This is a genomic window from Blautia sp. HCP28S3_G10 (genome assembly GCF_052065235.1).
In the GTDB taxonomy this organism is placed as follows: Bacteria; Bacillota; Clostridia; order Lachnospirales; family Lachnospiraceae; genus Blautia_A.
Window position 1 is genome coordinate 1 of record NZ_JBQHUL010000022.1, and the last position, 57,671, is coordinate 57,671.

At 40.6% G+C, this 57,671-nt stretch carries 47 protein-coding genes, 3 pseudogenes and 1 other annotated feature (1 of these 51 running past the window's edge); of the genes and pseudogenes, 11 read left to right on the top strand and 39 right to left on the bottom strand.

The annotated features are described in order from the left end of the window. Nucleotides 1-274: 274 nt before the first annotated feature. The 11 genes and pseudogenes from ACTNB8_RS10090 to ACTNB8_RS10140 form a co-directional block, all read right to left on the bottom strand. Entirely contained in the window at nucleotides 275-511 is a 237-nt protein-coding gene (locus ACTNB8_RS10090; RefSeq protein ID WP_441054326.1) for a hypothetical protein, read from the bottom strand. Between the two features lie 13 nt (nucleotides 512-524). Next, nucleotides 525-812 carry a helix-turn-helix domain-containing protein gene (locus ACTNB8_RS10095; RefSeq protein WP_441054328.1) on the bottom strand — a complete coding sequence of 96 codons (288 nt, stop codon included), beginning with the start codon at nucleotides 810-812 and terminating at the stop codon, nucleotides 525-527. Nucleotides 813-1,061: 249 nt separating this feature from the next. Continuing rightward, nucleotides 1,062-1,586, bottom strand: a complete 525-nt coding sequence (locus ACTNB8_RS10100) for a GNAT family N-acetyltransferase (RefSeq protein WP_441054330.1) — start codon at nucleotides 1,584-1,586, stop codon at nucleotides 1,062-1,064. Nucleotides 1,587-1,630: 44 nt separating this feature from the next. Further along, nucleotides 1,631-1,891, bottom strand: coding sequence for a hypothetical protein (locus tag ACTNB8_RS10105; RefSeq protein ID WP_441054332.1), 261 nt, complete (start codon nucleotides 1,889-1,891; stop codon nucleotides 1,631-1,633). Nucleotides 1,892-1,993: 102 nt separating this feature from the next. Continuing rightward, nucleotides 1,994-3,250 carry an RNA-guided endonuclease InsQ/TnpB family protein gene (locus tag ACTNB8_RS10110; protein ID WP_441054334.1) on the bottom strand — a complete coding sequence of 419 codons (1,257 nt, stop codon included), beginning with the start codon at nucleotides 3,248-3,250 and terminating at the stop codon, nucleotides 1,994-1,996. Nucleotides 3,251-3,496: 246 nt separating this feature from the next. Continuing rightward, nucleotides 3,497-3,814, bottom strand: a complete 318-nt coding sequence (locus tag ACTNB8_RS10115) for a hypothetical protein (RefSeq protein ID WP_441054336.1) — start codon at nucleotides 3,812-3,814, stop codon at nucleotides 3,497-3,499. Continuing rightward, complete coding sequence (locus tag ACTNB8_RS10120) at nucleotides 3,804-4,724, bottom strand: carbon-nitrogen hydrolase family protein (protein ID WP_441054338.1); 921 nt, start codon at nucleotides 4,722-4,724, stop codon at nucleotides 3,804-3,806. Before ACTNB8_RS10120 ends, ACTNB8_RS10115 begins: the two co-directional genes overlap by 11 nt. Before the next feature lie 52 nt (nucleotides 4,725-4,776). Continuing rightward, on the bottom strand, nucleotides 4,777-5,142 hold the full coding sequence (locus ACTNB8_RS10125) for an ACT domain-containing protein (RefSeq protein ID WP_055298413.1): 366 nt from the start codon (nucleotides 5,140-5,142) through the stop codon (nucleotides 4,777-4,779). 110 nt (nucleotides 5,143-5,252) lie between these two features. Then, nucleotides 5,253-5,627 (bottom strand): annotated as a pseudogene (locus tag ACTNB8_RS10130) (TnpV protein). Continuing rightward, entirely contained in the window at nucleotides 5,608-5,901 is a 294-nt protein-coding gene (locus ACTNB8_RS10135; protein WP_441054340.1) for a hypothetical protein, read from the bottom strand. Before ACTNB8_RS10135 ends, ACTNB8_RS10130 begins: the two are co-directional and overlap by 20 nt. Nucleotides 5,902-5,983: 82 nt before the next feature. Further along, nucleotides 5,984-6,667, bottom strand: coding sequence for a plasmid recombination protein (locus ACTNB8_RS10140; protein WP_441054342.1), 684 nt, complete (start codon nucleotides 6,665-6,667; stop codon nucleotides 5,984-5,986). A gap of 99 nt (nucleotides 6,668-6,766) precedes the next feature. On the opposite strand from ACTNB8_RS10140, the gene ACTNB8_RS10145 reads away from it, so the two are divergent. Next, nucleotides 6,767-7,249: a helix-turn-helix domain-containing protein gene (locus tag ACTNB8_RS10145; RefSeq protein ID WP_441054344.1), complete on the top strand. Its 483-nt coding sequence runs from the start codon at nucleotides 6,767-6,769 to the stop codon at nucleotides 7,247-7,249. A gap of 259 nt (nucleotides 7,250-7,508) precedes the next feature. Here ACTNB8_RS10145 and tuf read toward each other — a convergent pair whose 3' ends face one another. The 4 genes from tuf to rpsL all read right to left on the bottom strand — a co-directional run bounded on the left by tuf (nucleotide 7,509) and on the right by rpsL (nucleotide 12,021). After that, a complete protein-coding gene (tuf, locus tag ACTNB8_RS10150) occupies nucleotides 7,509-8,702 on the bottom strand; it encodes an elongation factor Tu (protein ID WP_441054346.1) in 1,194 nt (397 codons plus the stop codon). A gap of 119 nt (nucleotides 8,703-8,821) precedes the next feature. Beyond that, nucleotides 8,822-10,945: an elongation factor G gene (gene fusA, locus ACTNB8_RS10155; RefSeq protein WP_441054348.1), complete on the bottom strand. Its 2,124-nt coding sequence runs from the start codon at nucleotides 10,943-10,945 to the stop codon at nucleotides 8,822-8,824. Between the two features lie 17 nt (nucleotides 10,946-10,962). Next, the gene (rpsG, locus tag ACTNB8_RS10160; RefSeq protein ID WP_044925146.1) at nucleotides 10,963-11,433 is read right to left on the bottom strand and encodes a 30S ribosomal protein S7; all 471 of its coding nucleotides are present in this window, start codon (nucleotides 11,431-11,433) and stop codon (nucleotides 10,963-10,965) included. 171 nt (nucleotides 11,434-11,604) lie between these two features. Beyond that, a complete protein-coding gene (rpsL, locus tag ACTNB8_RS10165; RefSeq protein ID WP_005423305.1) occupies nucleotides 11,605-12,021 on the bottom strand; it encodes a 30S ribosomal protein S12 in 417 nt (138 codons plus the stop codon). Between the two features lie 260 nt (nucleotides 12,022-12,281). Between rpsL and ACTNB8_RS10170 the strand changes: the two genes are divergently transcribed. Next, entirely contained in the window at nucleotides 12,282-12,722 is a 441-nt protein-coding gene (locus ACTNB8_RS10170; RefSeq protein WP_441054351.1) for a hypothetical protein, read from the top strand. Nucleotides 12,723-12,769: 47 nt separating this feature from the next. Beyond that, nucleotides 12,770-13,834 carry a serine hydrolase gene (locus tag ACTNB8_RS10175; RefSeq protein ID WP_441054353.1) on the top strand — a complete coding sequence of 355 codons (1,065 nt, stop codon included), beginning with the start codon at nucleotides 12,770-12,772 and terminating at the stop codon, nucleotides 13,832-13,834. Between the two features lie 86 nt (nucleotides 13,835-13,920). Here ACTNB8_RS10175 and ACTNB8_RS10180 read toward each other — a convergent pair whose 3' ends face one another. The 7 genes from ACTNB8_RS10180 to rplJ form a co-directional block, all read right to left on the bottom strand. Beyond that, a complete protein-coding gene (locus ACTNB8_RS10180) occupies nucleotides 13,921-15,141 on the bottom strand; it encodes a hypothetical protein (RefSeq protein ID WP_441054355.1) in 1,221 nt (406 codons plus the stop codon). After that, a complete protein-coding gene (locus ACTNB8_RS10185; RefSeq protein WP_441054357.1) occupies nucleotides 15,138-15,965 on the bottom strand; it encodes a PP2C family protein-serine/threonine phosphatase in 828 nt (275 codons plus the stop codon). The genes ACTNB8_RS10180 and ACTNB8_RS10185 overlap by 4 nt, the downstream gene beginning before the upstream one ends. A gap of 14 nt (nucleotides 15,966-15,979) precedes the next feature. Further along, complete coding sequence (locus ACTNB8_RS10190) at nucleotides 15,980-17,689, bottom strand: protein kinase domain-containing protein (protein WP_441054359.1); 1,710 nt, start codon at nucleotides 17,687-17,689, stop codon at nucleotides 15,980-15,982. A gap of 386 nt (nucleotides 17,690-18,075) precedes the next feature. After that, a complete protein-coding gene (rpoC, locus tag ACTNB8_RS10195) occupies nucleotides 18,076-21,768 on the bottom strand; it encodes a DNA-directed RNA polymerase subunit beta' (protein ID WP_441054361.1) in 3,693 nt (1,230 codons plus the stop codon). Between the two features lie 17 nt (nucleotides 21,769-21,785). After that, the gene (rpoB, locus tag ACTNB8_RS10200; protein WP_441054363.1) at nucleotides 21,786-25,643 is read right to left on the bottom strand and encodes a DNA-directed RNA polymerase subunit beta; all 3,858 of its coding nucleotides are present in this window, start codon (nucleotides 25,641-25,643) and stop codon (nucleotides 21,786-21,788) included. A 204-nt stretch (nucleotides 25,644-25,847) separates the two neighbouring features. After that, complete coding sequence (gene rplL / locus ACTNB8_RS10205) at nucleotides 25,848-26,222, bottom strand: 50S ribosomal protein L7/L12 (RefSeq protein WP_296158096.1); 375 nt, start codon at nucleotides 26,220-26,222, stop codon at nucleotides 25,848-25,850. Nucleotides 26,223-26,328: 106 nt separating this feature from the next. Beyond that, nucleotides 26,329-26,835: a 50S ribosomal protein L10 gene (rplJ, locus tag ACTNB8_RS10210; protein WP_441054366.1), complete on the bottom strand. Its 507-nt coding sequence runs from the start codon at nucleotides 26,833-26,835 to the stop codon at nucleotides 26,329-26,331. A gap of 32 nt (nucleotides 26,836-26,867) precedes the next feature. Continuing rightward, nucleotides 26,868-27,007: a sequence feature (ribosomal protein L10 leader region), on the bottom strand. A 137-nt stretch (nucleotides 27,008-27,144) separates the two neighbouring features. On the opposite strand from rplJ, the gene ACTNB8_RS10215 reads away from it, so the two are divergent. Then, nucleotides 27,145-28,692: a glycosyltransferase family 2 protein gene (locus tag ACTNB8_RS10215; RefSeq protein ID WP_441054368.1), complete on the top strand. Its 1,548-nt coding sequence runs from the start codon at nucleotides 27,145-27,147 to the stop codon at nucleotides 28,690-28,692. Nucleotides 28,693-28,708: 16 nt separating this feature from the next. Then, on the top strand, nucleotides 28,709-30,784 hold the full coding sequence (locus ACTNB8_RS10220) for a CDP-glycerol glycerophosphotransferase family protein (RefSeq protein WP_441054370.1): 2,076 nt from the start codon (nucleotides 28,709-28,711) through the stop codon (nucleotides 30,782-30,784). A gap of 54 nt (nucleotides 30,785-30,838) precedes the next feature. Here the strand turns inward: ACTNB8_RS10220 and ACTNB8_RS10225 are convergent, their stop codons facing one another. After that, entirely contained in the window at nucleotides 30,839-31,945 is a 1,107-nt protein-coding gene (locus tag ACTNB8_RS10225) for an acyltransferase family protein (protein WP_441054372.1), read from the bottom strand. A 179-nt stretch (nucleotides 31,946-32,124) separates the two neighbouring features. On the opposite strand from ACTNB8_RS10225, the gene ACTNB8_RS10230 reads away from it, so the two are divergent. Beyond that, on the top strand, nucleotides 32,125-33,687 hold the full coding sequence (locus tag ACTNB8_RS10230) for a CDP-glycerol glycerophosphotransferase family protein (RefSeq protein ID WP_441054374.1): 1,563 nt from the start codon (nucleotides 32,125-32,127) through the stop codon (nucleotides 33,685-33,687). A gap of 22 nt (nucleotides 33,688-33,709) precedes the next feature. On the opposite strand, the gene ACTNB8_RS10235 is transcribed toward ACTNB8_RS10230, so the two are convergent. Together ACTNB8_RS10235 and ACTNB8_RS10240 are read right to left on the bottom strand one after the other, a co-directional pair. Next, entirely contained in the window at nucleotides 33,710-34,264 is a 555-nt protein-coding gene (locus ACTNB8_RS10235) for a GNAT family N-acetyltransferase (protein WP_441054376.1), read from the bottom strand. A gap of 20 nt (nucleotides 34,265-34,284) precedes the next feature. Then, on the bottom strand, nucleotides 34,285-34,536 hold the full coding sequence (locus ACTNB8_RS10240; protein ID WP_296158108.1) for a kinase: 252 nt from the start codon (nucleotides 34,534-34,536) through the stop codon (nucleotides 34,285-34,287). A 380-nt stretch (nucleotides 34,537-34,916) separates the two neighbouring features. Between ACTNB8_RS10240 and ACTNB8_RS10245 the strand changes: the two genes are divergently transcribed. After that, entirely contained in the window at nucleotides 34,917-36,017 is a 1,101-nt protein-coding gene (locus ACTNB8_RS10245; RefSeq protein ID WP_441054379.1) for a pyridoxal phosphate-dependent aminotransferase, read from the top strand. Nucleotides 36,018-36,077: 60 nt separating this feature from the next. Here the strand turns inward: ACTNB8_RS10245 and spoIIID are convergent, their stop codons facing one another. The 3 genes and pseudogenes from spoIIID to ACTNB8_RS10260 all read right to left on the bottom strand — a co-directional run. Further along, a complete protein-coding gene (spoIIID, locus tag ACTNB8_RS10250; protein WP_296158111.1) occupies nucleotides 36,078-36,329 on the bottom strand; it encodes a sporulation transcriptional regulator SpoIIID in 252 nt (83 codons plus the stop codon). Between the two features lie 319 nt (nucleotides 36,330-36,648). Then, nucleotides 36,649-37,278 (bottom strand): flavodoxin family protein, encoded by a 630-nt coding sequence (locus ACTNB8_RS10255; protein WP_441054408.1) that lies wholly within the window; start codon nucleotides 37,276-37,278, stop codon nucleotides 36,649-36,651. Between the two features lie 167 nt (nucleotides 37,279-37,445). Continuing rightward, a pseudogene (locus tag ACTNB8_RS10260) lies at nucleotides 37,446-37,587 on the bottom strand (large conductance mechanosensitive channel protein MscL); the annotation flags it as partial. A 179-nt stretch (nucleotides 37,588-37,766) separates the two neighbouring features. Between ACTNB8_RS10260 and ACTNB8_RS10265 the strand changes: the two are divergent. Next, nucleotides 37,767-38,147 (top strand): 4Fe-4S binding protein, encoded by a 381-nt coding sequence (locus ACTNB8_RS10265; RefSeq protein WP_441054381.1) that lies wholly within the window; start codon nucleotides 37,767-37,769, stop codon nucleotides 38,145-38,147. Between the two features lie 63 nt (nucleotides 38,148-38,210). Here ACTNB8_RS10265 and ACTNB8_RS10270 read toward each other — a convergent pair whose 3' ends face one another. Further along, entirely contained in the window at nucleotides 38,211-40,490 is a 2,280-nt protein-coding gene (locus ACTNB8_RS10270) for an Ig-like domain-containing protein (RefSeq protein WP_441054383.1), read from the bottom strand. Nucleotides 40,491-40,610: 120 nt separating this feature from the next. Continuing rightward, entirely contained in the window at nucleotides 40,611-41,306 is a 696-nt protein-coding gene (locus ACTNB8_RS10275; RefSeq protein ID WP_441054385.1) for a DNA alkylation repair protein, read from the bottom strand. 120 nt (nucleotides 41,307-41,426) lie between these two features. On the opposite strand from ACTNB8_RS10275, the gene ACTNB8_RS10280 reads away from it, so the two are divergent. After that, a complete protein-coding gene (locus ACTNB8_RS10280; RefSeq protein WP_441054387.1) occupies nucleotides 41,427-42,524 on the top strand; it encodes an FtsW/RodA/SpoVE family cell cycle protein in 1,098 nt (365 codons plus the stop codon). 18 nt (nucleotides 42,525-42,542) lie between these two features. On the opposite strand, the gene feoB is transcribed toward ACTNB8_RS10280, so the two are convergent. The 8 genes from feoB to ACTNB8_RS10320 form a co-directional block, all read right to left on the bottom strand. Further along, nucleotides 42,543-44,906 carry a ferrous iron transport protein B gene (feoB, locus tag ACTNB8_RS10285; RefSeq protein ID WP_441054388.1) on the bottom strand — a complete coding sequence of 788 codons (2,364 nt, stop codon included), beginning with the start codon at nucleotides 44,904-44,906 and terminating at the stop codon, nucleotides 42,543-42,545. Nucleotides 44,907-45,072: 166 nt separating this feature from the next. Then, on the bottom strand, nucleotides 45,073-46,566 hold the full coding sequence (locus ACTNB8_RS10290; protein WP_441054390.1) for a xylulokinase: 1,494 nt from the start codon (nucleotides 46,564-46,566) through the stop codon (nucleotides 45,073-45,075). 25 nt (nucleotides 46,567-46,591) lie between these two features. Further along, nucleotides 46,592-47,428, bottom strand: coding sequence for a class II aldolase (locus ACTNB8_RS10295; protein WP_441054392.1), 837 nt, complete (start codon nucleotides 47,426-47,428; stop codon nucleotides 46,592-46,594). Between the two features lie 53 nt (nucleotides 47,429-47,481). Continuing rightward, nucleotides 47,482-48,981: an FGGY-family carbohydrate kinase gene (locus ACTNB8_RS10300; protein WP_441054394.1), complete on the bottom strand. Its 1,500-nt coding sequence runs from the start codon at nucleotides 48,979-48,981 to the stop codon at nucleotides 47,482-47,484. 30 nt (nucleotides 48,982-49,011) lie between these two features. Further along, on the bottom strand, nucleotides 49,012-49,980 hold the full coding sequence (locus tag ACTNB8_RS10305) for an ABC transporter permease (protein WP_441054396.1): 969 nt from the start codon (nucleotides 49,978-49,980) through the stop codon (nucleotides 49,012-49,014). Between the two features lie 45 nt (nucleotides 49,981-50,025). Continuing rightward, entirely contained in the window at nucleotides 50,026-51,522 is a 1,497-nt protein-coding gene (locus tag ACTNB8_RS10310) for a sugar ABC transporter ATP-binding protein (RefSeq protein ID WP_441054398.1), read from the bottom strand. Nucleotides 51,523-51,631: 109 nt separating this feature from the next. Next, nucleotides 51,632-52,726: a sugar ABC transporter substrate-binding protein gene (locus tag ACTNB8_RS10315; RefSeq protein ID WP_441054400.1), complete on the bottom strand. Its 1,095-nt coding sequence runs from the start codon at nucleotides 52,724-52,726 to the stop codon at nucleotides 51,632-51,634. A gap of 340 nt (nucleotides 52,727-53,066) precedes the next feature. Next, the gene (locus tag ACTNB8_RS10320) at nucleotides 53,067-53,834 is read right to left on the bottom strand and encodes a DeoR/GlpR family DNA-binding transcription regulator (RefSeq protein ID WP_441054401.1); all 768 of its coding nucleotides are present in this window, start codon (nucleotides 53,832-53,834) and stop codon (nucleotides 53,067-53,069) included. Between the two features lie 216 nt (nucleotides 53,835-54,050). Here ACTNB8_RS10320 and ACTNB8_RS10325 point away from each other — a divergent pair, with 216 nt between their 5' ends. Continuing rightward, nucleotides 54,051-55,718, top strand: coding sequence for an alpha-glucosidase (locus ACTNB8_RS10325; RefSeq protein ID WP_441054402.1), 1,668 nt, complete (start codon nucleotides 54,051-54,053; stop codon nucleotides 55,716-55,718). 153 nt (nucleotides 55,719-55,871) lie between these two features. On the opposite strand, the pseudogene ACTNB8_RS10330 reads toward ACTNB8_RS10325, so the two are convergent. Beyond that, nucleotides 55,872-57,029: pseudogene (locus ACTNB8_RS10330) on the bottom strand (FprA family A-type flavoprotein); the annotation flags it as partial. Between the two features lie 253 nt (nucleotides 57,030-57,282). Here ACTNB8_RS10330 and ACTNB8_RS10335 point away from each other — a divergent pair. Then, nucleotides 57,283-57,671 carry the start of a serine hydrolase gene (locus ACTNB8_RS10335; protein WP_441054404.1) on the top strand. The gene runs 562 nt beyond the window's last position, so 389 of the gene's 951 nt are visible here — the first part of the coding sequence; the start codon lies at nucleotides 57,283-57,285; its stop codon lies beyond the right edge, outside the window.

Sequence of the window (57,671 nt, forward strand, 5' to 3'; positions counted from 1 at the left end):
ACTTAAATGCTCTAGAACAATTTTTTTCTTAAGCTCAAAGTTATATTTTGCCATAAGAAAACCGACCTCCAATAGTTAGATTTTTTCGTCTAACTTCTGGGGGTCGGTTCACTAAGCGGTTATTTTTGATAGATATTCTAAATAGTAAAACGGACTAACCGTCTATCGGTAGCACTCTTTTTCTATAATCATATTAGCACGCATATGTAGAAATGTCAAAAAGTTCTTTTTCCATAGTATGTAATACGAATTTGAAAAGTTACTTTGAAAATACTTATAAGCCGAAAAAATACACCAGTACCAGCTTAATCACAGCAGCTCCACCAAAAGCAACAACTGCAGTTACAACTAATTGCATAGGTTTTGGGAAATTTTCGAACACAAAAACTTTCCTACTCTTGCTCCGCACCTTGCTTAAAGATCCTGTCGTAAATGCTGCCATCATTATGACTGACACAGATACCAAGGTCTCACAATAGCCGGCAAGCTTTCCTAACACATCATTATACATATATGCACCTGTTTCATGCAGAATCCAGTATAGAACCAATGCACAAACTCCCATGACACTTTGGAGCTTCCATTTCCTTAAAAATCTTCTCTTTCTCTGTAGTTGCATAATCTGACATTGTTTTATCAATTTTTCTTTCTTCTTCGTTCATCATCTCGCTTTTCCTTTCTCCACTGATAATCTCAGGAATGCTGATATCATAATAATCTGCAATATCCACAAGAATACTGATATCCGGCATATTGTTTCCGGTTTCCCATCTGGATACGGTCCTTCCAGAGACATTTAATATTTCTGCCAACTGCTCCTGTGTAATGCCTTTTTCTTTGCGAAGTTTTTTAAAAAATTCCCGATTTTTACTTGGTTCACCTCAACTCCTCCTTTCATCATCAAATATAGAATCTGTTATCTGCAAATAACACGACACAAAGCGAGAAATGTCGTATTTTCACTAATAGACACAGTTGTCTATGTGTTTTTCATTTTTTCAATTATACAAACTGAAATTTGTTTGTACAATGTTCAAGATATAACTGTTATTATGTCTTGATTAGAGTACAAACTCATATAAGAGGAACTTCCTCGGTACTCCAATATCAACATATGTGATTTCAACCTTATCCACATACTTAAATCCAAACGACATATACATTTTCTGTGGAATATCATTTCCCTCTATGCAATCAAGACGAATTGATTTAAGGTTTCTTTCCCTTGCTGTGTCTATTGCGTGTTGAACTAACTGCTTCGAGTATCCACGACCTCCATATTCCGGAAGGACACGCAAGGCATGAAGAACTACTGTCTCGTTATCATTTGCATCAATAAGCCATTTAACTGCGTGATACGCCTCATCACGATCATGATTTATAATATACGCCGCAACAATTCGACCATCTTCAATACCGATAAACTGATTTCTCTCTTTGATTGCATCTTTGATCATTTCATCTGGAGGAAAACCACCTTTATCTCCCTCCGGCAGAAAATCTTTTCCGCTCAAAACTTTACACATAGCGTCATAAAACTGTCGCAATTCTATAAAATTTTTCTCTTCTGCATATCTGATAATCATAGAAATCTATCCCTCCAACTTCTAAGTTGTAAGTTTCTTTACTATCATATCTTTAAAACTTGTTTTGCTTTCGCATTAACAAATTGGATAATTGGGCCTGAAATGATAACTGTAATAAGCGTGCATACACCAAACTTTCCGCCAAACAAAACACCTGCAACAACAACCAAAATATCCAATGCCATTCGGACAAATTTAATCTGCCAGTGATTTTTTTCTGCTAAAGCAAAAGTGACTGCCTCATAGGAGCCTCTACCAAGGGATGCCGACGCATATAGTCCTGTTCCGACAGCAAACAAAACCACTCGTGAACTACTCAGCAACAAGTTACCAGAGCATCTGAAATCTGGCGGGATACCGCCTTTTTTCAGGGTGCGTCCATGACACCAATACTGCTTGCCTTTCGGCTATGCAGCTACTTTTATTATTTTGGGATTTTTCAATCCGGTTACGGACAGTTCTTTTTGCTTTCCGGATACGGAAAGATATTTCCGCAGGATATTAAATGCGCCTACTGCATCTGCATTGTATCTTACTCCGTCAGTTATATACACGCCCCGTTCTTTTCGGTTTGATGCTACTGCATATCTTTTTGATACTCCCGGTGATAATGGACTGCACTGGCTGGTATAGCTTTCCTCTTGTTTTATCAATTGGATCCCATACAGTTTCAGCTTATATTCCAGCATGATATACAGCCTGTTATATGGCAGTCCGTGTAACTTCTGGTTGGTCTTATGCCCCATATCTTTCTCTTTACGGATATTTCGGATGTCTCCCACAACCACACAGCAGATATCTTCTTTTCTGCAGTATTCTGCAATCCATCTGGTCACTTTGTGAAGGTAATCCTTCACTGCATTCTGCTTTTTCCTGTAAAGTCTCTGGATATGTTTCGATGATCTTGGATATTTTATACCTTTCTCTGACTGCTGGGCATACCATACAGACTGAACCCTGGCAATCTCTTTATGAAAATATCTTTCCAATGAAAGATATTTCCTTCCAAGGATAAAACTCCTGCCATTTCCGGAATCATAACAGGTCATCAGATTGTGAAGACCAGGATCAACAGATAAATAATGTCCATTCTGGGAAAGCTGCTCTGGTTCTTCGATCTCACAGATAACGATAAGGTCACATTTACCGTTTTCCGGTGGATAGATCCGCAGCTGTTTTATATGATCCATGTTCCTGAAAATCTTATTTTCAAGATATAGAAATTTTTCATGGATCCCGTATGTTTCTTCCATGTAGCTTTTCAGATCCTTTGGCAGAGACAGCCGCAACTGGTCTGAACCTTTCTCATGCCGGATCCCCATCTGCATATATGTGACAGGTATATTGTCCTGTTTAAAACAAGGCGGATTTGGTTCTTTGATCCCTCCGGTCTTTTTCAGTACATAGAAAGATTTCCATGCTTTGTCCAGCTGCTTGCAGGTCTCCTGCGCTGTCTGTGACGGAAGCTGTCTGTACCACAGATCTCCTTTATGTGCTTTTTTCTGATAATACCAGTCAGGATACTTTTCCAGTCCCAGCTCTTTATAATGATGGCGTTCATAGTTGCAGACGTTCCAGAGTTTGGAAGCTGCATAACACATATGACCTATGATATTGGAATATTCCTGACTGATCCTTATAGACGTTTTATGTGACAGCAGCATCTCCATTCTCCTTCTGATTCATAATTTCTACTATGTTTATATCATAGCACAAAATGCTCTTGCTTTTCAACGCAGACCTGACCTGCTTACTTCTGAAAACAAATACAATGATCAGGAGATATAAGGAATCAATTTTTGTTGTCATATTTTTTTTGCGGATACGCACAATGCTGCGCTTTCATCTCCGGTAATTGAATTGCCGAGGATTACCACTTATTGTCCTAACAACATAATTAAAAAATTGATTCACTTATAGGTACTGTAAATATGGCAGCTAGCAAACAAATCTACACAGGTACTGTATACAATCTGGTACAACACAGTTCCTATATGAATCTGACTTTTATCGTAAATGAGCGCAAACAAAATCATTCCCAATGCTACAACAAAAGATACTGTGCCAATGCTTATGTGAAATGTTCTTGCAATCCCCTGCCACAGCACCGCAAGCGTAGCTCCGCCAAATCCAGCATACAGTGCAAGTGTAATTCCATAAGCCGCAATTATAGAACCTATTACAAGGATTGCCAATTTCTTTAGTGTTTTTTTATTGTTATTTTTCATTGACTTTTAATTCAAGTACATCCGGACGGGCATAATGTCCGATTGCATCATGCTCCATTTTGCAGGCGGCAGGCAAATTCATATCAAGTTCTGCGTAAATGATAGTTTCTTTATCCCAGACAGGTTTTGTCAAATAATGCCCATATGGATCAATAATGCAGCTTCCTCCTCTGCACACAAGTCCTGGAAGTTCAGATACGATATTATACTCCTGCAGATCAGAAGGGTATGAACTGCGTCTGATAATCATATCAGCGTTGATAAAGAAACATTTTCCTTCGATTGCAATATGCTGAATGGTGGCTTGCCATTCCGGATTGTCATTGGTATTAGGTGAAATATAAATAGTGATTCCTTTTTGATAAAGTGCCACACGGGCAAGTGGCATATAGCTTTCCCAACAGATCATGCTACCAATCGGTCCCCATGGCGTTTCAGTAACAGGAAAATACTCTTTATCCGCATCTCCCCATACAACACGCTCAGAGCCTGTCGGCTTCAATTTTCTGTGCACCTTATATGACCCATCCGGTTCAAAAATAACATTACTGTTATAAAGTGTTCCACTAACGGCATCTCTCTCAGAAAAACCAAGGCTGATGTATGCTCCTGTTTCCCTGGCTGCTTCTGCAAGCTGCTGGAATTCCGTCTCTCCAGCAACAACAGAAGCATCATAATATCGTTTCCAATCTTTTCGTCCATACTCACTTCGTTTTCCTACACTAAACCCAAAATTCATTCCAACAGGATATCCCGGAATAAAAAGTTCTGGAAAAACAATTAAGTCCGGCTTTTGAGTTGCGGCCTCATTAATATATCGAAGCGCCTTTTTCAGCGATGCACTTTTATCAAACATTACCGGTTCTGCCTGCACCAATGCGATTTTACAAATATTATCAATATCTTTCATGCTAATAATTCACTCCTCGTATGATTTTCTTTAGGTTTAAATCATCTGAAATCTATATCACTGTATATCCGGCATTTAATAATACAGCTAATGATTTTTCAAAATCCGCATCTTTCACTAAAATATAATCTGTGTTGAATGTAGATACCGCAAAAATTCCAATTTTATTATCTGCAAGTATTCCAGACAACTTTGAAAGAATGCCAATGAGTGAAAAATCCAAAATTCCTTGAATACGGAAACCACGCCACCCATCTTCACGTTCTATTGTGTTTTCAGGAACGTCATTTGTTTCACACACAAGAGAAATTTCTTCATCTGTTTTACCAATGAAGTAGAATTCCTTGCTTAAATCTATATCATCAATGTTTTTGACTTTACATACCGTTAGCAACCGCTCTAATTTATTTAATACCAGTAAATTACTCTCCTCCAAAATACCGATTTATCTCTTACATTTTATCATATTCTATCCCAAAACTCTATTCTTAGATTGCCAAAGAGCAGCCTTCCGACTGCCCTTTCTGCTCACATATACACGCTCTCTTTCAACACAATTTTCTCCGCACATGCCTTTATATTATTTATCAATCCAACCCATTTCATCAGATCCTGCATTTTCAGTTGTTCCGTCACACCTTGTTTTTCCTCAATCTGCTTTACCAAGGTTTCCACCTGCTCTCTGGTCTCCTGATCGACTCAGTTCAGATGTGCCGTCAGCTCCCCAGTCATCAATAAATACTGGTATCGTGCCGGTCTATGCTCTTTCAGGAACTGTTTCCGCAACATTCCGTATTTACCATATGTCGGTTCTCCCTCATTCACTGCCAGATCTGGCAAGTAATAGTCTCCATGCAGTGTGTAACTTAATCCATTACTTTCATCATAAATGTGCTTTTTCATCAAATAACTGCTCTTCTTCACGCACTGTATCTAGCTCTCTTTGTATTTGGTTATATGCTTGCTTTGTTTTCTGATATTTGTGTTTCCATTTTTCTACTTCTTCGGCAAGTTCTTTAACCTGTGCAGCCATCGCAGCAATTTTATTTTTCACCTGAGTAAACAGTGGTTTTATTTTCTTATCCCGGTAAGTTGTTGCACGTTCCAATGCACCAGCTTCTGGAAGTAGAGTTTTCACTGTTCCATATTCCTTTATTTCTTTGCTGACATTATCCATTACCGGCTGTAACCGTTCTCTGCGTTCTTCCAGGCTATGCAGATCTTTCTCGGCTTTTTCCGCACGCTTCTCAGCTTCCTCTTTATCTAACTGCCTGCTCCTTGTCATCTTTTAAAAGCTGGATATCAGCTCTTGCTTCCGCAATCTGTGCAGTCAGTCCTTCTTTCTCAGCAGTAAGATATTCTTTCTCCTGTTCCAGTGCCTGTACTTCCTTTTTACGCTCTTTTTTCTTAAAATTATAAACGTCCAGATGTTCCTCATGAGTACCTTTCTGTTCCCATTCAATTCCATGATGCTTTGCAATCTCTGCCAGGACTTCTTTTTCATGATTTATCCACTGATTCAGTTCCATATCATGCTTATTTCCGCCTTGAAATCCAAGACTTTTTAATGCCTGTTTCATCGAAACTCTGGTATCCATTCCTTTACCATTCCAACTAGTCACATAAGGAATAAAATCAATATGCAGATGTGGAGTAGCTTCATCCTGATGCAGATAACAGCTAAATACCCGAAGTGTCGTATTCCGTTTCTGGAAAGCTTTTACATACTCATCCAGTACCTTTACAGCCAAATCTCCTGCTTTTTCATAGCCATACATTTTTTCAGCCCAAAAGACTCTTGGAATTTTTCCTGCCATGGTAATAAATCCCTTATCTGCAAGATCTTTATTCAACTCTTTTATCCTTTTATAGGCATATGACTTTGAACAATTTAAATCTTCCACTACTTCATCAACACCCATCATATATTTGTAGTTTGCCATATTGTATTCTCCTTTCCTCGCCAGACATTAAATACGTTTAATGTATTCTTATGATGTACGATTATCGTAATTTTGTAATATATGAAAAAGGAGGATTCTATGGGTGACGGTAAAAATTTAAAAAAGTACCTTGATGAAAAAGGCACAAATGTCCGTAAAATTGCAAAGGCAACCGGCATCGGTGCCACAACCTTATATTCAATTATTCAAAAAGATTCCAATATTCGATTTGATTTTGCTTTAAGACTTGCAAACGAATTGCAAATTGATGTAAATGAGATATGTTCTGCCAGTCCATTTTCTGGCACAATTAAGGAAGAAGAGATTTATCCTACACTTCCAGACGGTTTGAACGGAGCATTAGATGCAAGTCGTGTAAAGACTTACTTAAAAAATTCTATGTACCCGTTGATGTATCTTTTCGGTAAGAACAATATGCCTGATGTAGACAATCTGCTTACATCATTCTATCAGCATGATGATGAAGCCAGACAGGAAGTTGTGGAAACAATCCGTCTGAAGCTGCAATATCATCGTGATCCGGAACGTGCTGAACAGATCAAACAGATCAAAGGCTGGTAAAAAAATCACTCCTGTGAATAGCAAACATTCGCAGGAGTTTCTTTTTGGCACCGTTTTGGCACCGCTGGTCTTATTTTTCAATTTTAAATTTATCTTTACTTAGTCTTATTGATAAATTTCCTTTAATCTCCGCATTGAAAATTCATAGGCGATTTTACTTTCCGCCCAACAGAAAAACCCCGGAAACCTTACGGTTCCGGGGTATCTTACGTTTGGACACAACGTTATCTTACGATAACAAATCTATATTCAGATTGTATTACTCAATGATTGTAGCAACACGTCCTGATCCTACAGTACGTCCACCTTCACGGATAGCGAAAGTAAGACCCTGGCTCATAGCGATTGGGTGGATCAGTTCGATTGTCATTTCGATGTTATCTCCAGGCATGCACATTTCTGTTCCTTCTGGAAGGTTGCAAACACCTGTTACGTCTGTTGTTCTGAAGTAGAACTGTGGACGATAGTTATTGAAGAATGGAGTATGACGTCCACCTTCATCTTTTGTCAGAACGTAAACCTGAGCTGTGAATTTTGTATGGCATGTAAGTGTTCCTGGTTTAGCAAGAACCTGTCCACGCTCGATTTCGTTTCTCTGAACACCACGAAGAAGAGCACCGATGTTATCACCAGCCTGAGCTTCGTCAAGAAGTTTACGGAACATTTCGATTCCTGTAACAACAACTTTACGTGTTTCTTCTTTGATACCAACGATTTCAACTTCTTCAGATACATGAAGAACACCAGCTTCTACTCTACCAGTAGCAACTGTTCCACGTCCTGTGATGGAGAATACGTCCTCTACAGGCATAACGAACGGTTTGTCTGTGTCACGCTGTGGATCCGGGATGTAGCTATCTACTGCATCCATAAGTTCCATGATCTTGTCTCCCCATGGGCCAGCTGGATCTTCAAGTGCTTTAAGAGCAGATCCCTGGATAACCGGGATATCATCTCCTGGGAAGTCATATTCGGAAAGAAGTTCACGAATTTCCATCTCAACCAGTTCAAGAAGTTCGTCATCATCTACCATATCACATTTGTTCATAAATACAACGATGTAAGGAACACCTACCTGACGAGCAAGAAGAACGTGCTCTTTTGTCTGAGCCATAACACCATCTGTAGCAGCAACAACAAGGATAGCACCATCCATCTGTGCAGCACCAGTGATCATGTTTTTAACGTAGTCAGCATGTCCTGGGCAGTCAACGTGTGCATAATGTCTTTTTTCTGTCTGATACTCAACGTGAGCTGTAGAAATTGTGATACCACGCTCTCTTTCTTCTGGAGCTTTATCGATATCTTCAAAGTTTTCTACTACGTTTCCTGGAACTCTTTCAGCCAGAACTTTTGTGATAGCAGCTGTTAAAGTTGTTTTACCATGGTCAACGTGTCCGATGGTACCAATGTTACAATGCGGTTTGTTTCTCTCAAACTTAGCCTTTGCCATTTTAAAATATCCTCCTTAAAACTTTGCTCTTTCTTTCAGAGCATTTTTATATCAGTTTTAGACTTGCTATCCTTGATTATATTGCAAATCAAGGATATTTGCAAGCATTTTTACATATATCAGTCTTTCTTAGAAAGAATCTTTTCCTGTACGGACTTCGGAACCTGTTCGTATTTCTCGAAGAACATGGAGTAGTTACCACGTCCCTGAGTTCTGGAACGAAGATCTGTTGCATATCCGAACATTTCGGAAAGCGGAACATATCCACGGATCATCTTACCGCCGCCGATATCATCCATACCTTCGATACGACCACGACGGGAGTTGATATCACCGATAACATCACCCATGTAATCTTCCGGAGTAGTAACTTCGACTCTCATGATAGGCTCAAGAAGAATCGGAGCACCCTTTGCCATAGCATCTTTGAATGCAAGAGAACCTGCAATGTGGAATGCCATTTCAGAGGAATCGACTTCATGATAAGAACCGTCATATACATTTGCATGAATGCCGACTACAGGGAATCCACCCAGAATACCAGCCTTCATAGCTTCTTCGATACCTTCACCAACTGCCGGGATGTATTCCTTCGGAATAGCACCACCAACAACAGTAGATTCAAATTTATATATTTCCTCACCGTTGGCATCCATAGGCTCGAATTTAACTTTACAGTGACCATACTGTCCACGACCACCAGACTGTTTAGCATATTTGCTGTCTACATCTACGGCCTTGGTAATGGTCTCTTTGTATGCAACCTGAGGAGCACCTACGTTAGCCTCTACCTTGAATTCACGAAGGAGACGGTCAACGATGATTTCCAGATGCAGCTCACCCATACCAGCGATGATTGTCTGACCTGTTTCCTGATTTGTATGTGCACGGAATGTCGGGTCTTCTTCTGCCAGTTTTGCAAGAGCTTCACCAAGTTTTCCCTGGCCAGCTTTTGTCTTAGGCTCGATTGCAAGCTCGATAACCGGTTCCGGGAATTCCATGGACTCAAGGATTACCGGGTGCTGGTCATCACAGATTGTATCACCAGTTGTGGTGAATTTGAATCCGATAGCAGCTGCGATATCACCGGAGTATACTTTGTCAAGTTCCATACGTTTGTTAGCATGCATCTGAAGGATACGTCCAACACGTTCTTTTTTGTCCTTAGTTGCATTAAGCACATAAGAACCGGAATTCATAGTACCTGAGTATACACGGAAATATGCCAGTTTACCAACGAATGGGTCTGTCATAATTTTGAATGCCAGAGCAGAGAATGGTTCTTCATCAGAAGAATGTCTCACGATCGGGTTGCCTTCCAGGTCAACACCCTCGATTGGAGGAATGTCTGTTGGAGCAGGCATGAATTCAATGATTGCATCCAGAAGTTTCTGAACACCTTTGTTTCTGTAAGCAGTACCACAGCAAACCGGTACAGCTGTACATTCACAGGTAGCTTTACGAAGAACTGCTTTTAATTTATCATTAGACGGTTCTTCACCTTCCAGATATTCCATCATTAAATCGTCATCCAGTTCGCAGATTTTCTCTACGAGCTCTGTATGATAAAGTTCTGCTTCTTCCTGCATATCTTCCGGAATATCTGTGATGGAAATGTCTTCACCTTTCTCATCATTGTAGATATAAGCCTGCATTTCGAAAAGGTCGATAATTCCTTTGAATTCATCTTCTTTTCCGATTGGAAGCTGTAAGCAGATAGCGTTTTTGCCAAGACGAGTCTTGATCTGATCTACAGCATTGTAGAAGTTTGCACCCAGGATATCCATCTTGTTGATGAATGCCATACGAGGTACATTGTAGGTGTCAGCCTGACGCCATACGTTTTCAGACTGAGGTTCTACACCACCTTTTGCACAGAAGACGCCGACAGCGCCGTCAAGTACACGGAGTGAACGCTCAACCTCTACGGTGAAGTCTACGTGTCCTGGTGTATCAATGATGTTGATACGATGTTCCAGGGCACCTGGTTTTTTCTTGCAGTGATCCTGCAGAGTCCAGTGACATGTTGTAGCAGCGGAAGTAATTGTGATACCTCTCTCCTGCTCCTGCTCCATCCAGTCCATTGTTGCGGTACCTTCATGAGTATCACCGATTTTGTAGTTAACACCTGTATAATAAAGAATACGTTCTGTAAGAGTTGTTTTACCAGCATCGATATGAGCCATGATACCAATATTTCTGGTACGCTCAAGCGGGTATTCTCTGCCTTCTTTTCCAGCCAATTGGATTTCCTCCTTGATTAGAAACGATAGTGAGCAAATGCTTTATTTGCTTCAGCCATCTTGTGCATGTCTTCTTTCTTCTTAACAGATGCGCCTGTGTTGTTCATTGCATCCAGAAGCTCGTTTGCAAGTCTCTCCTCCATTGTCTTCTCGCCTCTTTTACGAGAATAGGTGGTGAGCCAGCGAAGAGCCAGTGCCTGACGTCTGTCTGCTCTTACCTCGATCGGAACCTGGTAAGTAGCACCACCGATACGTCTTGCTTTTACTTCAAGAAGAGGCATGATGTTGTTCATTGCTTCTTCAAAAACTTCGATAGCTGGTTTGCCAGCTTTTTCTTCGATTCTGGCGAATGCACCGTATACAATCTTCTGAGCTACACCTTTCTTACCATCTAACATGATGTTGTTGATAAGCTTTGTAACCACTTTGTTATTGTACATCGGGTCTGCCAGAACGTCTCTTTTCTGAGTATGTCCTTTACGTGGCACGTTACTTCCCTCCTTAATCAAAATGATTAAATCATCGGTACTCACTTTCAAAACTAAGGTGTTCGCACTGGTAAAGTCCTATATTAACCCGCAACCGACAGGGTATATGGAATACCGTACAATATTTATAGCTATTAGTGAATTTTCAATGATTACTTTTCAAAAATTTACTTATTTCTTTTTAGGTCTCTTAGCACCATATTTGGAGCGGGCCTGTTTTCTGTTTGCTACACCTGCGGTATCCAGTGTACCTCTGATGATGTGGTATCTGGTACCAGGTAAGTCTTTAACACGACCACCACGGATAAGAACAACGCTATGCTCCTGAAGGTTGTGACCTTCTCCTGGGATATAGCTTGTTACTTCGATTCCGTTGGAAAGACGAACTCTGGCGATCTTTCTAAGAGCTGAGTTAGGTTTTTTAGGTGTTGCAGTTTTAACTGCTGTACAAACTCCACGTTTCTGTGGTGCAGACTGTTCAACAGCTTTCTTTCTTAAAGAGTTGAATGTTCTCTGCAGAGCCGGTGCTGTAGATTTCTTTACAGCTGTCTGACGTCCTTTTCTTACTAACTGGTTGAATGTTGGCATTCCATTTCACCTCCCGATTATTTTCTCCATGATCTTTCATGGGGCTTTGCGGTTGCTATTGTCAAATTATGCGCACAAAAAACAGCGTTCCTGTTGCACGCCTGCTCATTATATCCCGTATAAATACTGCTGTCAAGGGATTTTACGTGATTTTTATTTTTATTTAGTGTTTTCTCATTCTTGCTTTTTATTTTTCTACCTATTATAATAATTATCACTCGGTTACTGACAGACATGTAACATAAAGAAAGAGGATTTTTATGAAACCTAAACTTAATATTCACACAATCGTTCTTTGTCTGACGGGCATTCTGTTTATCGCCGGACTTTTCTACATCAGTTGGACTATCAGACAACAGATTAATTCTGCTAATTCTGATTTCTCTACTTTTGAAGAACAGCTTCAGGACCAGAAAAACTCTCTTGAATCTGCCCAAAGCGCATTTGCATATGCCATACAGTCCGAAAAGGATATTCTGAACTGGCGCGCACACAAAGCTGACGGGATATCTTCCGCAGCTCAGGAAGCTGATCCTGATCCGAATGCGTCTTCCGATACAAAACCTTCTATCTTCAGTCAAAACACAGCACCTGAATATAATGATTTCTCAGATGAGAATGCTGACTCTGACAGCAATAATATCTGGTCAGATTCTGATGACACTTCTGAAAATTACGATTCAGATCAACCAGTAGCCTGATCTCTCAAAAATACTTCATATATATAAATTTTAGAAAGGATATTTTTATGAAAAAAAATCGCCAGAAAACACCAGTTTTTCTTTATATAGTAATAATACTACTCGCCCTTGTAATCCTTGCTCTCGGCGGACTGACTCTTATGTCACTGAATGATCTTGCAAATCTTCGTTCTAAAGTATCCAATCTTCAAACTACGGTTCAGGAAATTTCAGATATTTCTTCTGCTCTTATCGATCAGGCACAGGAACTTAGCAGTCTGAAAGAACAGGCTGCTTCTTCTGAGACATCTGAAGTAGAATCCGAAGCCCAGGAAGAAGGTACTATTTCACCATCCCATTCACAGTCTGAAGCAGAATCTTCCACTGACGAAAGCATGAATAATCTTCTCTCTCAGATTCAGCCTCTGCTCCCGCAAAATAATGGTTCCTGGTCTGTATATGTATGCAATCTTATCAAAAACACTGATGGAAGCATCAACAGCCAGCCAATGCAGGCTGCCAGTCTCATAAAATTATATATTATGGGTACTGTATATGAAAATTATGAAACCCTGTCTGAAAACTACGGTGCAGATACGCTGAACAGCTATCTCAATCCTATGATCACAGTCAGCGATAACGATGCTGCCAATACTTTGGTAAATATGCTTGGAAACGGTGATGATTCTGCCGGAATGGCTGCTGTCAATGCTTTTTGTCAGGAACACGGATATTCAGATACTTCCATGGGACGTCTGCTTCTTCACAGTAACGAATACGGAGATAATTATACTTCTGTTAATGATTGTGGTCGTTTTCTCAGAGAAATTTATCAGATCAATGCAGGAACTGCCCAGGAGATTACTCTTTCTCATGCTGATGCCATGTATGGTCTTCTGAAAATGCAGGAACGGCGCAACAAAATTCCTGCAAATCTTCCGGAAGGTGTCAGCGTTGCAAATAAAACCGGAGAACTTGACAATGTAGAAAATGATGCCGGAATCATATACAATACTGCCAAAGGCATCGATCTTGTAGTTTGTTTTATGTCTGAAAATCTTTCCGATACAGGAAGTGCTCAGGCTGCAATTGCCCAGGACTCCCGTATGATTTACGGCTATTATAATGAATAATTTCTACAGCATTTCTGCATAAATACACCCCTGTTTTACAAAATACATACACGTAAAACAGGGGTATTATATTTTCAGGCATTTACTTATTTTTCCTCTTCATATGACATTTCCCAAATATCGGCAAAAACGGCCAGGGGGCAGTCTGTAAGAAGACACATCAGAAGAAAACATTCATATGGATTTACTATATAAATATCACTCATTCCACATTTATGTAAAATTTTCTGAATCTCTTCAAGGAAGTGATGATATCTGGTATAGGGATCTTCATCCTGCATCTTCTGTGACACTATAAAAAATTCCAGCGTAATAAGATCAAATCGTTCTACAGGAAACTTATGATTGAGAATGCTGTTTATCCTCTGTCTGCTGAACCTTTTCTGACTGAAATGTTTTGCCAGTATTGAAGCCGACATTTTTTTGAGATTTCCCATCTTATTGACCGGAATTCCGCTACAGATAACTTTTTCCACATCAGAATCTGAAATGTCCGAGATACTCCACACTTTATTTCTTTTCTTTTCCTCTTCATCACCCTGATACATTTCAGCGATAATTTTTTTTGCCTCAGTCAGTAAACGCACAAATTCCTGAAACGCCTGACTCTTTTCAGACATCGGATCATCTGTGCCAGCTTTAACATATGCAAGATATTTCAGAAGTTTTTCTTCCGTATCCAGATTCTGCTTACCGGCATATACCTGCACAGCCTCCTGATAATTCTGATCTGGTGTAAGTTCCAGATATTTTTGCTTCAGTTCCTCTGCTTTGTGATATCCCTCATGGTTATCATAGCAATACCAGTAAATAACCTCAGCCGGATTATGGAAATCGAAATCCTGTTCCCTTAATACTCTGGTCAGAAAATCTGAAACATCCTCTGCTCTCATTCGAAGTCCAAATCCAAGGAGAAATACAGTTTCTCTTTTTACGGAAGCTTGCGATAGCCAGTTATTAACCAACGAAGTTAGTTTTGTTGAAGTCGGATTCATTGATTTCGGAGTACATGTTTCGTGAAAAGATTCTATTACGATATCCCGATAAATATCCTGTGTAACTTCATTATACGGTTCTTCCAATCCGGCCCTCTCATATATATATCTTTTCAGATGATCTCCAAATGAAACAAGTTCCATTTCTTTATAAAGATAATGAAAAATAACATCCGCATCTTCATCTTCAAATTCTTCAAGGCTCACTACCTGTCGAAATCTCTGTGCTGCTTTTCGTGTAAATTCAAAATCCTTCACTGAATCAAAAGCCACAGTCTGTTCAAAATCCAGATCCTGCATTCGATTTTTCATTTTATATCACCTTCGTATCTTTTATGAAACCAGTCTGTCAGTCGCTGGAGCCATGTTTTTTCTGATTCTGTTATTTCACAAAGTACAATTGTTATATTGTCCCTTCCGCCTTTTTTCAAAGCACGCTCCAGAAGAAGTTCTACGGTTTCTTCTACAGAAATTTCTCTTGTAAGAACATCTGCAATCTCTCCGTCAGAAAGCATATCTGTAATTCCATCAGAACAAAGCAAAAATCGGACACCTATTGCAGCTTCCTGTTTTGTAATTGAAGGTTCAAGACCCATATTTTCCTCAGGAATTCCCACATACTGTGCCAGAGGTGATTTACCAAATAGTCCACCACCCAGAACATGATCAGTAGAAATTCGCCTGAAATGTCCTTCTTTTGACAAATAAATCCTGCTGTCTCCGAGATTACAGCCATAAACAAACTCCTCTCCAAAAGCCAGAACAGCTGCTGTAGTTCCCATACTGCTGATTTTATTTTCTTTGCTGTAATTACATACGGTGCGATTCATTTCATTACATAAATCTATGAGAAAATACTCCGGTTCTTCTCTGAACATTGTCTTATTTAAACTATAATGCTGTCCACAGGTCTGGGCTGCCAGATAAGCTGCCATTTCGCCACAACTTTCTCCTCCCATCCCATCAAATACTGCCATCACCGGAATCTCTGACTGTTTTATGCGACCACTCTGAATATGGCTCATTCCCTGATTTTCTGATGAAAGACTTTCTCCACAGCACCAGAAGTTATCTTCATTATTATTACGTACCTTTCCAGTATGACAGGTATATGCATACTCAACCTGATATGCCATAATTTATCCCTTTCTTATTGATTATCAGTCGTAAATGAATCAATCAGAGCTGTGCTGCCCATAGATGCATTCAGCTCACTTTTGTATTCTTCTGCCTGATTCAGGTACTTTTTACCTCTGTTCACATACTCATCGTTATCTGTTTCATTATCATGACAGACATTATTCTCGTCAATCCAACGTATCAGTTTTCCATCATCATAATAGTAAAAATCGACCTTCTGCTCTCCTTCTTTCAGATAACTCAGTGTATTGTGATCTGCCCAGATATATGCGAAAAACAATTCTCCATCCCAGTAATAATATTCTTCATAGTACCCTTCTTTTGAAAGAGATGGATAAATTAAAACCTTCTTTACCTGTCCATCCTGATCCAGATAACTGATCTTTCCTTCCTCTTCGGAACCAATCCAGTTATAATTGTTCAGATTATCTGTGATCGTGGTTGCCTGAGTCTGTATCTTCTCCAGTGTTTCCTGAAGCTGTTTGTTTTCAGCGCTCTGAACGGTCTCTGTAACAGACTGTTTCAGTTTCTGTAGTTCGGAATTTTCTCTTACCAGCCAGATAAACACTCCAATGACTACACATACCGCAATTGCCATTACAATAACTGCAACCATGAGAGGATCTATGCCTCTTTTCTTTTCTCTGTACTTCGGACTGTCAGACCTTCCATGGATTTTTTTAAAGGAATGTTCTGTTTTTGTACGTCCTGTTTTCTTTCTTCCCTGTGATTCTTCACGAACAATTACTGTGTTCTCAGCTTCCTGTTCATCATAAGCAATTTCTTCATTAAAACTCTCTTCTGATTTACCGTATTTCAATGCTTCAAGCGCTTCTCTGAAGTCTTCTGCTTTTTGAAAACGATCCTCTCTGTCATATGCACACGCTCTCAGAATCACCTCTGCAAACCTTTTATTTGCCTGTGCAGGTACAGGAAGTTCTTCCCCTGCCATTCTCCTTGACAGAGCACTTTCCTTATCTCTGTATGTAATCAGCTGTTTTTCCAGACTGATAAATGGAAGGCGGTTATGATTTTGTAATTTATACAGTACAATTCCCAGTGAATAAATATCTACCCTGGCATCATAACTGTCCCCCTTGTACATTTCCGGAGCCATATATGAAAAAGTGCCTTTTTTTGAAAGACCACTCATAGTTTTTTCGAGTTCACGTGCAATCCCAAAATCTCCCAGTTTAAATTCACCGAATCTTGATACAAAGATATTCTCGGGTTTTATGTCACGATGAATAATATTTTGTTTCTGGCAGTACTCCAGCGCTTTACAGAGATCGATTCCAAGCTGTATAACATCTTTTTCAGTGAGTGCCTTGCTAGCACAGTAATCCATAAAACTGGTGAGATACTCCATACGAATATAAATATCCCAACCAATATCGTCCAGATATTCTACTACTTTATAGTCTTCTACAGAAACTACGTGTGAATTTCCACGAAAATATTCCATAGTACTGACTTCCTGAATACATTCTTCTACCAATCCATGAAAATATTCTTTTACTGATTGTTCACTGGGATTTTCTGAACGTACACTGCTCAGTTCTCCCTGACTTGAAGGGATTGTTATTACCTTTATGGCAGAATAAAATGTTTTGCCCTGCTCAGTTCTTGTGGCTTTATATACTTTGCCAAAGGATCCTTCACCGATTTTTTCGATAATTTTCCATTCCGGCCATACAGAAACCGGCAGCTGCTTATCCATTTTCTTCCCTCCTCATCCTGATAATTATGATTAAACCTGCTTCAGACAGGCATGCATTCTCAGTAAATTCATGCTGCGTCTTCGACTTGCATTTACTGTTCACTTCGTTCACTATTTTGGAAAGTGTTCATAGTATGCCATGGTCACTAATCTCACACTGCGTCTTCGACTTGTGTTCCATAAGTGTCCAGGCATGCATTCTCACTAAATTCATGCTGCGTCTTCGACTTGCATTCATTAAGTGTTCATAGTATAGCACGGTTCTAATTCTATGTCTGTAGTTTTCGATTTTCTTCCAGTATTTTTCATACAATCTTCATAATTATAAAGAAAAAAGAAAGTCCCTGAACTGTCAGACAACAGTCCAAAAGACTTTCTTATATTTATTATTCTTCAGTTGTTTCTGGATCCTCTGGAGTTTCAGATACTTCTGGAATTTCTTCTGTATCTTCATCCATAGTCAGTACTTCATCATCAAGAACAGACTCTTCTGCAGTTTCTTCTGCTGTCAGCTGTTCCTCTGGCATTCCTGTATCCAGCTGAATCTCTCTGTAACGTTTCAGACCTGTTCCGGCCGGAATCAGTTTACCAATGATAACGTTTTCTTTAAGACCAACCAGATGGTCAACTTTACCTTTGATAGCTGCTTCTGTCAGAACTTTAGTTGTTTCCTGGAAGGATGCAGCTGACAGGAAGGAATCTGTTGCAAGAGATGCCTTGGTAATACCAAGCATAACCTGTTTTCCTTCTGCAGGAGTTTTGCCTTCTTTTTCAAGCTGTTCATTAACATCTTCAAATTCAAGTACGTCAACAAGTGTACCTGGAAGGAATTCTGTATCTCCGTTTTCTTCGATACGGATTTTCTTCAGCATCTGACGAACCAGAACCTCGATATGTTTATCACTGATTTCAACACCCTGTAGACGATATACTCGCTGAACCTCGCGGAGCATGTAATCCTGTACAGCACGTACACCTTTAATTCTCAGAATGTCATGCGGATTTACGCTACCTTCTGTAAGTTCATCACCAGCTTCCAGAACCTGTCCGTCTGTAATCTTAATACGAGATCCATAAGGAATGAGATATGTCTTGGAATCTCCGTTTTCCGGATTTGTCACAATAATCTCTCGTTTTTTCTTGGTATCGTTGATAACTGCAACACCAGGGATTTCTGTGATAATAGCAAGACCTTTCGGTTTTCTTGCCTCAAAAAGCTCCTCAACTCGAGGAAGACCCTGAGTGATATCTCCACCGGCTACACCACCACTATGGAATGTACGCATGGTCAGCTGTGTACCTGGCTCACCAATTGACTGCGCAGCGATAATACCTACAGATTCACCAACCTGAACTGCTTCACCTGTTGCCATGTTTGCACCGTAACATTTAGCGCAGACACCAACTTTACATTTACATGTAAGGATTGTACGAATCTTAACTTCATCAATAGGACCACCCTTGGCGTTAACACCCTCACTCATGATACGTGCAGCACGTCTAGGTGTAATCATATGGTTTGCTTTAACAAGGACTTCTCCGTCTTTGTTTGTAATAGTTTCGCAGGCAAATCTTCCTGTGATACGTTCCTGAAGGCTTTCGATTTCTTCCTTGCCATCCATGAAGCCTTTGACATACATACCGGAGATTTCCGGTCTGTTTTCACAGCAGTCTGTTTCACGAACAATAAGTTCCTGAGATACATCAACCATTCGTCTTGTCAGGTAACCGGAGTCAGCTGTACGAAGAGCTGTATCGGACATACCTTTTCGAGCTCCATGCGCAGACATGAAGTATTCCAGAACTTCAAGTCCTTCACGGAAATTTGATTTGATTGGAAGCTCGATTGTATGACCAGTTGTATCGGCCATCAATCCTCGCATACCGGCAAGCTGTTTAATCTGTTTATCAGAACCACGGGCACCGGAGTCAGCCATCATGAAGATGTTGTTATATTTATCAAGTCCTGTAAGAAGTGCTTTTGTAAGCTCATCATCAGTCTTCTTCCAGGTCTCAACAACTTCTTTGTAACGCTCTTCTTCTGTGATAAGACCACGTTTATAGTTCTTTGTAATTTTATCAACGATATTCTGTGCATTCTGGATCATCTCAGGTTTCTGAGGCGGCACAGTCATATCAGAAATGGATACTGTCATCGCAGCACGTGTGGAGTACTTGTAACCTGTTGACTTGATAGCATCAAGAACCTCTGCTGTCTTTGTAGCTCCATGTGTATTGATAACTTTTTCCAGAATCTGTTTCAGCTGTTTCTTACCAACAAGGAAATCAACTTCCAGAAGAAGTTCATTTCCCGGAATACTTCTGTCTACATATCCAAGATCCTGTGGGAGAATCTCATTGAAGAGGAAACGACCCAGTGTGGATTCAACATTACCTGTAATTACAGTTCCATCAGGCATTGTCTTGCTGCAACGCACTTTGATTCTTGACTGAAGTGTGATTACTTTATTTTCGTATGCAAGAATTGCTTCGTTTACACTCTTGAAGAATTTACCTTCACCCGGATTTCCTGGTCTTTCCTGTGTCAGGTAATAGATACCAAGAACCATATCCTGTGAAGGAACGGCAACCGGACCACCATCAGATGGTTTCAGAAGGTTATTTGGTGAAAGAAGCAGGAAACGGCACTCAGCCTGAGCTTCCTGTGACAGTGGAAGATGTACCGCCATCTGGTCACCATCAAAGTCTGCGTTGAACGCTGTACAAACAAGCGGATGAAGTTTGATTGCTTTACCTTCTACAAGGATTGGTTCAAACGCCTGAATACCAAGACGATGCAGTGTAGGTGCACGGTTCAGCATAACCGGGTGTTCTTTGATAACATCTTCCAGTACGTCCCAGACTTCCGGCTGAAGTTTTTCTACCATTTTCTTGGCATTCTTAATGTTATGAGAAGTTCCGTTTGCAACAAGTTCTTTCATAACAAAAGGTTTAAACAGCTCAATAGCCATTTCTTTCGGGAGACCACACTGATAAATTTTCAGTTCTGGTCCAACAACGATAACAGAACGTCCTGAGTAGTCAACTCGTTTACCAAGAAGGTTCTGACGGAAACGGCCGGATTTACCTTTCAGCATATCAGAAAGAGATTTCAGAGCTCTGTTTCCAGGTCCTGTTACCGGACGTCCACGACGGCCATTATCGATTAATGCGTCAACAGCTTCCTGAAGCATACGTTTCTCATTACGAACAATGATATCCGGTGCGCCAAGTTCAAGCAGACGTTTCAGACGATTGTTACGGTTAATGATTCTTCTGTACAGATCATTAAGGTCAGATGTTGCAAAACGCCCACCATCCAGCTGTACCATAGGACGCAGATCTGGCGGAATTACCGGAATTGCTGTCATGATCATCCATTCCGGACGGTTTCCGGACTCACGGAATGATTCAACAACTTCCAGACGTTTGATAATTCTGGCACGTTTCTGGCCAGTTGCATCAACCAGTTCTGCTTTCAGCTCAGCTGCATCTTTTTCGAGGTCAATTGCTTTCAGGAGTTCCATGATAGACTCAGCGCCCATACCTACACGGAAATTATATCCATAGGCTTCACGTGCATCCTGATATTCTTTTTCTGTAAGGATCTGTTTGTACTGAAGTCCGGAATCAGCCGGATCCAGTACAATATAATTTGCAAAGTATAAAACTTTTTCAAGTGTTCTCGGAGACAGATCAAGGATCAGACCCATACGGGACGGAATACCTTTGAAATACCAGATATGAGATACAGGAGCAGCAAGCTCGATATGTCCCATACGTTCTCTTCGAACAGATGATTTAGTTACTTCAACGCCACATCGGTCGCAGACAACGCCTTTGTAACGGATTTTTTTGTATTTACCACAATGGCACTCCCAGTCCTTGCTTGGCCCGAAAATTCTTTCACAGAAAAGTCCGTCCTTTTCCGGTTTCAGAGTACGGTAGTTAATAGTTTCCGGTTTTGTAACCTCTCCTCTTGACCATTCTCTGATCTTTTCAGGGGACGCCAGTCCGATCTTGATGGCATCGAAAGTCATTGGCTGATATGTTTCATTTGTTGTGGTTGGCTCTGCCATGTATTCTTTCCCCTTTCTTACTCGTTGTCGTCATCATCATAGGATTCGTCGAAATCGATGAAATCATCTTCATCCTCTTCATCCTCTTCGACATCTACAAGTTCTTCACCTTCAAATTCCTGCTTTGTATAGCCATGTTTTCCGAAGGATTCTTCTTCTCTGTGATGTCTGCTGTCGCCTTCGATTACGGAACGAAGATCTGTATCTCCGTAATCTACTGTTTCCAGAAGTTTTACCTCTGTATTGTCATCTCTGAGGACTTTGACATCCAGACCCAGAGACTGGAGTTCTTTAAGAAGAACCTTAAAGGATTCAGGGATACCTGGCTCAGGGATATTATCACCTTTGATAATTGCTTCATAAGTCTTAACACGGCCTACAACATCATCAGACTTAACTGTCAGGATCTCCTGCAGTGTATAGGAAGCACCATATGCTTCCAGAGCCCAAACTTCCATCTCACCGAAACGCTGTCCACCGAACTGAGCTTTACCACCCAGAGGCTGCTGTGTTACCAGTGAGTAAGGACCTGTAGAACGTGCATGGATCTTATCATCAACCAGATGATGGAGTTTCAGGTAATGCATGTGTCCGATTGTTACACGGCCGTCAAAATATTCTCCGGTACGTCCGTCACGAAGCTGTACCTTACCATCTCTGGAAATCGGAACACCTTTCCACAATTCTCTGTGATCTTTGTGTTCATCCAGATATTCCATAACATCAGGAGCGAGTACATCCTGATATTTTGCACGGAATTCCTCAAAATCTTCAGTATTTACATAATCATTTGCCAGTTCCAGAGTATCCTGGATATCAATTTCACTTGCACCATCGAATACAGGTGTTGAAACATTGAATCCAAGAGCTTTGGCTGCAAGACTTAAATGAATCTCAAGGACCTGACCAATGTTCATACGGGAAGGTACACCCAGTGGGTTCAGTACGATATCCAGCGGACGACCATTTGGCAGGAATGGCATATCTTCAACAGGAAGAACACGGGAAACAACACCCTTGTTACCATGACGTCCAGCCATCTTATCACCTACAGAAATCTTACGTTTCTGTGCAATATAGATACGAACTGCCTGGTTAACTCCCGGTGAAAGTTCATCACCGTTTTCTCTTGTAAATACTTTTGCATCAACGATGATACCATATTCTCCGTGAGGAACTTTAAGGGAAGTATCACGTACCTCTCTTGCTTTCTCACCGAAAATCGCACGCAGAAGACGTTCTTCTGCTGTCAGTTCAGTTTCTCCCTTAGGAGTTACCTTACCTACCAGGATATCACCGGCACGTACTTCTGCACCGATACGGATAATACCACGTTCATCCAGATCTTTCAGTGCATCATCACCTACACCAGGAACATCTCTTGTGATCTCTTCCGGTCCAAGTTTTGTATCTCTGGCTTCTGCTTCATATTCTTCAATATGAACAGATGTATAAACATCGTTCATAACCAGTCTCTCACTCAGAAGAACAGCATCCTCGTAGTTATAACCTTCCCAGGTCATGAATCCGATCAGCGGGTTCTTACCAAGAGCAAGTTCTCCGTTTGCTGTAGACGGACCATCAGCGATAACCTGTCCTGCTTCAACATGTTCACCCTGGAATACGATAGGTTTCTGGTTGTAACAGTTACTCTGGTTACTGCGGAGGAATTTTGTCAGATGATAATCATCTTTTGTTCCATCATCATTTTTGATGCTGATGTCTGTAGAAGTAGAACGAAGAACAGTACCTGCTTTCTTTGCTACCACACAAACACCGGAGTCTACTGCAGTTTTAGTTTCCATACCGGTACCAACTACAGGAGCTTCTGTTGTAAGAAGCGGAACGGCCTGACGCTGCATGTTTGACCCCATCAGCGCACGGTTAGCATCGTCGTTCTGCAGGAATGGAATAAGCGCTGTAGCTACAGAGAATACCATCTTAGGAGATACGTCCATGTAGTCAAACATACGTTTTTCATATTCCTGAGTTTCTTCACGGAAACGACCGGATACATTCTTATGGAGGAAATGTCCTTCTTCATCCAACGGCTCATTCGCCTGTGCTACATGATAGTTATCTTCCTCGTCAGCTGTCATATAAACAACTTTGTCTGTAACAACCGGGTTTGTCGGATCTGTTTTATCAATTTTACGGTATGGTGCTTCAATGAAACCATACTGGTTGATTCTTGCATAAGATGCAAGAGAGTTGATCAGACCGATGTTAGGACCTTCAGGGGTCTCAATCGGGCACATACGTCCATAGTGAGAATAATGTACATCTCGTACCTCGAATCCGGCTCTGTCTCGTGACAGACCACCAGGTCCAAGTGCAGAAAGACGTCTCTTATGCGTCAGCTCACCAAGAGGGTTGTTCTGATCCATGAACTGAGACAGCTGGGAGGAACCGAAGAACTCTTTAACTGCTGCAGTTACTGGTTTGATATTAATAAGGGACTGTGGAGAAATTGTCTCTGTGTCCTGAGTTGTCATACGTTCACGTACTACTCTTTCCAGTCTGGAAAGACCGATACGATACTGGTTCTGGAGAAGTTCTCCAACAGAACGGATACGACGGTTGCCCAGATGATCGATATCGTCATCATATCCGATTCCGTATTCCAGATGCATATTGTAGTTAATAGAAGCAAGAATATCTTCTTTTGTGATATGCTTCGGAATCAAATCGTGAATGTCTCTCTTAATGGCAGCTTTGATATCTTCAAGGTTGTCATTTTCTTCCAGAATTTTTTCGAGTACAGGATAATATACTAATTCTGTAACACCCAGATCTTTCGGATCGCAGTCAAGATCTACATGCGCAGTAAGATCTACCATCATGCTGGAAAGAACTTTGACATTACGTTCTTCACTCTGGATCCATACAAACGGAACAGCCGCATTCTGGATTTTGTCAGCCAGCTCAATAGTAACATTTGTACCTTCTTCTGCAAGGATTTCTCCTGTAGAAGGATCTACAACTGCTTCTGCGAGTTTATGACCTGCAATTCGTTTATTAAAATGAAGTTTCTTATTAAATTTATAACGTCCAACTTTGGCAAGATCATATCTTCTTGGATCGAAGAACATTGCCATGATCAGGCTTTCAGCGCTCTCTACTGCAAGCGGTTCACCCGGACGGATCTTTTTATACAATTCAAGAAGACCTTCCTGGTAATTTGTGGAAGTATCTTTTGTAAAGCTTGCGAGAATTTTAGGTTCCTCACCGAACAAATCAACGATTTCTGCATTAGTGCCGATACCAAGGGCACGAATCAGCACAGTGATCGGAACCTTCCTGGTTCTGTCCACACGAACATAAAATACATCGTTGGAATCAGTTTCATATTCCAGCCATGCACCTCTGTTGGGAATAACGGTACTGGAAAATAACCTCTTACCAACTTTATCATGTGCAATTGCATAATAAATACCAGGGGAACGCACCAACTGGCTAACAATAACACGCTCGGCTCCGTTGATTACGAAAGTACCCGTTTCTGTCATTAACGGCAGATCTCCCATGAAGATCTCATGCTCGTTGATTTCTTCTGTTTCCTTGTTGATCAGTCTCACTCGAACCTTTAAAGGTGCGGCATAAGTTACGTCACGCTCTTTACATTGTTCGATGGTATACTTAGCATCTTTCGCATCGTAAGTAAAGTCGATGAATTCCAGACTGAGCTTTCCGCCGTAATCTGCGATCGGAGAAATATCATCGAATACTTCTTTGAGGCCCTCATCGAGAAACCACTTATAGGAATCTTTCTGGACTTCAATCAAATTCGGCATTTCCAGGACTTCTTTTTGTCTCTGGTAGCTCATACGCATGCTTTTTCCAGTTTTTACAGAACGAATTCTGTTTTTTTCCATTGACGTTTCACCCCTGTTTTTTTTATTTATTTTACAACATGACCCTGTTCACGGTTTGAGATAAACAGGCATATCTTGCCATAATATAGCATTCTTCACTATAGCACACCATTGTCAAGGTGTCAACATTTTTTATAACTTTTTTCGCAAAAAAACAGGAACACCACTTGGGCGTTCCTGCGTAGTTCTTCCTGGTCAGAGGAATTATTTAAGAGTGATCTTAGCGCCTTCTGCTTCCAGTTTTGTTTTGATGTCTTCAGCTTCTGCTTTGGATGCGCCTTCTTTAACAACCTTCGGAGCACCGTCAACAACAGCTTTAGCTTCTTTCAGGCCAAGTCCTGTTACTTCACGAACAACTTTGATAACTTTAACTTTGTTCGGTCCAACTTCTGTAAGTTCTACATCGAACTCATCTTTTTCTTCTGCTGCTTCAGCGCCTGCTCCAGCTGCTGCAACTACAACACCTGCTGCTGCGGATACACCGAATTCTTCTTCACAAGCTTTTACGAGTTCGTTTAATTCTAATACAGATAATTCTTTGATTGCTGCAATAAATTCTTCTGTTGTTAATTTTGCCATTTTAATTTTCCTCCATTTTTTAAATTATTTATTATTCGCAGTTATTACGAAAACCGCGAACTCTGTTACGCTGCGTTTGCGTATCATATAATTTGGTTATGCCAAATTATTCAGCTGCTGCTTCTGTATTACCGTTTGCTTCTGCGATCTGATTAAGCACACGAGCAAAGTTGGTAATAGGAGACTGGATACTTCCAAGAAGTTTTCCAAGAAGTTCTTCTCTGGACGGAACCTGGGACAGAGCCTGGATTCCTGCCTGATCATTGTAGTTACCTTCAACTACACCAGCGATCAGTTCAAGAGCTGGGAACTGTTTTGCATATTTAGCAAGGATTCTTGCCGGTGCTGTAGCATCTGTTGCGGAAATTGCAAGAGCGTTAGTTCCTTCCAGATGTGGGCAAAGGCTTTCGCAATCTGTACCTGCGAATGCACGGTTCATCATTGTGTTTTTGTAAACTTTGTACTGAACACCAGCTTCTCTTAATTCCTTACGCAGAATAGTATCCTGTTCAACTGTAAGACCACTGTAGTTAACAAGAACTACTGCCTGTGCGTCTTTAATGCTGTTTGCGATTTCTTCTACGATTGGTTGTTTCAGTTCTACTTTTGCCATAAATGGTACACCTCCTTATAGATTTATACCGCCGCAACGAAAAAAAAGCCTTACTGCATGACAGTAAGGTCTTCTGTAATCTTTCATAAATAAGAATACTAAGTCCTCGGTAGGCGTTTTAATCCTTATGCCTTACGGCACCTACTGTCTTCGGCAGCGTTCTGTAGTACAATAGCATATCGTTTTTCTGTTGTCAAGCCTTATTTTCATTCTTTTTTATATTTTTATCATATATGGCTTCAGACCTTTTGACCCAGATATCATTATATGATAATATATTTTCATCACTTAAGGAGAAGTATGATGGATATGAAAAAGAATTACCCTTATAAATTTTCAGTTGTTGTTGCTGTATATAATGTGGAAAATTATCTGGCAGAGGCAATTGACAGCCTCCTCGGACAGGATATCGGATTTCAGGAATCAGTTCAGCTGATTCTGGTCGATGACGGTTCTCCGGATAATTCAGGACAGATCTGTGATGAGTATCAGGCCAAATACCCTTCCAATATTAAAGTGATTCACAAAACCAACGGTGGAGTTTCCTCCGCACGTAACGAAGGTCTGAAACACGTAGAAGGCCGTTATATCAACTTTATGGACTCCGATGATAAAATATCGCCGAACACTTTATCCGCTGTATATGACTACTTCAGCACAGTGGATGATCAGGTAGACCTTGTTTCCATTCCGCTCTATTTCTTCGAAAGTAAAGAAGGTGGTCACCGTCTTAATTACAAATTTGATGATAAAAAAAATCAGATTATTGATCTTGAAGATAAATACTGGTATGTGCAAATGTCAGGAGCATCTGCATTCTTCAAAAATGAAGTTCTTATTTCCAGAAATTTTGACACCTCTCTGAAATATTCAGAAGATGCCAAGCTTATCATGGACATTCTCCTGGACAATCCCAAATACGGAATTGTACCTGGTGCCGCTTATTATTATCGTGTACGCAGTGACCTGAATTCTGCTACCAATACATGCTGGCAGAATAAAGCCTGGTATATTGACCATATCAGAAGCTATAGTTTCTGGTCAATTCATGAAGCGCAAAAACGCTGTGGCATTATTCCCGCCTTTGTTCAGTTCAACCTTATGTACGAAATGCAGGGATTTTTCCGCATGAAGGAACTTCCGACTGATATCCTCAGTCATGATGAACTGACTGAATTCACGGAGCTTCTCAGTAAATTTCTGGAATATATAGATGCTTCTATTATAATGGAACAGAAAAATATGAGCATGGAACAAAAGGACAATGCTATTTCCATGAAATCAGCCTGCGGCACAGGAATTCTTACTTATTCTGACCATGACGAGGATGCTTACATTCAGTATAATGGCATTGCAACACGCCCAATGTCCGTTTATACTGCCAGGCTGAACTCACTGTCTGCCGATAAAAAAGAACTGATCATATCTGGTTCTGTCAAGATAAACTCACGTTTTCCTGAACCCGAGAAAATTTTTCTGCGTCTGACTTCTGGTGATGGCCAGCGAAGAGAAATCTCCTGCAATTTTCACAGAAATACTGACGAAACTTTTGTTTACACAGGTAAACTTCTTGCTCAGTTCTGGGACTTTGATGCCAAAATCCCGTTTTCTGAGTTAAAGAAAACCATTCTGGTGGATATTTGTCTGAAATATGATTCTCACACTGTCCGGTTCAAAAAGATCTTCAAGGGTAATAATTTTGCAGATGATCCGTCTCTGGATGAAAATCATGTTTCATATCTTCTGGACAAACACCAGCTGTATCTGACCAGGTATTTTCTGGTAAATACGCTGAAACCTGATTCTGAAAAATTATCTTTTAAAATAAAAAAACGTATAAAATCTTTTCGCAAATAATCTTAATGGAGGAATTATGAACGATCAAACTATTAATGCATCTGTGATTGGCAGTCTTCCCGAAGGTAATCTGGTCAACATAACCCGGCTTTCCACCGATGGGACTTCCGTCACACTGACTTTGCAGAATTTTTCCGCTGACGCTTACGAAAAAATCGAGTTGCTTGCCTGGCATCCTACCACTCATGTAGAAGTTCCTCTTTCTTTTGAGCAAAAAAACGCTTCTGAGATTACAGTTGATATGGCTCCCATGGCAACACCGGAAATTCTGAACCGACGGACTTTTTACTTTTTCCTTATCGCAACACAGGATCAACAGAGAAACTCTCATCTTCTGAAAATAGACACGCTTCCACGTACAGTCATTGCAGAAAATCTCTGGTATCAGAAAGAAAATGGTGTACAACCTGAAGAATACATGGTTTTCCTTTACCCTGATGAGGGGCATCAGCTGGCTTCCATGTTCTGTCTTCGCAGTTATTATCTAAATCTTACAATGACCTGCAAATTAAAAAGAATTTCCATGCATGGCAAAACTCTGAAGATTTCCTATATTCTGGATCCTGACATTTATGAATATACCAAGACTTATCTGGAATTTCGTCACGTTCTGCCGCAGGATGCGAGGACTGCTGACTTTCAGGCGCTTAAATGTGTCCGCCGCGGAAATCTTCTCCACATAACCGTATCTTTTGATATGAGTACAATAGAATGGCAGAGTATTTACTGGGATATCCGTGTTCAGCTGCGTCTGCCTTCTGACGGTAAACTGTGCACTACTTCAATTGCCATGGATACAGCTGCACGTATGTACAATAAATTTCTCTACAATGGCTATTATCCGGGCAAGGATGGATTTTTCCTTTATCCGTATTATACCGGTGCAAAAACACTCGCTCTTGTTTACAGAGAGCGCGTTAAATACGATGGGCTGGATATTGTTTTCAAAGAACTGACTGCAATTCTTCTGTATAAACTTTCAAAACCTTACTGGAAAAAGCAGCACATTGCACTTGTATGTGAAAAATATTCCGAGCAGGCTCAGGAAAGTGGATATTGTTTCTTCAAACACTGTATGGACGAAAACGAAGAAAAAAATCTCGGCAGGAAAATCTATTATATCATCACCAAAGATTCTCCTGACCGTCATAAACTTGAACCGTACTCCAACAGAGTTATTGATTTCATGAGCATACGCCATATGATCTATACCCAGGCAGCTGAGCTGATCATAAGTTCAGACTCCAGATATCACTCCTACGCATTTAAAAGCAGACACAGTATTTTTAACCGTTATCTGAAAAAAGTTTCCTCTGTTTTCCTGCAGCATGGAGTTATTTCTTTCAAACGTGTACCTTCTTTTACCAAAGGAATGAAACTGGGATGTGATCTTTTTGTAGTTTCAACAGACCGGGAACGCCAGATCGTTATTGATAATCTCGGTTACGACCCTGAACAGGTTATCAACACCGGTCTTCCCCGTTGGGATGTTCTCGAAGACAAATCTCAGGGAAGCCGCGAAGTACTTATTATGCCAACCTGGCGATACTCCATGGAGATCATTTCCGATAATGATTTTGAACAGAGTCTCTATTTCCGAAGCTATATGGCACTGCTGAATTCACCGCGTTTTGCCGATATTCTTGAGAAATATGATCTGCAGGTAAACTTCTATCTACACCCGAAATTCCAGAATCATATGGGTACATTTCGTTCTGCCAATAACAGAGTTCACCTGCTCACCTTTGGGGACATACCTGTAAACGAAATGCTGATGCGCTGCCGCATGCTGATCACTGATTATTCAAGTGTCAGCTGGGATGTATTTTATCAGGATAAACCTGTTATCTTCTATCAGTTTGATCTGGATACTTACGAAGAAGCTGAGGGAAGTTATATTGACATGCACACAGAGCTTTTCGGTGACCGTGCCGAAACAGCTGATGATCTTCTTAATCTCTTTGAAAAACAGATTCAGAATAACTTCAAAATGTATCCTCAATATGAAAAAATGCGTCATGAATATTTCACAACCATCGACAGAAATCACAGTAAACGTGTCTGCGAATGCATAAAAAATTATTTTAAATAACCCAATATAAAAAGTGTGATGCTATCGGAAATTTCCGTATACATCACACTTTTTTTATATAGTTTTTTCTATCCAGTTTAATACAAAACCTGTAAATCTGCCCGTGATCTGGTTGAAACGCAAAAGCTTTCGCAGAACATCATAAAAAACAGAAATTGCAATACTGACAAGCAGCACAAACAGGAAAATCTTCCATGCCTGTCCGAAAGAATACGTAATATCAGTCCACCAAAGGCCTCTTACAAAAGTATGTGTATAGAAAATATCTCCTGAATGCTTTCCAATAAATTCCAGGCACTGATGAAGTCCAGGAATGTCTACAATAAATTCATACACCCAGTAGATAACAAACACCGGAATCAGGCCATTCAGCAGGAACTCGAAATGTTCAATCCCCCATGTACTGTCAAATAGTCTGCACATTACAAGAAGTGGAACTGTAGAAAGCAGGAATTTCAAAATCTTGTTTAATACCTTATTTTCGACAAATTTATACGCTTTCAGTCGTTCAAAAACGTGCTGATCTGCAAAACATACTGCCAGTGGAACTGTAAAAAGATACATGGTCAGCGGTGAATGTTTTTCTATAAGAAAACATCCCGGAACCAGCACCATAAGTACTGTGAGCCAGCTGTATTTTTTGTAAAATCTCACTGCAAAAGGAAGAAAAACTATCAGCATTACTTCCAGACTCAGGTACCACCATGTAGGAATCAACATCCTGCTTCCAGTCAGTCTTCCCACACACAAGATATCTGTGATCATACTGAAAATATTCGCCCAGGTTCCATTATTGTATCTGTGATATCCAAGACCATATGTAACAAAAAAGCAGAAAAAATAGGGTATCAAAAAGGTAAATACCAGATGCAGATAGCGTTTCACTACAAATCCTGCAGCCTGTTTTCCAGTGAACTCATAATCCTCATATTGTTTTTTCAGCGACAACGTCAGTCCATAGACAGACAGAAATGCAAACATGCCAACACACTGGATCATACAGCGGCTGATTGCCATTGCGGCCTCCTGAGACAGCGGCCAGAAGCTTACAGTCGCACCATAAAGCCTGTCCACGCTCGAGAAGCAGTGATAACATAGCAGAAAGAAAATGGCCACACCTTTAACTGTAAGTGTGTCATTTTTGGTAAATTTATAATTCATAACGTTCTCCCTTTATCGTTACGTTGTTTTCTCTTTTAATCCGACTGATTTATTTTAACATAGATATCCTGTCCCGACAATAAATGAACTGTAACAATCCTTTGACAATTACATCCTGTTCAGATAAAATTATAAAAAACACTCGATATTTATTATTTTTCCTATAAAAAGGAGTTCCAATGGAATCAGAAATAAAAATAACTGAACTTAAAATCAGGAAGAAATTTCTTTATATATCACTCGAAAATCCGAATTGTTCCAGTATTCTTCAGGTGAATCTGGTCAGCTGCAATCCCTCGCATCCGGCAACGGTACCATTCCGTTGCAGCAATGAAAAGTCCGGGATGGTCTCTGCATCACTGGATACTGCTTCTTTCAGCTTTACAGAAGGTGATTGGGATATCCTTGTACATCTTTCAGATGGAACAGTTGCAAACACAGTTCTTCCCGGCAAATTGAGAATGAAACTTCTCCTTGGAAATTACCAGATCATCCGTGACAAGATGATTCTCTTCCCCATGGGAAGCGTAGGGCATCGTTTTATCCTTCGCTGTCGCCCATTGTCACCATATGACAGTAATCTGAACCGCCTGAAAGAATTCTGTGCACTGGGCCTCTCCAAATTATTACGGCCTCTTTTCAGGAATAAACATATCTGGCTTGTTTATGAAAAATACTGTATTGCAGCCCAGGATAACGGCTTTTATTTCTTTCAGTACTGCATGGAAAACCTGCCGGAAGAACGCCGAAAGAACACCTTTTTTATCCTTGACCGAAACTCTGCCCAGTGGAATCTGACACAAAAATATGCTGGTAATGTCATTTCATTTATGAGTTTCAGACACATGCTTTATCTCCTGCTGGCAGACATTTATGTTGCCTCAGACAGCCGTAATCACGCCTACGCCTGGCAGCCAAAGCCTAATGTGATTTCACGCGAGATTAACAAGCATGATATTTATTTCCTGCAGCATGGTGTACTGGCACTGAAACGTGTGGAAAATCTTTTCGGTAAAAACGGTTCCAGTTCCATGACTTATTTCACCGCATCTTCTGAATTCGAAAAGAATATTATTGTTAATGAATTCGGCTATACTCCGGAACAGGTTCCTGTAACCGGACTCTGTCGCTGGGACATGCTGGAAGATCATTCAAAGACCTGCCCAAAACAGATTCTTGTAATGCCTACCTGGCGTTCATGGCTGGAAGATCAAAGTGCTGAAGTGTTCTGCAGCAGCCAGTATTTCCGTCATTATTCAGACCTTCTGGCAGATAAAAACCTGCAGGATTTTCTCTGCGAACAGGATATGAAACTTATCTTTTATATCCACCCAAAACTTCGTGAATATCTGGTAAATTTTCATTCTGAAAGTCAGAATATAGAACTGATTCCGTTTGGAAAGATTCCTCTAAACCAGATTCTCATGGACTGTTCCATGCTTATTACAGACTATTCCAGCGTTTCCTGGGATATTTATTATATGGAAAAGCCTATACTTTTTTATCAGTTTGATCTGAAAGAATACAACGAAACAAATGGAAGTTATATTGATATGGAAAAAGAATTGTACGGGGAAAGATGTACAACGAAAGAAGAGCTGATCCGCCTGATCAGCGAATATACTGCAAATAATTTCCAGGAAAAACCTCAGTATGCGGCTATGCGCAAGGATTATTTTGCCTATCGCGATCACGAAAACTGCAAACGTACCTGTGATTTTATCCTGCAAAAGGGATACTGATTCAGAAGTACAGAGGGGCTTTTCAGCCCCTTTGTTGTATCAGCACAGGATTAAGGAAACAAAGATATTCCTTCCCGAGAACACGCTCAAGAAATCCTGTATACTGCTCATATGAAAGACTGCCGTCAGGTGTCAGCATCTCAAAATCCACCTGATAAACATTTGCAAACAGCCCTGTTTCTTTCAGTCCATTTCTCAGATAAAATGCTTTTCGACGTTTTCGATCTTCGGCATTTTCTGCATTTTCATCCTGCATTTCTATTTCAAAGATGTACTTTTTATCACGGAATTTCTCTAATAAAGTACGGATACAGTCACCCCCATATCCACAGTTTCTCTTCTCCGGATCAATTGCAAAGTAGTCCAGAAGTGCCGTTTCTCCATCTATCAGATTAATCGCCAGTCCGATAAATTCATCTTCTTTTTCTATTGCCAATATCTCCATTTTATTCTGTTTTACAAGTTCTTCCATAACTGTCCAGGGCTTTTTTTCCGATTCCGGAAACGCTTCTTCGTACAGTTCACAGACATTTTTTTCAAATTTCTGACCATCTTTATATATGTTTTTCAACTGCATGTGAATACCTCTTCTACTTATTAATTATTGATCATATCCGGCCATGAAAGAATTTCCCGGGCAATTTTTTCTTCATAATCACCCTCAATATCCTCACTTCGTCCTGCTGCATAGATATTTGTTTCTGCTCCCCATACGCCATCATGGTATTCCCATACATGAAAACTCAGGCCTCTGAACATAAAATCCAGACTTCCGCAGCCATCTTCTTCCGTATATTCAAACTTGATATTTTTCTGATCCAGAGCATTTTGTACTTTTTCTAATCTCATTTTACGATTTCCTCCATCTGTAACAACATTCAAGAATGCCCCTGCATTCTTGCTGCGAGATGCGCGTCATGCAATGCATGACATACTTCTTCTGCGCATCTCTGCAATCCTGCCGGAGGCTATATCAGATGGGGGATTGACTCCCACCACTGATACTGATTTGTTGCTCGCCACCTACAGAGGTAGGAGTCATCTCACATCTGATATAAAATCAGCATATACTCTCCTGCATTTAATGTCAATGTTTATAACTGTTCACAGGCAATATCCCGCGAGGCGTTTTGCCCTCTGTAATATTTGAATAACTGGATATTGCGGACAGCCTTATAATGCTTTACAATGTTTGGAGATGATTTTTATAAAAGGAAGTGTACACACTTATGACAACAAAAATGGTTTTTCATGGCAGTGATATAGAAAAGATATGCAGTTATTATCATTTAAAAAAAGAAGACATCATTAAATTCGGTGCAAACGTCAATCCACTTGGACTTTCTGAAAATGTTAAAAAAGTTCTCGCTGCTCATATAGATATTTTTTCCTCTTATCCGGACAGAAATTACACATCTCTTCGTAATGTAATCTCTGAATACTGTGATATTCCGGCTGATTTTATTCTTCCGGGAAACGGATCCAGTGAACTGATTTCACTTCTGATCGAACAGAAAGCGCCAAAGAAAACTCTGATACTCGGTCCAACTTATTCCGAATATTCAAGAGAACTTTCTTTTTCAGGAAGCACTCAGGAATACTATCATCTTCAGGAACGTGATGATTTTTCTCTGGATATTGACGATCTTTGTCATACACTCGAAGACGGTGGATATGATTTTCTGATTCTCTGCAATCCGAATAATCCAACTTCATCTGCTATTTTGCAGAAAGACATGCGCAAAATACTCGCATTTTGTGAACCTCGGAATATTTTTGTAATGATTGATGAAACTTATGTGGAATTCGCTCCGGATATCTCCGAAATAACTGCTGTTCCACTTACCGGAGAATTCACAAATCTCATGGTCCTCCGTGGCGTCTCGAAGTTTTTTGCAGCGCCTGGAATGCGTCTCGGATATGGTATTACAGGAAATATGAAATTTCTTTCCAAAATGAAAGAAAAGCAGACTCCATGGTCTCTGAACAGCCTTGGCGCCTATGCCGGAGAGCTTATGCTTCAGGACTCTGAGTACATCAACAGAACTCGAAATCTGATTCTTTCTGAACGTGACCGGCTGTACAAAGAGCTTCAGAGCATTCCTGAATATAAAGTTTTTCCGGCTTATGCCAACTTTCTGCTGCTGAAAATTCAGAAACCCGAACTCACATCATCTGATGTGTTTGAATCCTGTATTAAAAAAGGACTCATGATCCGCGACTGTGCTTCTTTTCAGTGTCTGGAGGGTGAATTTGTAAGATTCTGTATTATGATGCCGGAAGATAATTCCCGGCTGATACAGTCACTCAGGGAATGTGTTCAAAAGTAAAAAAACCGGCATCTGTGATGGGAATATCACCCTGACAGGTGCCGGAATTTTTATGCATGATTATAATTTGTGACGATATTTTTCCCTTGTGGCAAGTCCACCACGAATATGTCTCTCTTCTTTGTTTATATCCAGTATTTTTCTTGCTTCACCAGCAAGAGAAGGATTGATCTGAAGGAGTCGTTCTGTAACATCTTTATGTACCGTACTTTTGCTAATCCCAAATTTCTTCGCTGTCTGTCTTACCGTCGCCCCGCTTTCAATAATATAATATGCAATTTCCACTGCACGCTCCTCGATGTAATCTTTCACTGCCAAAAGCCTCCGAAGACGCTGTTTTTACAGTGTATGCAGAGGGGTTTGAGGGTATGTGTGGGGATAGAAAACTCTTTTCAGAACAAAAACATCTGCCAGATGCCCAATTTATGCATATATCAGATGTGAGATGACTCCCACCTCTGTAGGTGGCGAGAAACAAACCAGTATCAGTGGTGGGAGTCAATCCCCCATCTGATATAGCCTCCGGCAGGATTGCAGAGATGCGCAGAAGAAGTATGTCATGCATTGCATGACGCGCATCTCGCAGCAAGAATGCAGCGGCATTCTTGAATGGTATAAATTATATCAATTCCTATCTTATAAAATGTGTCGCTATACGCTCTTCTTTTTCCGGAAGGCCAAACTGTTCTTTCCCAAGGGCTATGCTCTTCATAAGAAAAGTCATATTTCTGGCAAGTGTACGCATTGTCTGCTTTCCTTCGCCATCCTGTTCGGCTTCTCCTGCCATACGGCCATGAATGCTGTTCCAGTACTGGCTTGGTGCTATTGGCATATTGGAAATTGTGAAGTATTTATTCAGTTCATCAAAAGTTGCAGAGCAGCCGCCTCTTCTGGCGCAGGCAATACTTGCACCGACTTTCATTGTTTTATCAAAGTGTGTGCTGTAAAAAAGCCGATCAAGACAGGCAACCAATGTAGCATTTGCTGACGCATAATATACCGGGCTTGCAACTACAAGACCGTCAGCCTCCTCAAATTTCGGTGCAAGCTCATTAACTACATCATCAAATACACATTTACCGTTTTTCGCACAGGTATTACATGCAACGCAGCCTCTCACAGCTTTGTTTCCAATCTGCACAGTTTCTACCTCTATTCCATTTTCCTCAAAAATTTTTTCCATTTCACGAAGTGCAACTGCTGTATTTCCATCCGCTCTTGGACTTCCATTAAGTATCAGAACTTTTAATTTATCCATTATCATTCTCCTTTTGTCTCTTCAAGAATTGATGTGCAATGCGGGCAACGTGTTGCCTTTATACTGATCTCGCTCTGGCAGTAAGGACAGACAATTCACCACCGCAGAAATAAAGCTTGATGCAAAACCAGCAATATCTGTTACCGTATATGTAGCTCCGCCAGTCAGAACATTCAGTATGGGATTGATAAAGTTGTCCGTCAGGGATGTAACGATACCGGAAAAAGCACCTCCGATAATAACACCAACTGCCATATCCATCACATTTCCTTTCAGTGCAAAGGCTTTGAATTCTTCAATAAACTTTTTCATCTTTCGTTTCCCCTTTAATAAGTTTGGATTTGCACATTTCCATTTTAACACATATTCTCACTATAAATACTACTTTTTCATCTGATTTCAGAAATATTTTGTGAAAAATATACCAAGCATTTGTTGAGAAAAATGTTCATTAATGTTAAAATAGAAAGAAAAAAGCGGAGGATATCTCAATGAAAAAACTTAAAGTTAAAAAGGGAAGTACCTGTATGGCCTGTCTGGAATGTGTTATGGCATGTTCTCAGGCTTTCTACAAAGCAGATGATCCTGGACTGGCATGTCTGGAGATCACAGAAAAGAAAACTGTTCGTCCTATGACCTGCCCACAGTGCGGTAAATGCGCTGAAGCTTGTCCGGAGGGTGCAATCACCCAGAATGCCAAAGGCGTTTATATGATCAACAAAAAGAAATGTACAGGATGTGGCAAATGTGCTGAGGCTTGTCCATTTGGTCTGATCGTTAAAACCGAAGGAAATCCGGCTTCCAAATGTATTGCCTGTGGCATCTGCGCAAAGGCATGTCCAATGGATGTACTTGAAGTAGTCGAAGACTGATTTTAATTCCTTACATAAGATTACCCCTGGTTCGAATGAACCAGGGGTAATCTTGTAATAAATTTATTTTACACGGACTTTAATCTTTACAGATTTCTTACCGGATTTGACGGTAATTACTGCTGTGCCTTTCTTTTTGGCTGTGACCACACCTTTTGAAGTTACTGTCGCAACTTTTTTGTTGGAAGAGGCAAAGGTTACTTTTTCCTTGCTTGTTACAGGTGCTGTAACAGCACTGAGGCTGAGTTTTGCTTTACGTTTCAGCGTAATTTTTTTGGCTGCTTTCTTGCCTGTAGCTTTATTTATTACTTTCAGTGAAGTGGTTTTTACATTTGCTTTCTGTACTTTTACTTTAAACCATACAGAATAGCCACTTGCAAGTTTAACTGTAATTTTTGCTGTTCCTGCCTTTTTACCTTTAAGCTTTCCTGAAGCGGATACAGTTACTACCTTTTTATTACTGCTTGTCCATGAAACGACTTTGTCACCCTTTGCCAGATCAGATACTTTTACTGCATAAGACTGTTTCACTTTCAGCGGAATTGTTTTTCTTACTTTCACACTGAGCATTACTTTTGGAGCAAGTTTACTGATTGTTTCTTCGGCTACAGTCTTTCCACACACAGAACACTGCTGGATTTTTTTACCTGTTTCTGATACTGTAGGTTCTTTTGTAACTTTCCAGCTTAATTTATGATTTCCTGCCGGATATACGGTTGTTCTTGTTTCTCCCTTATGTACGCTGCAGGACTCTACTTTCTCTCCCACTGCCGTACAGGTTGCCTGTGTATTCTTTATAGTTTTCCAGGAACAGCCTTCCAGAGTTCTTCTTGCGATTTCAAAAGTTCCTGTAGTATTTGTTCCAACTGCCCTGAGACCTATCAGATAAGTTTTTCCGCCTGCAATAAAAGCATGATCTATCTTATCTCCCGCTGTGCTCCAGTAAGACCACGGCTGAGGACGTCCCTGCTCATCCACTGCACGCTGCCACAGATGAAATGTATCTATATCTGCTATAAAAGAATAGCTTGCAGTATCTTTTGGTGTAAATCTGAACCATTCATAATGGTTACTATCTGCCCCTGTGATTGTATTTGTACCTTCTGTCAGTTCCGGGTATTTACTGAGATCGAGTGCTCCCGGAATTGTCATTGTGCATGGCTCTGTGCTTATATTTCCAACTTTAAATGTTACTGTTACCTTAGATCCTGCATCAAAGGATATTGGATTCCATTTTGTTGTTCCATCCTGAGCTGTATATTCTGCATCAACAGGAATCTCATATACAGGATCTATTGCCGGTGCAGTAGCGCCACCCCAGTCATACTGGCTGTTTATTTCTACGTTATAAGATTTTCCATCTCCGTACGTCCAGGTCACTGTTCCTTTTACAAAAATCCCCTCTGGTGTTCTCTCCATACCGGCCGGTATAAAGCTCAGACCTGTAATATCTGCTTTACTGACTTTACACTCGAAAGACGTTGTTTCTTTACTGAACTCATCCTCAACTAACTGCACCATATAAGTTGTGTCTTTTTTCAGAGTAAAATACGACTCTTCTGAAACAACCTCATATTGTCCTTCTGCATTTTTCTTCCAGATTTCTACATATTCCAGGCTATCTGAAGCACTACCATTTATTACATATATTCCATCGGCAGCTGGCTTAAACCAGTAATACGCTTCTGATCTGCCGCCAAATGTAACGGTATTAGAACCTTCCCTTATCTGTCTTGATGTATCATCTTCCAGATTTTTTACTTCAAACTCATACTTAGCCATCTCAGAATATTCATTTATCACAAGCTTATAATTTCCGGCTTCCAGCTTACATATTCCAGTCCAGGAATCTGTTACATCACTCAACGGCCGTGACGCACCTTTTTCATCTACCACTTCTGATGTGAATTTGTTCCCATTTTTATCTGTATACACAGCCCAGTCATTTAAATTATAAGAATCCGTCGAACCATCACTGTATTTAATGGTAACTGTTATGTCTCCTAAAGAATCAATCACACCAGTATAAAGAACCTTTCTGCTTCCTTCTACATTGAAAGAAATTGATGTAACCTTTACATCACCTTTCGCATCATCCAGTTCTTCTTCACTGGTAAAATCATCCGCTTCACCGACTGCAATTTCTTCTGTTTCTACTTCAGGCTGAATTTCCTCATCATCAGTGTCTTCCGTGGAAACATCTGTGCTTTCTTCCTCTTCATCCAAAGTAATCTCTTCGGAACTTTCTGTACTGAAGTCCTCTGCACTTACAAGTACAGCTGATTCCAGACTGGTTACAGTCATTGCCGCTGCAAGAAATAATGCAAGATATTTCTTCTTCATAATTCTTTTCCTCCCTAAAACATATAAAAATTTTTCGGAAACAAATGCTCCCGTCCATACAAGTCTAAGGATAGCACTTTCTTATCATAAATTCCACTTTTTTGGCTATTTAAAATCAGATTATTTTTCTTCTCTTCTGAAACTTTTCAGATATGTCTTCTGCTCCGATGTTATCCGGTAACTCTCCACTGCCTTCTGTATGGTCTTTCTGTGGACCCATTGTGGTAGTTTTCTCTGTTCAATATAAGGGACTGTAGCTTCCCATTGTTTTGCCAGCGCAGTGGCAAAATACCAGGCAATCATCATGTTTACATAATATTCTTCTGAACGGACAGACGCTGCAAGTTCCAGATATTCCGGTTTAAAATCCTCATCCAGATAAAGGCTCATCAGCGTTCCCAGTCCATAACGTATCGTGTATGTATGGTCAGATGCAATCCATTCACGTATCTGTGGAAGCAGTTCTTCTTTGTGTTTACCGAAGCATTTCGGAAGAGGAAGGTCACAGGTTGCCCAGTTATTTATGTACGGTACAAATTTCTTTATTTCTTCCAGACATTTATCGTAATCCTTTATTCCTGTAATGATCATCATGTGCAGATTGTTTTCCTCGTAATACTGATGAGGAAGATCCTGTAAAAATTCTTCTGCTTCTTTTCTTTTACTGAATTCTTTTGCAAATTTGCGAAGAACCGGTGTACGGATTCCTATAATTGTTTCCTTATCGACTCCTGGAAGCAGTTTGCTGTGAAAATCACGGTATTTCAAATCCTGCAAAGCAAACAGTTCCTTCTGCAGTTGTTCTTTATGATACATGATTTCTCTCTCCTTTACCCAGAACTTTTGTTCTTCTATTGTACCTCATCAGACATTCTCCGTCTACTTTATTCTCTTCTGTCATAATATAAACAGATACTATTACTGTCGGAGTCTGCCATGCCCGAAAAAAAATCCGAAGCTTTTTCAAAACCGGATACGCTTCTGCTTACACTGGTTCTTATTCTGGTAACAACAGGACTTCTCGTCCTTTTCAGCGCAAGTGAATATAACGGCAGAGTCCGTTTTCATGACTCTGCCTACTATTTCAGAAAGCAATTATTTGCAACAGCTCTTGGACTGGGTGTTATGTATGTAGTCTCTTCCATCAATTACCACTTTTTCATCCGCCTTGCGCCTGCTGCTTATCTTCTGTCCATGGTTCTGTCTACCGCAGTTCTTCTGGTCGGACAGGAGATCAACGGTTCCAGGCGCTGGCTTTCCTTTGGTCCGCTCTCTTTTCAGCCATCTGAATTTGCCAAAGTTGCTGTTATCCTCTTTCTCACCTGGCAAATTGAACGAACCCAAAAGAAAACCGGCAGTTTCTGGTTTCTTTGCCGCACAATGCTGTCACTTCTCCCAATCGTAGGGCTGGTAGGCTCCAATAATCTGAGCACAGCTATTATTATTCTGGGAATTGGTGTTATTCTTGTGTTTGTTTCCAGTCCGGGATACATTCAGTTTATCGGCCCTGCCTGTGCAGGAGTCGGATTTATTGCTGTCTTTCTGGCGGCCGAAAGCTACCGCCTGGAACGTCTTGCAATATGGCGCAATCCAGAAAAATTTGAAAAGGGATTCCAGACAATTCAAGGTTTATATGCAATCGGAAGCGGCGGTCTTTTTGGGCGGGGTTTTGGCAACGGATTACAAAAACTGGGCTTCGTTCCCGAAGCCCAGAATGACATGATCTTTTCTATTATATGTGAAGAATTCGGCCTTGTCGGCTCGATTTCCCTGATAATTGTTTTTGGGCTTCTGCTGTGGAGACTCTGCGTCATCTCCATGCATGCCCGCACGCTCACTGGTGCACTTGTTGCTGCCGGGATTATGGGACATCTCGCCATACAGGTGATTCTTAATATTGCAGTCGTCACCAACACAATTCCAAACACAGGTATTACTCTGCCCTTTTTCAGCTATGGAGGAACTTCTGTCGTCTTTCTCCTTGGAGAAATCGGCCTTGCTCTCAATGTCAGCCGACAGAAAAAATTCGGATGACAGACGTCTCCGGTCTGCCTAGAAAATCAGGTTTCCGATGACATATACAATAAGCGATACCAACCATGCGATCACACACTGGGCAATCACTACAAATATTGCCCACTTACTACCAAGTTCTCTTTTGATCGAAGCAATCGCAGCCACACACGGTGTATACAGCAGACAAAACGCAAGGAGACTTGCTGCTGAAAGCGGTGTAATGCATGAAAGAAGTGCAGCTGTATTTCCAAAGAGAATAGATAAAGTGGATACTACGCTTTCCTTAGCCATGAATCCTGTGATCAGTGCTGTGGAAATTCTCCAGTCACCAAATCCCATTGGTTTAAATATCGGTGCGATCACACCGGCAACCATAGCCAGAATACTGTCTTTGGAATCAGAAACAATATTCAGGTGAGAATTAAATGTCTGAAGGAACCAAATAACCAGAGTTGCCATAAAAATAACTGTAAAAGCTCTCTGAAGGAAATCTTTTGCCTTATCCCAGAGAAGATGCCCAACATTCTTGGCACCCGGCATACGATAATTTGGAAGTTCCATAACAAATGGTACTGCTTCACCACTGAACAGGGTTTTTCTGAGAAGGAGCGCCATAAGAATTCCCATTATGATTCCGCCAAAATACAGTGTGATCATCACGACAGCTCCATTATGCGGAAAGAATGCTGCTGTGAAAAAAGCATAAATAGGAAGTTTTGCTGAACAACTCATAAATGGTGTCAGCAATATGGTCATTTTTCGGTCACGTTCTGACGGCAGTGTACGACTTGCCATAACCCCCGGCACTGTACAGCCAAATCCGACAAGCATAGGCACGATACTTCTGCCTGAAAGACCAATTTTACGAAGCAGTTTATCCATAACAAACGCAACTCTGGCCATATATCCACTGTCTTCGAGAAGTGACAGGAAGAAGAACAGTGTTACAATAATCGGAAGGAAACTCAGCACACTTCCAACGCCGTTAAATATTCCATCAATCACAAGCGAATGAAGCACACTGTTTACATTAGAAGCAGTCATCCACTGATCCACTATATTGCCCAGAGCTGTAATCCCCATGTCAAGGATATTCTGAAGGAATGCTCCGATAACACCAAATGTCAGGTAAAATACAAGCCCCATAATTCCTACAAAACACGGAATTGCTGTATATTTTCCAGTTAAGATTTTGTCGAACTTTACACTTCGCAGATGTTCTTTGCTTTCTTTTGGCTTAACTACTGTTTCATCACAAACTCTTTCAATGAAATCAAAACGCATGTGGGCAATAGCCGCTGCACGATCAAGTCCTCTCTCATTTTCCATCTGTACAACAATGTGCTCCAGCATTTCCTTTTCGTTCTTATCCAGATCCAGACTGTCGAGAATCAGCTGATCACCCTCAGCAAGTTTGGCAGCTGCAAAACGTACCGGTATTCTGGCTGCTTTTGCATGGTCTTCAATAAGATGCATAATCGCATGAAGACATCTGTGTACAGCACCACCATCTTCATTTGCATCACAGAAGTCAATTTTTCCGGGTTTTTCCTGATATTTTGCAACATGGAGGGCATGCTCTACAAGTTCATCAATTCCCTCGTTCTTTGCTGCTGAAATAGGAACAACCGGTATTCCCAGCAGTTCCTCCATTTCATTAACGAGGATTGAGCCTCCGTTTTCCCTGACTTCATCCATCATATTTAATGCAAGAACCATAGGAATATCCAGTTCCATCAGCTGCATGGTCAGGTACAGATTTCGCTCAATATTCGTGGCATCTACAATATTAATAATGCCTTTTGGATGTTCGTCCAGAACAAAATTTCTGGTTACAATCTCTTCACTGGAATATGGAGACATGGAATAAATTCCCGGAAGGTCTGTAACAAGCGTATTGTTTTTTCCTCTGATGCATCCATCTTTACGGTCTACAGTTACTCCCGGAAAGTTACCTACATGCTGACTGGATCCCGTCAGCTGATTAAACAATGTAGTCTTTCCACAGTTCTGATTTCCTGCAAGTGCAAAAGTCAGTGTTTCGTTTTCTGGAAGAGGATGTTCTGTTTCTTTTACATGAAACTTACCGCCTTCTCCCAGTCCCGGATGTGGAAACTTATCTGCTGATCTTACCTTTCGGGCAGCGGATGTTTCTTTATTTGGTTCTGCATCACGTATATTTTCTATCTCTATTTTTTCTGCATCAGCAAGACGCAGTGTCAGTTCATAACTGTGAATACGTAATTCCATAGGATCTCCCATAGGTGCATATTTCACCATGGTCACATCGCCCTTCGGAATCAGCCCCATATCCAGGAAATGTTGTCTCAGAGCTCCCTCTCCACCAACAGAACGTATTGTAGCAGTTTTTCCAATAGGCAGTTCTCTTAATGATGTCATATCTGCTTCCTCTTTTTCTTTTGTATTTTATTGATATTTTTTATCATTAGCATACACTAACCCTATTCTATATGAGAATATTTGTCAATAGAAAACAAAAGAATTTTGCAACAAAAAACTGTATACAAAAATCGAGGCTGTCTCAACGACAGCCCCGATTCTGATACTATTCTTCTATATTTCCATCTTTGATATACTGAAGTGCCTTACGGATCCTCAGATATTTCAGGTATTTTTCCTGACAGACAGCGACAGCTTCCGGATCAGGCTCGTATCGACATTCGATATTTACTGTTCCTTCTGAAATCTGCTCAAGGGAGGTTATACTTCCGCCTTTATATGCGGCAAGAAGAGCGATTCCAAATGCCGGGCCTATCATACCTTCCATCTTCTCAATGGAAATATTTAGCACGTTTGCCATTGTCTGCAGCCACACCGGACTCCTGGCACCACCGCCGACAACTTTTACTGTACCGTATTTTTCAAGTGGAAGATGCATTTTTTCTGCCAGTTCTCTGAATCCGAAACACAGACCTTCGATGATCGCATAAAACATATCTTCCTGAGTAGTAGAAAGGTTAATTCCTATAAATGCCCCTCTCATCTCCGGATCTGCGTAGATGGTCTTGTCTCCCGCCAAATGCGGATAAAAGAGAAGTTCATTTTCGGCTTTGGATTTTACATCGATGGAAGTAGTCATCTCTTTGAAGTTCTTCATATCCACGATGGATTTATTCCACCAGTCAAATGTGTTGCCATTGCTCTGTACAACTCCCTGTACAAGATACAGGAAATTTTTGTCATCAAATGAAAATAATATTTTTTTGCCCTTAGTCTGTCCTTCGGGTCTCTCAATAGGCATCATAAATACGCCTGAAGTTCCCAGCGATACAACCGGATATCCAAGTCCCAGACAGCCTGTTGAGATTGCTGTTGCCGGATTATCTCCTGTACCCACGATCACTTCTACATCTGTATTCAGCCCGAACTCTTCTGCGATCTCCGGAAGGATCTTTCCTGCACTTTCCGCACTTCCTCTCAGTTTCGGATAGCAGTCTTTGCTCAGTCCGACCAGTTCTCTCATTCCCTCAGACCATTTCTTATTGCAGATCTCATATAAGCAGGATGTTGAAGCCTCACAGTAATCTGTTGTCTCTTCTCCTGTCAGACGATGTACCAGATAATCCGGTCCTATCAGGAATTTTTTGATTTTTTTCAGATTTTCGGGCTCATTTATCTTTAGCCAGTAGAGATTTGCTGCCGGACTTCCTGTGGATATCGTCCTGGAAAGGTAATCCCCTTCCGGAAATTCCAGAATTTTTTCTTTCAGTTCCGGAAGAAGGTCTTTTGTCCGGGTATCATTCCACATCATTGCAGGTCTTATCGGTTTTCCATCTTCCCCGATAACGATCAGGGTATGCATCTGTCCGGTCACACCAATTCCTTTTAAAGCTTTAGGATCTTGCTCTTCCAGAATGCGTTTCATGCCTCTTTGCATTGCCTGAAACCATATTTCCGGGTCGATCTCACACCAGCCATCCTGTGACTGTACTGCCTCATACTCTTCAGAAATCTGCCCGAGAATATGCTTTTCTGAATCTGTCAGGACCAGCTTCATAGAAGAGGTTCCCAAGTCAATTCCCAAATATGTATCGTTCACACCAACACCCGCCTTACAGAACACCTTAGTGCTCGTTGATCATTGTAACAAGCTCCTGTGCTTTTTTGCTTACAGCTTCAACTGCTTCAATACTTAAATGAATAACATCATGTTCATTGTGGTTTGCTTCATATGCAGCACCAAATGTCTTAATATATTCTTTACGGAGGTCTGAACCATAGTTGATCTTGATCAGACCATGTTTTTTAGCTTCCCAGATAACTTCTTTCGGGATTCCTGAACCACCGTGGAGAACAAGCGGAACTTTTGATACCTGATTTATTTTTTCAAGAAGCGGAATATCGATCTGTGGATTCAGGCAAAGTCCGTGAACATTTCCTACAGAAACAGCCAGTGTATCGCAACCTGTTTCTTCTACAAATTCAGCAACCATGTCAGGGTCTGTCTTGCATTCTGCCTCATTGACAATATCTTCTTCTTTTCCACGAAGTGCACCAAGTTCTGCTTCTACCGGAAGTCCATAGAAATGGCAGTAATCTGCTGCTCTTCTGCACTCTTTTACGTTTTCTTTAAATGGGAGGTGGGATGCATCGATCATGATGGAAGTAAATCCTGCATCAACACAAGCTTTAACATCTTCAAAAGATTTACCATGATCAAGATGAAGTCCTATAGGAGTTTCAGATTTTTTTACTGCATCTCTTGCTATTTCTGCAATAATCGCAGGATTTGAAAGACGTAAGTTGTTTGAAGAAATCTGAATATATCCCGGAAGATTTGCTTTCATAAGACCATCTGCGATCGCATATGTCATTTCAAGGTTAGTTGTATTGAATGCCGGTAATACAAAATTATTTCTTTTTGCAAACTCCATAAGATCAAAGCCATTTACAAGTTTCATAGTAAACTCCTCCTGTTTATGTTAAGTAAATTTATAGTTTCCTGTCATCAGGTTTACTGAAAATCATGCATTGCCTCATAGAAGCGTTTATAATTTTCAAATTTCTTTCGATAATACTCTGCCATTTCCGGATTCGGAACAAATTTCTTTTTGATTTTTACTGCCTTCTTTATTCCTTCTTCCATTGATGAATATGCATTCATGGCTGTTGCAGCCATAATCATACAGCCAAGTGTGCCTGCTTCACTACTTTCCAGAGAATAAACTTCCATTCCGAAAATATCTGCACGGATCTGTAAGGTCAGATCAGATGCAGCTCCGCCGCCGGTTGCTGCAATACTGCTCATTTCTGTTCCCAGAACCTGAAGTCTTTCGTATGCAAGATACATCTGAAATGCCATACCCTCGAGAATTCCTCTGTAGAGTTCTTCCGGTTTTGTGTGAATTGTCAGGCCTGTGACCGTACCTCTTGCATCCATGGACAGATCAGGATTTCCCGCAGAACCAAACTGCGGAAGCACCATAACATCTGTTTTGATGCCACGTGCTTTTTCGTCCATGTACTGGAAAAAGTTGGTTCCATCTTCCTGACATTTACGGCTGATATCCTGGAATATACTGTCTTTTGCCCAGTTTTTAAGTGCACCACAGGTAGTGACTTCAAGGCTTGAAAGGTATTTATCAGGGAATACATACGGGATGCAGGTGAAATCATTTTTCATCATATATGGTGTCATCATGACTTTCGGAAGCATCATGAACATGAATTCACATGTTCCCATTCCGCATTCTCCGTCTTTCGGTCCCATCAGACCACTGCCAAGTGCTGCGCAGGTCTGGTCATGTCCACCTGCCACGATCTTAAGATCTTTATTCAGTCCCAGTTCCTCTGCCATTTCCGGAAGGATTGTTCCCACAACAGTACATGGGGGAACAGGTTCTGACATCTGCTCTGCACGGATACCGGCAAGTTTCAGGAATTCTTCAGACCACTGAAATTTAGTTATGTCAAATGCCATGCTGCGCGCAGCTGAAGAATAGCTGACTTTGCGTTCTCCGGTAAGTACATATCCTACAAAATCCTCATAATATAAAATTGCTGCGGATTTCTTTATTACATCTGTATTTCTGTTGAGCCACATGTATTTCGGAAGTCCATATAACTCATTCGGAGGAAGCCCTGTTGTCTCGAAGATTCTGTCAGCCCCAAGTGTATTTATGATTTCTTCTGTTTCCGGAATGCCTCTGCAGTCTCCTGTAAGCATGGAATTAATAAGAACTTTTCCATCTGCATCCAGGCACACTACAGATTCTCCCAGACTGGTAACTGCCATTGAGGTAATCCCCTCCGGACAGTTTCTTCCAACATCTTTAAGAACTTCTTTTACATTTCTGATGACGATATCAGGATTTAACTCCCTGTATCCTCCGGTGCCTTCTTCCTGATATCTTCTGCTGGACTGGTATACCACACTGCCCTCCAGATCATATACCAGCATTTTGCAGCCGCTGGTTCCTACGTCCATTCCTGCAAATAACATTCTTTCTGCCATAAAGAGCTCCATTCAGACTACTGTAAATTATCAGTCTTTTGATTTTGATTTTCTGACTACGTCAATGATAACTGCTGCCAGGATAATGATACCTTTGAATACTTCCTGCCAGAAAGAATTGATACCCATCAGGTTCAGACCATTTGTGATAACACCGATGATCAGGATACCAATGAAAGTACCACCAACAGTTCCGACACCACCTGACATACTTGTTCCACCGATAACTACTGCTGCGATTGCGTCCATTTCAAATCCGCTGCCAAGTGTTGCTGCTGCGGATCCAAGTCTTGCAGACCAGATCAGACCACTGAGACCGCAGAACAGACCGATCAGAACATATGGAAGCATGTTGTATTTCTTTACATTTACGCCAGAGTACTGAGCTGCAAGTTTATTTCCACCCAGTGCATAGATATAATATCCGAAGCGTGTACGGTTTAATAAGAACCATGTAAAGATAAGAACTACTGCAGCATAAATAATGATTACGGAAATTCCTGCTACATCACTGTTACCAAGAGCTGTATATGCATCATTACGAACTCGGATAGTAACACCACCGGAGATGATCTCTGTAAGACCACGACCGATACTCTGTGTTGCAAGAGTTGCTACGAATGCCGGAACCTTTAAATAAGAAATAGCTACACCGTTTACAATACCAACCAGCGCACCAACTGCAAGACAGATGATTACAGTAGGAACTACCGGAAGACCAACATTGGTGATCATGTAAGCACCAAGAATACCAGAGAGACCAACCGTTGAACCAACGGAAATATCGATCTCACCCATCAGAATTGCAAGTAACATACCACAACTGATGATGGCATTAACTGAGTTGGATTTTAAAAGGTTCAGAATGTTTGATGAGGTAAGAAATCTTGGCGTTGAAATGGAAACGATGATTACCAAGAGAATCAGACCTATAATTGTACCAATGTTTCTTTTAACAAAACTTACGCCTGGGATTTTATTTTCACTTTTTGTATTCATGACCAGACCTCCTAACTTTTTTATTGACAAGTGTTGCTGCTACCTTTATGCTTCACGCTGTGTTGCCAGTTTCATCATTGTTTCCTGTGAGAATTCTGTTTCGTTTAACTCTCCTGTGATTCTTCCTTCACACATTACATAACATCTGTTACACATGTTAATGATTTCCGGAAGTTCGGAGGAAACCATGATGATACATACTCCGTTTGCTGCCAGTTCATCAATGATCGCATAAATCTCTGCTTTGGCCGCAACATCGATACCTCTTGTTGGCTCATCCAGGATAATAACTTTCGGTTTGTTAGCCAGCCATTTGCTGAGAACAACTTTCTGCTGGTTACCACCACTTAAGTTTCCACAGAGCTGTTTCGGAGAAGTAATCTTTATGGAAAATTTCTTACGGTAATCCTCTACCATAGTATTCCAGTCCTTGTCCTTTACGTGAATTCCGTTTACAAAATCTGCCAGACAGACAAGTCCCATATTAAATCTTACATCGTTTTTCAGAATCAGACCCTCGCCACGTCTGTCTTCTGATACATAAGCAATACCGTTTTTGATCGCATCACTGGGTGATTTGATATTTACCGGTTTTCCATCAAGAAGGATTTCTCCTTCGCTCTTCTGAAATGCTCCAAAAATTGTTTTCATAAGTTCTGTACGGCCGGCACCAACCAGACCTGCAAATCCTACAATCTCGCCATAATGCGCTTTAAAACTGGCATTTCTGAAGAGCTTCGGATGCGACAGATTACGTGTTTCCAGAGCAACCTCCCCTATTTTATGTACATTCTTTGTATAGAAGCTGTCCAGCTCACGACCAACCATCAGACTGATAAGTTCATCTTTTTCTGCTGTTGCAGTTACAAGATCCCCTACCATTTTTCCATCTCGAAGAACTACAATACGGTCTGTGATTGCAAAAAGTTCTTCCAATCTATGTGAAATATAGATAATTCCAATATTTTTTTTCTGAAGAAGGCGGATAATTCCAAACAGGATCTCAACTTCACCCTGTGAAAGAGATGATGTCGGCTCATCCATTACTACGATTCTTGCTTCAGCTGATATTGCTTTGATAATTTCAACCAGCTGCTGCATTCCCATTGTCAGACTTCTTACAAGCTGATTTGCTTTTAAATTCAGATGCAGATCATCGATCAGCTTCTGAGTCTCTCTTTCCATTGCCGGTACATCTACAAGACCGAACTTGTTCTTGGGTTCTCTTCCCAGAAATACATTTGCTGCAATTGTTCTATCCGGTACCAGCACAATTTCCTGATGAATAATACGAATACCATTCTCTCCTGCTACAGCAGCAGAAGAAATGTTTTTAACATTTCCATCGATACGGATTTCTCCGGAATCTGCCTTATAAATGCCGCCAAGGATTTTAATCAGGGTTGACTTTCCGGCTCCGTTCTCGCCGAGGATAGCAACAACTTCTCCTTCATCTACAGAAAGGTTTACACCATTCAGCACAACATTGGAGGCAAATGCTTTCGTTATATTTGTCATCTCTAATAGCTTTGTTTCGCTCATATTATGCTACCTCTCATTTTTTCTTAAAAGTGGGCGTTGCCACTCAGCAACGCCCTGTTTAACTTATCATGTCAGGACTTCGATTTGCTCTGTCCTTATTATTTACAGATTATTCAGCTGCTTCTTCTGTTGGTTCAGCATCTGCTTCTGCATCTGCATCTGCATCATCTGTTGTTTCTGTTGCGTCTGCATCGTCTGCTGCATCAGCATCTTCTTCATCAAGTGTGTCCCAAGCGTCGAGATCATAATCATCGATGTTGTCTTTTGTGATGCTGTAAGATTCGATTGCTGTATTGAATTCGATTTCTTTTCCTTCAAGAACGTCGATAGCTTCTTTTACGCCCATGTAACCCATGTATGTAGGTCTCTGTGCGGAAGACTGAACCATTGTACCGTCTTTGATCGCATGTTTACCAATCGGAGCACCGTCTTTACCAAGGATATCGATTTTGCCGGTCTTTCCAGCATCTTCAACAGCCTGTACAGCACCAAGAGCAGATGTATCATTGATACAGTAGATTACATCGATGTCATCGTTTGCCTGAAGTGCATCAGATACTACGTTGAAAGATGTTTCTGTAGAACCTTCGCCCTCAACAACCTGTGCTTCTACGAAAGCGTCCGGGTTATCTGTGTTGTCTTTGATTCCCTGCCAGAATCCGTCTACGTTGATGATACAGGATTCAGCTGTCTGAAGATGAACGATCAGAATATTTGCTCCGTCCGGATGGTTTTCAGCAACCCACTGTCCAGAAAGGTATCCGAGCTGTGTGTTATCAGAAGCAATGATTCCGTCTACCAGATCATAATCATCTTCTGTGATTACGTTATCTACGTTGATAACTTTAACATCTGCTTTCTTGCAGTTTTCAAGAACTGTTTTAGCTCCTGCTGAATCGTATGGAATATAAACCAGAGCATCAATTCCGCTTGCGATCATATCATCGATCTGAGAAGCCTGCTGTGTCGGGTCGTTCTGTGGATCAAAGTAGAGCAGTTCGCTTCCTGTTTCATCGCATGCCTGCTGTACACCATCAAGAACAGCTGTGAAGTACTCATTTGTCAGAGTGTATGGAGAGAAACCAATTGTATATTTTTCTCCGGAATCTTCTTTTGCATCATCAGCCATTACTGTAGCTGCACCAGCTACCATTGATAATGCCATAGCACCTGTTAATAAAGCTGCGATAATTTTTTTCTTCATAAGAAAAACCTCCCTTTTTGTTCGCTTTACGAATCTCATGTTCGTTTTTTGTTTGTATGAACATACTAACACAATCAAATTTTCAATGCAATATGATTAATAACCAATATTTTCATTCTCTGTTTGTGCATTTTTTCTTTTGGATGTTCGTTTTTTACGCCATTTTTGTTTGTTTTCACCTTTGTTTTTTCACAATTTTAACGTTTTTTATTGGTTTTTTGCTTATTCAGGTCATCAAATAGTTGTTCGTTTTCTCGTTTAAAAATGTTCGTTTTGACAGATATAAAAAAGACTGAAAACAAAAAACTTGTTTTTCAGTCTTTTCAGGGTAATTATTCAGTTATTCTGCAATGATCACATTAACTCTGTGCCTTTTTAAAAGAAGTTCCGCCTCTTCATCCAGTCCTGAATCTGTAATAAGACCGTCAACCTGCGAAAGGCTTCCAAATTCATTAAGATTATATGTGTTCATTTTGGAGGAATCAACCATTAGGTAAACTTTCTTGGCTACGGAGAAGATCGAACTTTTCAGCCGGGCCTCCGGAGAATAGCCATCATAAAGCTTTCCATCAGATCCTACAGCTGCAGCTCCAATAAATGCAATATCCAGCTGATATTTCTTCAGTTGTTCTTCCGCAACCGGACCTGAACAGCAGTTAGTGATACGGATCACATCGCCGCCAAGCATGATCACAGAAAGATTCTCAAATCGCAGGGCATGTTCAGCCACTTTCAGATGATGTGTCACTACCACCGCCCTGACATCATCTTTCAGATAATTTAATATGATCCTCGTTGTAGAACCGGCATCAATAAAAATGCGCTGTCCATTCTGGATCATGGTTGCTGCAAGCTCAGCTATTTTTTCTTTACTGTCTTTGTGTGCAATCCTGGCTTCATCAAAAGAGATCATACGCACAACCGGCTGATTTCCAAGAGTTGCACCTCCGTGGGTTCTGGCAATATTATACTCCTGTGCCAGGGAATTCAGATCTCTTCTTACTGTCATTTCTGAAATGCCAAACTGTTCAGAAAGGTCACTGACAAAAACTTCATGCTGTTTTTGAAGTATATCCAGGATTGCCAGACATCTTTCGCTCTTTTTCACACTGGTACCTTCCTTTATATATGCTGTCTTAATTATATCATTTAAGTGATCTTTTTCAAGTTCTATTTCTGCTCATTTGAACATTTTTCGTGTTTGATTTGTGTATTTGAACATTTCTTTTGTTTTTTAGCATATTTATCGTTATTTTCTTAGATGACATTTGGCAGAAAGGAGACTATAATACTCCTGAAAAATACAAGCAGGAGGTTTTTTATTATGAATCGTAAATGGTGGCGTGATAAAGTTGCCTATCAGATCTACCCCAAAAGTTTTAACGACTCAAACAATGACGGTATCGGTGATATCCCGGGAATTATAGAGAAACTTGATTACCTGAAAGATCTCGGTATAGACATCGTGTGGATCTCTCCGTGCTATCCGTCTCCTTTTGCAGACCAGGGTTATGATATTTCAGATTATTATAATATCCACCCTGTATTCGGCACACTGGAAGACATGGACCGTCTTCTCTCAGAAGCAAAAAAACGTAATATGTATATTATTCTGGATCTTGTTGTCAATCACTGTTCTGATGAACATGAATGGTTCAAAAAAGCCTGCCAGGACCCTGATGGAAAGTACGGCAATTTCTTTTATATAGAGGATCGTAAAGAGGGCGAACTTCCATGCAACTGGAGAAGCTATTTCGGCGGTTCTGTCTGGGAACCTCTCCCAGGACATCCGGATAAACAGTATCTTCATGTTTTCCACAAAAAGCAGCCGGATCTGAACTGGGAAAATCCTGAAGTACGCGAGGAAGTCTATAAAAATATCAACTGGTGGCTGGACCGTGGTGTCAGTGGGTTCCGTATTGACGCTATCATTAACATCAAAAAGAAGCTTCCTTTTAAAGATTATCCTGTTGACAGGTCTGATGGCCTTTCCAGTATCCGATACATGCTGGAAGATGCAGAGGGCGTAGGTGATTTTCTCGGCGAAATGCGTGACAGGACATTTGCCCCACATAATGCTTTCTCAGTAGGTGAAGTTTTTAATGAAAAAGATGAAGAACTTCCGGATTTTATCGGAGACAACGGATATTTTTCCAGTATGTTCGATTTTTCCACAGAAGTCTTCGGCGGAAGTGATAAGGGGTGGTATGACCATACCCCTATTACTCCGGATGATTATAAAAAATGTTGTTTTAATTCTCAGAAACGTGTCAGCAATGTCGGTTTTCTTTCCAACATTATCGAAAATCATGATGAACCACGTGGAGTCTGCCACTATATTCCTGACGGAGAACTTTCTGAGCACAGCAAAAAAATGCTGGCGACTGTGTACTTCATGCTGAAAGGTCTTCCGTTTATCTATCAGGGACAGGAAATTGGCATGGAAAATCTTTCTTTCCAGTCTATTGACCAGATTGATGATGTCAGTACTATTGACCAGTATCATGTAACCCTGGATGCAGGTCTTTCTGAAAGAGAAGCGCTTGCCTGCGTTTCCAGATACAGCCGTGACAATGCACGTACTCCGGTTCAGTGGGATTCATCTGTAAATGCCGGATTCTCAGAAGGCACACCATGGCTTCCGGTAAATCCAAATTATACAGAAATCAATGTAGCATCCCAGGAAAATGATCCGGACTCTCTTCTTTCTTACTATAAGAAGCTGATCGCACTACGTAAAGATCCTGTATACAAAGAAACTATTGTATACGGAGAACTGATCCCTTATCTGGAAGACCGTCACAATCTGATGGCTTATTACAGAAAAGGTGACAAAATGCTTCTGATTCTCGGAAATTTCCAGAAAGAAACTCAGACTGTTAAACTTCCGGCACCATATAAAAAAATCCTTCTTAACAACTACCCGGAACTGAAAGTTATTGATGATTCTGTGATTCTCGATGATTATCAGGCAGTAATTCTGGAACTTTAAATATTTTTTGGAAATTATTCCGAATAAACAAATCCCCATGAAAACTTTTCAATCGAAGTCTTCATGGGGATATTTTTGGGTAGAATTGTGGGAGTGCATTGCACGAAACAATTCGCAGGTATCATAGCCGGGGGCTTTTTGCACCCAACATCATTTGCACAGTTCTTCTGCCATGGCATCAATCTCTGCAAAATTTTCTTCACTGAGAGATGACATGATCTTAACTTCTTTTTCAAGCCATGTGATATTTTTGCTCTTTTCGAACATTCCCTTCATAACCTTGGCTGCTGTAGGAGCCCAGCTACCGTTTTCGATAAGACCGATTGTACGGTTCTGGTAATTACGCTCTGTCAAATGCTCAATGAAATTACGCATGAATGGGAAAATATCTGCATTATATGTAACAGTTGCAAGAACCAGCTTACCATAACGGAAAGCATCTTCTACTGCTTCAGCCATATCTTCTCTTGCAAGATCACATACAACTACTTTCGGGCAGCCTTTTTCTTCCAGTTTCTGTGCCAGAAGTTCAGCAGCTTTTTTTGTATGTCCGTAAACAGATGCATAAGCGATCATAACACCTTCACTCTCAACTTTGTAAGAAGACCAGATGTCATATTTTTCCAGATAATGTCCAAGATTTTCTGTAAGTACAGGTCCATGAAGCGGGCAGATGATCTGGATATCCAGTGCAGCGGCCGCTTTCAGAAGTTTCTGAACCTGCGGACCGTATTTTCCAACAATTCCGATATAATAACGACGTGCTTCGCAGTCCCAGTCTTCCTCAGCATCAAGTGCGCCAAACTTACCAAATCCATCAGCAGAGAAAAGAACCTTATCTGTACTGTCATATGTAACCATAACTTCAGGCCAGTGTACCATCGGTGCAAACACAAATGTAAGGACATGTTTACCAAGTGTCAGGGTATCACCGTTTGCAACTACCAGCTTCTTTTCTTCTGCCAGATTCATTCCTCTGAAGAAATTTCCCATCATTGTGAAAGTCTTCGCATTTGCAACAACTGTTGTCTCCGGGTATGCTTTCATGAAGTTCTCAATATTTGCAGCATGATCCGGCTCCATATGCTGAACTACAAGATAATCAGGTTTCGCTCCATCAAGAGCTTTTGCAACATTTCCAAGCCATTCTTCTGTAAAATTTGCATCTACAGTATCCATAACTGCAATCTTTTCATCTCTGATCACATAAGAGTTGTAAGCCATTCCGTTAGGAACAATATACTGTCCCTCAAAAAGATCAATTTCATGATCATTAACCCCTACATATGAAATATCGTCTGTGATTTTCATGATAACAATTTACCTCCTAACAAGCTGAATTCGTTTGTATTTCTACATCACCATTCTTATTTCTCAGATTATTATATCCGCTCCTTCAGCCGAAATCAATAGGCATTGTCAGCAAGTAAAACTGCTCTGGACAACTGCTGGTATATTCTGTTATTATCATAACACTGAAAAAAATCAGGATACAAGAATAATTTCAGGTTAATTTAAACTTTATCAGTTATTCTCAAATAAATTTTAACAGGAGAGTAATGCTATGAAATGTTTTTCACAGATATGTATCTGTGCTGCTATATCGCTTATGACTCTTTTCGCCGAATTTTCTTCTGCATCTAAAGTTACTGTTTTTGCAGACAGTACAGACTCTTTCTCTGAAATTTCCTCAGAACTGGCTGCTGCTGACAGTTATCTTCATCCGGATACAGAAATCACTCCAACTGAAAACCCGCTGAAAGATCGTCTCACGGATTTTCTTGAAGATACACCTGGCACATGGAGTATTTATGTAAAAAATCTCAGTACAGATGAATCTTTTTCCATTAATAACCAGAGTATGTATGCTGCCAGCCTTATTAAATTATTTGTTATGGAAGACTGTTTTGCTAATCTGAATACCATGATAAATAATGCTTCTTATGAAGAAGG

What these genes read in the sequence shown, in the direction of transcription:
- ACTNB8_RS10090 (WP_441054326.1), bottom strand. Translation starts at nt 511, where the DNA reads ATGTATAATGATGTGTTAGGAAAGCTTGCCGGCTATTGTGAGACCTTG.
- ACTNB8_RS10100 (WP_441054330.1), bottom strand. Translation starts at nt 1,586, where the DNA reads ATGATTATCAGATATGCAGAAGAGAAAAATTTTATAGAATTGCGACAG.
- ACTNB8_RS10110 (WP_441054334.1), bottom strand. Translation starts at nt 3,250, where the DNA reads ATGCTGCTGTCACATAAAACGTCTATAAGGATCAGTCAGGAATATTCC.
- ACTNB8_RS10115 (WP_441054336.1), bottom strand. Translation starts at nt 3,814, where the DNA reads ATGAAAAATAACAATAAAAAAACACTAAAGAAATTGGCAATCCTTGTA.
- ACTNB8_RS10120 (WP_441054338.1), bottom strand. Translation starts at nt 4,724, where the DNA reads ATGAAAGATATTGATAATATTTGTAAAATCGCATTGGTGCAGGCAGAA.
- ACTNB8_RS10135 (WP_441054340.1), bottom strand. Translation starts at nt 5,901, where the DNA reads ATGGATAATGTCAGCAAAGAAATAAAGGAATATGGAACAGTGAAAACT.
- ACTNB8_RS10140 (WP_441054342.1), bottom strand. Translation starts at nt 6,667, where the DNA reads ATGGCAAACTACAAATATATGATGGGTGTTGATGAAGTAGTGGAAGAT.
- ACTNB8_RS10145 (WP_441054344.1), top strand. Translation starts at nt 6,767, where the DNA reads ATGGGTGACGGTAAAAATTTAAAAAAGTACCTTGATGAAAAAGGCACA.
- tuf (WP_441054346.1), bottom strand. Translation starts at nt 8,702, where the DNA reads ATGGCAAAGGCTAAGTTTGAGAGAAACAAACCGCATTGTAACATTGGT.
- rpsL (WP_005423305.1), bottom strand. Translation starts at nt 12,021, where the DNA reads ATGCCAACATTCAACCAGTTAGTAAGAAAAGGACGTCAGACAGCTGTA.
- ACTNB8_RS10170 (WP_441054351.1), top strand. Translation starts at nt 12,282, where the DNA reads ATGAAACCTAAACTTAATATTCACACAATCGTTCTTTGTCTGACGGGC.
- ACTNB8_RS10175 (WP_441054353.1), top strand. Translation starts at nt 12,770, where the DNA reads ATGAAAAAAAATCGCCAGAAAACACCAGTTTTTCTTTATATAGTAATA.
- ACTNB8_RS10180 (WP_441054355.1), bottom strand. Translation starts at nt 15,141, where the DNA reads ATGAAAAATCGAATGCAGGATCTGGATTTTGAACAGACTGTGGCTTTT.
- ACTNB8_RS10185 (WP_441054357.1), bottom strand. Translation starts at nt 15,965, where the DNA reads ATGGCATATCAGGTTGAGTATGCATATACCTGTCATACTGGAAAGGTA.
- ACTNB8_RS10190 (WP_441054359.1), bottom strand. Translation starts at nt 17,689, where the DNA reads ATGGATAAGCAGCTGCCGGTTTCTGTATGGCCGGAATGGAAAATTATC.
- rpoC (WP_441054361.1), bottom strand. Translation starts at nt 21,768, where the DNA reads ATGGCAGAGCCAACCACAACAAATGAAACATATCAGCCAATGACTTTC.
- rpoB (WP_441054363.1), bottom strand. Translation starts at nt 25,643, where the DNA reads ATGGAAAAAAACAGAATTCGTTCTGTAAAAACTGGAAAAAGCATGCGT.
- rplL (WP_296158096.1), bottom strand. Translation starts at nt 26,222, where the DNA reads ATGGCAAAATTAACAACAGAAGAATTTATTGCAGCAATCAAAGAATTA.
- rplJ (WP_441054366.1), bottom strand. Translation starts at nt 26,835, where the DNA reads ATGGCAAAAGTAGAACTGAAACAACCAATCGTAGAAGAAATCGCAAAC.
- ACTNB8_RS10215 (WP_441054368.1), top strand. Translation starts at nt 27,145, where the DNA reads ATGAAAAAGAATTACCCTTATAAATTTTCAGTTGTTGTTGCTGTATAT.
- ACTNB8_RS10220 (WP_441054370.1), top strand. Translation starts at nt 28,709, where the DNA reads ATGAACGATCAAACTATTAATGCATCTGTGATTGGCAGTCTTCCCGAA.
- ACTNB8_RS10225 (WP_441054372.1), bottom strand. Translation starts at nt 31,945, where the DNA reads ATGAATTATAAATTTACCAAAAATGACACACTTACAGTTAAAGGTGTG.
- ACTNB8_RS10230 (WP_441054374.1), top strand. Translation starts at nt 32,125, where the DNA reads ATGGAATCAGAAATAAAAATAACTGAACTTAAAATCAGGAAGAAATTT.
- ACTNB8_RS10235 (WP_441054376.1), bottom strand. Translation starts at nt 34,264, where the DNA reads ATGCAGTTGAAAAACATATATAAAGATGGTCAGAAATTTGAAAAAAAT.
- ACTNB8_RS10240 (WP_296158108.1), bottom strand. Translation starts at nt 34,536, where the DNA reads ATGAGATTAGAAAAAGTACAAAATGCTCTGGATCAGAAAAATATCAAG.
- ACTNB8_RS10245 (WP_441054379.1), top strand. Translation starts at nt 34,917, where the DNA reads ATGACAACAAAAATGGTTTTTCATGGCAGTGATATAGAAAAGATATGC.
- ACTNB8_RS10265 (WP_441054381.1), top strand. Translation starts at nt 37,767, where the DNA reads ATGAAAAAACTTAAAGTTAAAAAGGGAAGTACCTGTATGGCCTGTCTG.
- ACTNB8_RS10270 (WP_441054383.1), bottom strand. Translation starts at nt 40,490, where the DNA reads ATGAAGAAGAAATATCTTGCATTATTTCTTGCAGCGGCAATGACTGTA.
- ACTNB8_RS10275 (WP_441054385.1), bottom strand. Translation starts at nt 41,306, where the DNA reads ATGTATCATAAAGAACAACTGCAGAAGGAACTGTTTGCTTTGCAGGAT.
- ACTNB8_RS10280 (WP_441054387.1), top strand. Translation starts at nt 41,427, where the DNA reads ATGCCCGAAAAAAAATCCGAAGCTTTTTCAAAACCGGATACGCTTCTG.
- feoB (WP_441054388.1), bottom strand. Translation starts at nt 44,906, where the DNA reads ATGACATCATTAAGAGAACTGCCTATTGGAAAAACTGCTACAATACGT.
- ACTNB8_RS10295 (WP_441054392.1), bottom strand. Translation starts at nt 47,428, where the DNA reads ATGAAACTTGTAAATGGCTTTGATCTTATGGAGTTTGCAAAAAGAAAT.
- ACTNB8_RS10300 (WP_441054394.1), bottom strand. Translation starts at nt 48,981, where the DNA reads ATGGCAGAAAGAATGTTATTTGCAGGAATGGACGTAGGAACCAGCGGC.
- ACTNB8_RS10305 (WP_441054396.1), bottom strand. Translation starts at nt 49,980, where the DNA reads ATGAATACAAAAAGTGAAAATAAAATCCCAGGCGTAAGTTTTGTTAAA.
- ACTNB8_RS10310 (WP_441054398.1), bottom strand. Translation starts at nt 51,522, where the DNA reads ATGAGCGAAACAAAGCTATTAGAGATGACAAATATAACGAAAGCATTT.
- ACTNB8_RS10315 (WP_441054400.1), bottom strand. Translation starts at nt 52,726, where the DNA reads ATGAAGAAAAAAATTATCGCAGCTTTATTAACAGGTGCTATGGCATTA.
- ACTNB8_RS10325 (WP_441054402.1), top strand. Translation starts at nt 54,051, where the DNA reads ATGAATCGTAAATGGTGGCGTGATAAAGTTGCCTATCAGATCTACCCC.